We start from the raw sequence: 57,671 nt of genomic DNA on the forward strand, positions 1-57,671 counted from the left end.
GCTGCCGACGTCGGCAGCCGGCTGGCCAACAACAGCTCGTACGGCGAGCTTCCGGTAGGTGCAGTTACGGCGCTTATCGGAGGGCCGTGCCTTGCTTATTTGTCCTACCGGGCCGCGCAAAAGCATCGCGAGGTGCCGAAGCCGTCCGCCTCGTCGCTTGACACGACGACCCGTTTCCTTTCGTACCGTGCGCTTCTTGGTATATTCGGGGCGCTGCTCGTCGCGGTCACGATTCTGGGCATGATCTTCGGCGATGTAAAAATCCCGCTGCAGGACGTGCTGGCGGCGGTTCAAGGCCAAGGCCCCGACCTGGCCCGTTCGATCGTGCTCGACCAGCGGCTGCCCCGGATGCTCGTCGCGGCCTGCGCCGGAGCGGCGCTTGCGGTCAGCGGCCTGCTGCTGCAGGGGGTCGTGCGCAATCCGATGGCCGATCCGTCCATCGTCGGTGTTTCGGCCGGGGCCGGGGTCGGCGCGCTGCTTCTGCTGCTCGTCTGGCCGGAGCTGCCGATCGCGCTGCTGCCGTTTGCCTCCTTCGTCGGAGCGATCGCCGCGGCGCTGATCGTCTATCTCATCGCCCGCAAGACGGGCCTGCAGCCAGCTGTGCTGGCGCTCGTCGGGATCGCGGTATCCGCGTGCGGCTCGGCCGTTATTCAGCTCATCGTGGTGCAGACCAAAATGAACGTGGCCGTGGCGTTAGCCTGGATTTCCGGCAGCACGTACGCGCGGGGCTGGGAGGAGCTGGCGCAGCTCGTGGTGTGGCCCGTGCTGCTGCTGCCGCTGGCATGGCTGATCGGGCGGAGAGTGGACATTTTGGCCTTCGGTCAGGAGGGCGCAGTCGGCCTTGGGGTCAACGTCGAGCAGACGCGGCTGAGAGCGGCGGCGATCGGCGTGGCGCTGGCGGCTGCGGCCGTATCGATCGTAGGCACGATCGGCTTTGTGGGGCTGATCGCCCCTCATGCGGCGCGCCTTCTGATCGGGCACAATCATCGCCGGCTCATGCCGCTTGCCGCGCTGCTCGGGGCCGTCCTGCTCGTATTGGCCGACATCGTCGGCCGCAATCTGCTGCCGCCTAAGGAGATTCCGTCAGGCCTGATCGTCTCGCTCCTCGGAGCGCCTTATTTTCTATGGCTGATGCGGTCTTCACGCAGATAAAATGCGAATGGGATGATGTGACGATTAGCAAGATGTGAATTGTGACTGTGCAGCGGTCTTGACTGCGAATAGGGTTTCTCGACAAAGCTCAGACTGCCATTTGGCAGTCTGATTTGCGTCTCGCAATGATTCGGTACATCATGTTTACTTTTGCTCGGGATCTTTATAGGGGCTCTCGATCACGGCATTGTCGGACCGCTCCGGGGGGAACCAATTTTTACCGTGCTGCTTCCTTACGGCGGTAAAGCGTGAAAGTTAAAGAAATACAATTTTACAAAAATAATGGTTGACATGCTCGCAGTACGCATGATAAGATTTCACCAACTTGATGAACACAAAAAGCGAAGGGAGGTTAGGAACATGAGAACGCATAACGCATTCGAACAACTGTTACATACCGAGCAAGGATCCGCTCATGATTCCTTTCATAACCAACGCTTTTTACGTAGCTTTCGCGTACCTGTACGATGTTTGGCGCTTTTAGACGCATCGTAATTGGAATTCGGTAGGTGAGGCTGCGAATCGTCGTAGCCTTTTTCTTTTGCCTTGGTGGCGGGAAAAAGGGACGAAGCGCAGCTTTTTTGTTTGCTTAAATTCACGTGGAAGGAGAGAGTAGCGATGACGAATCATGATAAGATTGTCCATGTTCACGAGGTCCAATTTGAATTACAAACAAAGTCCAGTAGTCTTGGTCTGCTCCGAACCCCTCCTTCCCTGAAGGTCGGGCGATTCTGACATACGTTTCGGCGTATGCAAAATACGGAGATACAAGGCTGCCGGATCACGGCGGCTTTTCTTATGCCTTGGCACGAATCCGGGCGGAAGAAAAGCGCGTGAGCTCGCAGTCTTTTCATTTTTTACGCGGCGCATTAGGCAAGCGGTTAAGCCACACGACTTTCAATCGTGCACTCGGCGGGTTCGAATCCCCCATGCGTCACCATTTCATCATGGATAGGATGTAGTCATAGAGGTTGCTGCTATATTCGGCGACTGGCAGACCTGCGGGCCGTCCCCGCACCTATCCGTCCAACTCAGGGGAATCGCCAAGTGGTAAGGCAGCGGCATTTGAAGCCGCGAGCGGTGGTTCGATTCCATCTTCCCCTATACTCACATGGAGCTGTGGAGAAGCGGGAGTTCTCGCCGGTTCGTCAGACCGGAGGCCGCGGGTTCAAGTCCCGTCGGCTCCAACCAAATACATAACGAAAGGATGCCGTGTACATTGTACAGGTGACAAACAACCATGAAGCGAACAAATCTTTTTACCATGCACGATGACCTCACATTTCATAATGTGACAGAACGCCGCCTCTCCCTCGACGATGTGATCGAGCGGATGCTGCGGTTCATCTCTCAAGATCCGGCATCGCCGTATCAACTGATGATCGGTACCGATAGCCAGGTTCACCGCGGTCACACCAAATTCGTGACCGGCATTATTATCCGCCGTCCGGGCAAAGGGGCTTGGGCCTGCTACCGGCAGGTGGTGCTTCCCCGGGAGCTGACCTCCGTCAAAGAGAAGCTGACGATCGAAACGTCGCTCTCGCAAGAGATAGCCTGCTATTTCGAGGGGGACGCGGTGAACCGGATGGAAGAGCTGCTGCTGCCCTATGTGTACCAAGGCTCTTCGCTTGAAGCGTTTATCGATATTGATGCGGGCACGGAGCCGGTCGTCAACAAGACGTCGCTGTACGTTCAGGAGATGGTGGACCGGGTCGAAGCGATGGGAAGATACGCCGCTCGGGTGAAGCCTGACTCGTACGCCGCCTCCGCCTATGCCAACCGGCATACGAAACGACCGGCCAGCCTGGTTATGTGAACTTTTTTAAATAAGGAAGAGATCGATATGTTAAATGAAAAAACGGAAATTCGCTTAAGCAAATTTATGACCAAACTGTTAAGGCACGATCCAAAAGCGTTCGGGCTCGTTCTGGACCCGACGGACGGATCGTGCGAACTGAAAGACATGATGCGCGCCATCCGGTCGCAGCCCAGATGGGCGTCGATCACGCTGCAGGATGTAGAGCAGGTCGTGCGCAAATCGGATAAGCAGCGCTTCGAAATCGCGAATGGCCGCATCCGCGCCCGATACGGGCACAGCTTCGAGAAGATTCGCTACGAGCCCGGCGACCCGCCCGAGACGCTGTATCATGGCACGAACCGTCATGCCGCGCCGGCGATTCTGCGGGAAGGCATCCGGCCGATGGGCCGCCAGTACGTGCATTTGTCCGAAGGGCTGCAGTTCGCCACACTGGCAGGTAGCCGCAGAGGGGAGCTTGTCATCCTTCGCGTGGATACGGCTAAAGCCCGCAGTATGGGCGTATCGTTTTATTTTGCCGGAAATGAAGTGTGGCTGGCCGACGAAGTGCCGGCGTCCTGCTGCGCAGTAGACGATGGGAAAGGAGCGAACAAACGATGAGGAAGCCTTCGCTGATCGATATCGGCGTCAACTTAATGCACCGTTCGTTTCATCCGGACCGCGACCAGGTCGTCGCCCGGGCGGAAGCGGAGGGTGTCTCTCCGCTTATTTTGACGGGGACGCATATGAGAAACAGCGAAGAAGCCGCGAGGTATGCGGCTCGGTTCCCCGGCAAGCTTTACTCCACCGCAGGCATCCATCCGCATGACGCCCGCAGCTGCGGCCCGGACACGCTGGCGCAGCTGCGCAAGCTGGCCGCGCTGCCTTCCGTCGTAGCGATCGGAGAATGCGGCTTGGATTACAACCGCGATTTCTCGCCGCGCGACGTGCAGAGGAAATGGTTCGAAGCGCAGGTCATGCTGGCGTGCGAGCTGAGGATGCCGTTGTTCCTGCACGAGCGGGAGGCGCATGCGGATTTCGTCCGCATCTTGAAGACGCATCTGCACCGGATCGACCGGGCGGTCGTCCACTGCTTCACCGGCAGCGCAAGCGAGTTGAAGACGTATCTCGATATGGGACTGTATATCGGGATTACGGGCTGGATCTGCGACGAGCGGCGGGGCAAGCATCTGCGGGAGCTGGTGCGGCGCATTCCGCTCGACCGGCTGATGATCGAGACGGACGCTCCGTTCCTTACGCCGCGGGATCTGCCCGCCAAGCCGGCGGACGGACGCAACGAGCCCGCGTTTCTGCCGCATATCTTGCAGGCCGTATCCGTTTGTATGGGCAAAAGCGCGGAGGAAGTGGCCGAAGCGACGACGCAAACGGCAAAGCATGTTTTCGGATTGTAGTTTGTATGGGCAAAAGCGCGGAGGAAGTGGCCGAAGCGACGACGCAAACGGCAAAGCATGTTTTCGGATTGTAGTTTGTATGGAAAAATAGAGGTTACGAAGGGTGGGGTATCCACTTCCGACCGCTCTTGTCCTCGGGAAATTTTTATTGAAGCCGCTTGGTAGCGGACATTTCCCGAAGACAAAGGCGGGCGCTATCGCTTCTCAAGTGGATCCCCCACCTCCGTATGTTTCTCTATTTCAGTCCATAACCTCTTTCTCAACACTCCCGCCGCCGATTTCCGGCGGCCTTTTTCGTCCTCGGGTCTAGGCTTCGATCATTCCTGCTGTGCAGAGGTTGGGGCGATCCTTGCCTTCATTTTGGCGATAACTTCTCGCGGTTGCACCTGGCCTTCCGGAAGCTGGAGCAGCGATGCCAGCCCCTGGGACAAAAAGACGGACTCGGCTTCGCCGCTAAGTACGAGGAGCAAGCCCTGTCCTTCGAATTCGACATAGCGGACTTGTTCGTCGTTCGCCGCAAGCCCGCGAGCGCTGTGGTACAGCTTCAGCAAATCTTTGCTCCGGTTTTTTCCGCCCATCTTCACCGGCTTTTTGTCGTTGGCAATCAGAATCCCTTCCGGCGCGCCGTTAATCATGACGAACCACAGACGTTCGTTCGTCGGCTGGAGCAGCTTCTTGAAAGAAGCGTCCGAATAAGCCTGGATTTGTTCGGCCGTAGCCGTGGCGTCGATCGCGATGCTGAATTCGGATAATTGCGCAGCGGAGAAGGAGTCGCCCGCCAAATTTTTGTCCTTCTGCTGTTGATGGATTTGAATAAAGTCCTGTAAGCCGATTTGCTCAGGAGAGTTGAACGCTGCGTATCCGGCCATAGCGAATAGAAGACCTCCCGTCATGATCGCTGTCGTCAACGTGAAAAGTGTACGTTTCCCCATGTTTCCGCCCCTTTCTTTCTGCTCGCAAGAAAAGCTTCCTCTAAGACACGAATGTATCTTCCTCGAATAGGGTTCGATAAGAAGCTTTTCTTATTTGCTCGTGCTAATCGTTCCGCGCCATACGAAACGATTGTTGCTTTTAAAAGAGTCGAACGTCTGAGAATAATGATCGCCGTACCACGGGTCCATGTAGGATACGTATTGGTTTCCGCCGGTTCCGGTATAGTAGCCGTCAAGAACGACGAAGTGACCGATGGCCGCCCCGTTTGTCCAGCGGATAAAAGCAACCATCGGACGGCTCCCGTCGACCTCGTTTTTCACCCATTGGAGCGTCGGGAGATTGTAGAAATCGCTGCTGTTGACGCCGTAACGCTTCAAGCCGTACTTGATTTCGCCTGTCGTGGCAGGATCGTTGTAGAGCCCGCCCTTGACGTAGCGCACAAACTCCTCTTGTGAAACGGTTTTTCCGTAATGCTGCAGGATCGGTACGGATACGCCCGCCCAGCACCAGTTGCTCATTTTTTGCCGCACGTCCGGCACGGTGGCGCCGGTTCCTGGCGGCTTCGGCGGTCTTGGATTTCCGGTATCCGGCGGATTACCGAAGATGAACGCCGAAGAGATGTAATGCTTCGCATTGTTTTTGTAAAAATAAAACCAGCGCGTATCGCTTTGTCCGGTCCAATAATCCTGCTGTGCTTCTCCTTCTTCCCATCCGTCGAAATTGACTTCGGTATTTCCCGCTATCGTATACAGCACGCCCGATTTGGTTGTTGCGCCGGAGCGCACATTCACCCCAATCGGCGCTGTCGTACCTTTAAACTTGACATCGGTGGCGCCTCCGGCTGCGGCAGCTGGAACAGACACCGGGGCCGGATCGGCGGCTACCGCAAAATTTGCGCTCGCAATCAAGGTCAAGCCGACGATAAGCGTCAATAATTTTCGCATCACTCTCTACTTCCTTTCCAAGTTTATTGAAGTTCCGGCAACGGCCGGAATGGAAGAAAAAGGGCTCACCTCCCGTTACCTTCGGTTATTCTCCGGAGATTCGCTTCAAATACTAAGATGGATGCTTTGTGTTGTAAATCCTGCAGCGGTATTAGGTCTTTCCTTGCCGTTAACGCCAGACAGGCTGTTGTACTGCATGTTCGTGGGCCTCCGCGCGGCGTCAGCCGACCATTTCTTCGTCGAAACGACAAAAAAACCGTTTTCCCGATGAGTCGGGAGAACGGTTTTTGTTTTGTGTGCATATACGGTGTTATTTGCCGTTTTTCATCTGCTCGGCGAACTCCGTAATTTTTTGCGCCCGCTGGGCGATCGAGCCGGAGGATACGTTGTACTTGGCCGAAAGCGCCGATTGAGTCACTTCGGCAACGCCGTGCATGGAGCCGATGGCGTATTCCACTGCAGCGAGCATCACGTCCGCTTTGCGGATCTGCGGGCGTTCGTGGGATGCGTACGCATGCCACAAGGCGACGGCTTCCGTAATGCGCTGCCAATCGAAGGTTCCTGTCATTTGCCCGGCTAATTGTTCGGCGACCGATTGATATATTTCTTGAGGCCAGTCCAGCACCTCAATAAGTGTCTGCACGGTTTCCGCATTGAGAGACGGACCTTGATCCGCTGAAGGCCGGCTGTTGGACGGCGAGCCGATATTCGGCGCTGCCGCTTGGAGTTGAGGCGCTTCACCGGTCAGAAGGCAGCAGTGCTTGTACTTCTTTCCGCTGCCGCAGGGACACGGCTCATTTCTTCCAATTTTTCGCAATTTCAATCCACTTCCATTTCTTCTGCCAAATTCACTCTGATGACATTATAGCCTTTGAAAGGAAAAATTCCAAGGCTTCGACACGATTCGACGGCATTTAGGCGTGAATTCGATGCTATTTACGAGGAAAAAAGCCTCCGCAGAGGAGGCTTGTCTTGCGTTTTAAGCGAAACCGCTGATAGCGACGACGGACGGGCGCGGGCCGGAATCCCCGGAACGGTGAGGCCACAGGCTCGTCGGTTTGCCGGTTGGCACCGTTGCTTGACCGGGATGCGAGACGGACAGGAACAAGGTCCGCTCGTCCGCCGTGAAGCAAGGGCCCGTAAAGGCCGCTTCGACAGGCGCGGAAGCGAAAAGCTGCGCCGCCGCAGTATCTTGACCGGCTGTGCGGACCACGTACAGCCCGTTGTTGCGGAACGGGGCGTACGCGCCTTGATTCAGCTTGTCCGCCGGAATATCGGAGGCGACCCACAGGTGGCTCCGGTCGTCGAAGAGCAGCGTTCCCGGCGAGCTGTAGCCGCTGCCGCGCCCGCCGCTCGATACGATCTCATAGTCGAACGCAGCGCCGCCTGCGTCTCCGTCCTGCTCGGCAAGCTGCGCCAGATGTCCGTGGATATTTCCGTGGCGTATATTATTCGGAAAGGCGGCGATCAAGGCGCCGCTTTTGGCATGGACAACCAATCCGGCCGGCCTGTCGGTTGGCGTCGCTCCCAAGATCAAGGCGGCGTCCTGAGCATAGACGAGCACGTCGGCTTGCTCCTTATACCGCTCAACGAGCACTTCCTTAATTTGATTGACGCCGAACGGCACTTGGAAGTCGTCGCGGTTTAACGCGTTCTTGACGGCTTCGATCGTCAGCGGAACCCACCGTCCGTTGACGAGGTCGGCGGCGTAAAGCGTGCCTTCGGTCAGCAGATCGGCGTTCGCTTTTCCCGACGCGGCCTGGAGCTTCCCGGCGCTGACAAATTTGTAAAGACACGAATCCGGGGTCGTGTCCCCCATATAGACGACCACACGGCCGTCCTTGCTTAGCGTTACGGCCAGCTGGCCATGATGGAACCGGCCGAGGGCGGTATGCTTCCGCAGCTTGAAGCTGCCGTCGAACGGATCGGCTTCGACCACCCAGCCGTAGTGCGAAAGCTCAAGTCCGGCGCTCCCGCAGGTGCTCTCGAAATCTCCTTCGCAAGAAAGCACGGTGCCCCATGGCGTGACGCTCCCTGCGCCGTTCCCGAAGGTGCCTTGCACCAACGCGGCTCCCTTCACGGCGCGCGTTCCCCGGGCCGGGCCGGCCAGCTCGACACGGTCATAGCCCGTAATCCGCCGCGCGTATGCGGAATCCGGGTTGATTTTCCATTTGCCTTCCTGATCGCGGTACGCTTCGACAACGGAGGCTCCCTGACCGTACAACAGCGACTTGACCTGGTCCGCGCCGAGCGGGCCCGGCTGCCGCTGATTCAAGGCCAGCAGTGGATGAACGGAGGCATGATTGACCCAGAGAAGTCCGTTCACCTGCTTGTCGTCAAACGGAAAGAAGCGGGTAAACTCGTTGTTGTAGCCGAACGTATCGCCCTTGCGGTTAATCGGATCTCCGAAGCTGACCAGAACGTCGTGCCTGAAGCCTTTGGGGAGGACGAGCTCGTCGCCCGCTCCCGGTTCGATCGGTGTGAAAGCGTCGGTTACTTTGCCGGTTTTCCGGTCGAACAAGCTATCGCTTGCGGCGGCGCTGCCGGTAAAAGCGCCCAAGCCTGTCGATGCGGCGGCAATCGTAACGGCCCCGGTGCCAAGGTAAGCCAGAAACGTTCGTCGGGAAAGCGTTTTGTTTTTCATCAGCGATCTCCTCTATTAGGGCATCAATTCGTTGTAGCCGAATGGTAGGAAACTATGTATAATTTAATTGAACAATCTAGTAATTTATACCTAAAGTTTAAGATAGCATAAAATGCGGGTTTGCGGAATACGGCGGCAGACGCAGCGGATGATTTTTTTGTCGGCAATCAGGCCCGAAGGCAGGTGTAGGCGGTGTTACGGTTTTCCCGCGCTCAGGCGGAGGACGAGTCCTTTCTTTATGAAGTGTACGCAAGCAGCCGGATGGAGGAAGTCGGGGCATGGGGCTGGGGACCCGGGCAGATCGACCAATTTCTCCGGATGCAGTGCCAGCTTCAGCAAAAGACATACGCCGCGCAGTATCCGGAGGCCGGATGGGAGCTCGTTTGGCACAGGCAGCAACGGGTCGGCCGAAGGATGACGGCCCGGCTGGAGAACCGGATCGTGCTGATCGATTTGGCCCTGCTTCCTATATATCAACGGCAGGGGATCGGCACATCGCTGCTGCAATCGCTTCAACAGGAAGCGCAAAAAGCTGGCAAGCCGCTTTGGCTGAGCGTACAGGCTCATAATCCGGCCCGGCGTTTATACGAGCGGCTCGGGTTCCGTACACAGCAAGAAAACGGTTTGTATTGCGAGATGATCTGGCAGGCCAATACTCAATTCTAGATGTAGGTGATATTTTGCGACTGGATTGTTTTTCTTCCTTTCATAGTGTGCTGGACACCAGCTTTAAAGTGGAGCTGGATGAAAGCGACGCCGAATTGAGCTTGATCGAAGCCAAGGACACAGGCTCCACCCCGGATTACGAGCGGTTCTCATTACTATTCTCAGGCCCCCTAGAACCGTTTCTCCCACAGCAAATCTACTTGTTCAGACATCCACAGTTGGGCGAACTCCACCTGTTTACGGTGCCCGTAGGCAAAAATCCCGATGGTTTCTTGTACGAAGTTGTATTTAGCCGCCCGTTAGCGGCGGAATAGCATTCGCTATATCAATCGAAAAAGGAGCTGATTATGGATGGCAGAGCCATATATGGGCGAAATCCGGATGTTTGCTGGAAACTTTGCGCCTTTAGGTTGGGCGTTGTGCGACGGACGACTGTTGTCCATTGCAGAGTACGACACTCTCTTTATGTTGATTGGCACGACCTACGGCGGGGACGGACAAACGAACTTCGCATTGCCGGACTTGCGAGGACGGGTGCCGATTCATATGGGAAAAAATCCTGCAACAAGCAGCACTTATTCCTTGGGACAAAAGGACGGCGTCGAATCCGTAACGCTAATCGCGAATCAGATGCCCGCGCATACGCATGGCGTGATGGCTCAGTCGCAGCAGGGGACATCGAATTCGCCGGAAGGCGGATACTGGGCGAACTCCACGCTAACGCAGTTCGGCGGCGGAACGCCGGGCGGAACGATGAACCCCAACGCCTTAACGCCCTCCGGGGGAGGGCAACCGCATGACAATGTGATGCCTTTCACGACCATTTCGTTCATCATTTCCTTGCATGGAGGTTACCCTTCCCAGAACTAGTTCAGACGGATTGAAGAAGGAGGAGTCGGGGTGTCAGAACCTTATCTCGGACAAATTAAATTATTTGCGTTTAACTTTGCTCCGCGCGGATGGGCTCTATGCAATGGAGCCATTTTGCCGATCAATCAGAATCAGGCTTTGTATTCGCTGCTCGGCACGACCTACGGCGGGAACGGTGTGACCACTTTTGCGCTCCCGGATTTGCGAGGACGGGTGCCGGTTCATCCAGGGAACGGCATCACCTTAGGACAAGCTGGGGGCGAGGAAGCGCATACGCTGACCGTAAACGAAATACCGGCACATACCCATCAGGCGTGGGGGAGCAATGACACAGCCTCGTCCAAAAGCCCCGTAAATAACGTCTGGGCCAAAACAGCTGTAAGCTCCTATCATACGCAAGCCGACAAACAGCTAAGTACGGGCGCTGTGGGGAGTGTGGGGCAAAATCAAGCTCATACGAACATGCAGCCCTATACGGTCTTGAATTTTTGCATTGCGATTGATGGCAGTTACCCAACCAGGGATTAGGAGGAAGGAGCAGGCCTATGGATAGTTTTTTAGGGGAGATTACGATGTTTGCGGGCAATTTTGCTCCTAAAGGCTGGGCTTTCTGCAACGGACAGCTTATCCCGATTGCGCAAAATACGCCGTTGTTTTCGATCCTCGGCACGCAGTATGGGGGAGACGGGAAAACGACGTTTGCCCTGCCCAATTTGCAGGGAGCGGCTCCGATGCATCGGGGGAACGGGCCGGGGTTAACGCCGCGGAATATCGGACAGTCAGGAGGCAGCCGGACGGTAACGCTATTGACATCGCAGCTTCCCGCGCATACGCATTTAGTCAACTCCGCCGCTGCGGGTTCCGGAACTACGGTGGAAGGGATGTTGTGGGCGAAAACCCCGGGGCGTGTCGGAGGAGCAGCTTACGGTGGCTTTACAAATTCCGTTCCGATGCATCCGGGAGCGGTCCAATCGGCGGGGGGCTCCCAACCTCATAACAATATGCAGCCCTATCTTGCCATTCATTTTATTATCTGCCTTAATGGTATGTTTCCTCCTAGAGACAGCTAATACGCCGGCATCCGGTACGTTATTTGGCCGTTAAAAGGGAGAATCGGCGAGACGAAGGAAGGGTATGAATGAGAATAAACGCCATGGTTGACCATGCCGAAGCGAGGCAAACCGCTGGCTTCGTACGGACGCTTGCCGTTTTTGGCGGTGCGGCCGTTTTATTGTTGCTTTTGTCCATGTTTGCAGCTTCCTCAGCTTTCGCAGCTACGATAACCGTGGACACGACAGCCGATATACCGGGAAACTGCTCGGTAGCGGGCCAATGCTCGCTGCGGGCGGCGGTGAATCAAAGCAACGGCTCGGGCGGATCAAATACGATCCAAATCCCGGCCGGGACTTACGTGCTGAATTCGGGAGAATTGGCAATTCGCAGCAACGTGTCGATCATCGGAGCGGGAGGAGACCCGAACGGGAATCCAGCGGGCACGGTGATCAAGCAGACGGACGGGACAGGCAAACGGGTATTCAATCTGAATCCGGATTCGGATACCGGCTATAGCATCTCGTTGAAGGCGCTGACGGTCAGCGGTGGGCAGCTTGCCGCCGGCGAGGAGTTCGGCGGCGGAGGAATTCTCGGTTACACAGGCAGCCAAGGCACGGTAACGATCGAGAACTGCGTCGTCACCGGAAATTCCGTATCAGCCGCCGGCCATTGGGGTGGCGGCTTGAATATCGCCGGACTGCAGGGAGGCAAAGCGGTTCTTCGAAACACGGCCGTTCAAGGCAACACCGCTGTGGAACGGGGAGGCGGGGTGCATTTTGAGGGCGACATGAACATCGATGTATTCAACTCCGTTATCGATGGAAATATCGCTTCGAACGGTCTGGGAGGCGGGATGACTGTTTTTCCCGCTTCGGTACCGGGGCAGATCCGGATTGAGGGCACAACGATCTCCCGCAACCAGGCCAACGGAACGATCGATCCTCAGGCAGGCGGCGGGGGGCTTTACCTCGGCGCACCGGCTCTAATCACGAATACGACGATCAGCGGAAATACGGCCAAAGGGAAGGGTGGCGGCCTGTATAATTCGGTTGGAAATACTACGCTGACGCACGTCACCCTGTTCGACAATCAAGCCGATCAGGGGGGCGGCGGGCTGTATGTGCTGAACGGCAATCCGAAGCTGCAAAATACGATTGCCGCCGGGAACAGCAAGGCAGGGGGCTCTGCCAGCGATCTTGAAGTAAGGACCGGTCAAAACGTAATAGCGGGAATCGACGCAACAAGCAGCTACAACCTGATCGGACTGGGCGGCAACGGACTTTTGCAGGCAGTGAATGGAAACCAGGTGGACGTGGCCGACCCCGGTGTGCTTCCGTTAAGCGCCAACGGCGGCTTGGGCGAAACGAATGCCTTGAAGGGGAGTAGTCCGGCGCTCGGCAAAGGAAGCAATGTTTTGGCGACGACGTTCGACCAGCGCGGCTTCCCGCGGAAAACGAACGCCGCAGTCGATATCGGCGCTTATGAGGGAATGCCGGATGCTTCGATCGGCGTGAACGGCACCTATGCCGTAACCCTTTCGTGGGACGAAACGAAGCTCTCCGGGCTGGCGGCCAGCTCCTCGGACCAAACGGTGGTTCCGAACGGAAACGTCGTCATAACAGGCAGCGGGACATCCCGCACGTTGACCGTTACGCCTGCCGCAGGCGGAGCGGCCGAGATTCAAGTAACCGCCAACAGCTCGGTTTCGGGAATGTCCCGCAGTTTAAGCACTTCGTTCAAGCTGACGGTTACGGGCCCGCCGGACCTATCCATTACCAAGACGCACACCGGCGACTTCACACAGGGGCAGACCGGAGCGGTTTATACCATGAAGGTTAAAAACCTCGGAGGCGGCAGCACAAGCGGTACGGTGACGGTCAAGGACATGCTGCCCGCTGAATTAACGGCCGCCGAGCTGGAAGGAACGGGATGGACTTGCGATACGGGAACGCTCGTCTGCACGCGTACCGACGCGTTGGCGGCAGGAGCGAGTTATCCGGACATTACGCTGAAGGTAAACGTAGCGGCGAATGCGCCCTCAAGCGTAACGAATGTGGCCGAAGTTTTAGGCGGCGGAGATGCGAATACGTCGAATAACACGGTCAGCGATCCGACAAGCATCATTCAATTACCCGATTTGACAATTGCGAAATCGCATGTCGGGAACTTTAAGCAAGGGCAAACGGGAGCTTCGTATACGATCACCGTCCGCAATGCCGGTACCGGCTTGACAAGCGGTACGGTGACGGTGGCGGACACGCTGCCTGCGGGGATGACCGCGACGGGGTTAGCGGGCTCCGGCTGGACTTGCGATGCGGGAACGGCCACATGCAGCAGGGCGGACGCGCTTGCTTCCGGGGACAGCTATCCCCCGATCACTTTGACGGTGGACGTTGCGGCCAATGCGGCTGCGCTGCTTACGAATACGGTTAACGTCTCAGGCGGCGGCGACGTCAATAACGCCAATAATACGGTAAGCGATCCGACGACGATCATTCCCGTGGCCGACTTGACGATTGCGAAGTCCCATACGGGCAGCTTTACGCAGGGGCAAGCCTCGGCTGTATATACGATAACGGTGACAAATAGCGGACAAGGTACAACGGACGGCTCTGCTGTAACCGTGACGGACACCCTGCCGGCCGGGCTCACGTTGAAGGGGCTTGGCGGCAACGGCTGGAGCTGCGATTCCGGGACGTTAAGCTGTACCCGATCCGATGAGCTGGCAGGGGGGAACGCCTATCCTCCGATCACCGTGACGGTATCGGTAGACCAAGATGCACCTGCGGGTGTAACGAACTCGGCAGCCGTTTCCGGCGGCGGCGAGATCCATACGGGCAATAATTCGGCCAGCGATGCGACTGCTATTCATCCGAAGCCGCAAATCGCCACTTCGAGCTTGCCGCAAGGGACGGTTGGCGTCGCCTATTCGCAAACGCTGACGGCGACCGGCGGCGACGGGGCCTATGTGTGGGTCGTGACCGGCGGCGCTCTGCCCGCGGGTGTAACGTTCGATGCCGCCACGGCGAAGCTCAGCGGCACACCCACGATGGCGAACAGCCATAGCTTTACCGTACAGCTTACCGACGGCAACGGCGTAACGGCGACGAAGGAGCTTACGATTCAGGTGAACCCGATGCTTGAGGTGTCCACAACCAGCGTACCGCATGGAGCTGTCGGAGCGGCTTATACGGCCTCGCTTGCGGCAACGGGCGGCAACGGCGTCTACGCTTGGAGTATTGCCGCCGGTACGGTGCCAGGCGGACTGACGCTTGCGGCGGACGGGACCTTGAGCGGCACGCCCGCGAGCGAAGGGACATTCTCTTTCGTGGTTCTTGTGACGGACGGCAACTCGCTGACGGCGTCAAGAGCGCTGACGCTTCAGATTCATCCGCAGCTTGTCATTCATGCGCCGGTTCTGCCGGAAGGCACCGTGGGCACCGCCTACCCGCAGCAGACGCTCAGCGCAAGCGGCGGGAACGGGACGTACACGTGGTCGGTCGCAAGCGGCTCGCTTCCGGCAGGCCTGACGTTCGACCCGGCGACTGCCGCTATAAGCGGGACACCGGCGACGGAAGGCACGTATAGCTTCGCGATCCAGGTCGCAGACGGCTATGGGGTGAAGGCGATAAAGACCCTCTCACTGCAAGTTCGTGCGGCATTAACGGTTCAAACGCCGGAACTGCCTGTCGGAACGGCGGGCGTAGCTTACGCCAAACAAGAGTTTTCCGCATCGGGCGGAAGCGGGATTTATACATGGACGGTTGGCGGTACGCTGCCTGCGGGACTGACGTTTACCGTCGACCCGCTCGATCCGAAGAAAGCATCCATTCAAGGGAAGCCGACGGCGGCAGGAGCCTATGAGTTTCAGGTTCAAGTGAAGGACGGCAACGGGGGAACGGTCGTTAAGAACCTTAGCATCCAAGTGAATCCGGAGTTGATCTTCACAGCGGCTCCTCTGCCGGAAGGCACCGTAGGCTTGCCTTATGCCGGCGGAACCTTAAGCGCGACGGGCGGAAGCGGCACCTACCGCTGGAGCGTCGAAGAGGGCCGTCTGCCCGATGGACTCACACTGGATGCTTCCAAGGGAACGATAGACGGGACACCGAAGGAAGCCGGTGTGTATCCGGTGACGATTCAAGTGAAGGACGGCAACGGCATGGCCATAACCAAGGTTCTGACGCTGAAAATCAATCCTCCGGTTTTAGTGGGAATCGCTTTTGAGGAATCGGAGTATGCGGTGAAGACCGGGGAAACCCGGGACACCGTTTTGAAGGCGACTTATTCGGATAGTCAGGTTGTCAGATTAACGACTGGAGTTGTGTATACGATCAAGGATACGTCTGTGGCCTTGGTCAACGAATCCGGTCAAATCATCGGTGTAAAGAGCGGAAGCACCGTGCTGGCGGCTACGTATGGCGGCACTAAGGCTGAAACGTCCGTCCTCGTAAATAAAAGCATCACGGGCCTCGCCTTCGAACGGCCTTCTTATAGCCTGAAGGTCGGAGAGCAGGTCACTACGGTCGTTAGCGCAACGTACGGCGGCGGACGGATCGTCCTGACGAACGGAGTGTTGTACTCCGTCAAGGACGCCGATATCGCGGAAGTCGACTTGCACGGAGTCGTCACGGGTAAACAGGCGGGAACCACCGTTGCGAGCGCAACGTACGGCGAGGATACGGTCCAGACAACGATTGTCGTCGACCTTGACCTAACCGGTATCCGGTTTACGCCGGATACGTACGAGCTGAAAACGGGTCAATCCGTTCCAACCATGCTGACAGCGGATTTCGCGGATCGAAGCACGGCGCCGATCGGCCGTTTGGCCGCCTACGCGTTCCAAACCGCGGGGATCGCCCGGATCGACGCGGAAGGCGTCGTGACTGCGCTGCAGCCAGGGACGGCGGTCCTTACAGCTACTTATGGCGGACGCTCGGCGACGGCTGTCGTACGCGTAAGCGCTTGGAGCGACGACAGTGGCAGCGGCGACAGCGACTCGTCTCCATCTCCGTCCACCGGGACGGGTCCGGTTCCAACGCCGGCCCCCGAGGGGATTACGGTGAATATCGGACTGGATAACGGTTCAAAAGAAACCATTAAAGTATCGCAGGATGACATCCGCACCGGCCTTGTCCGGATTACGTCCTCCGCTTCCTCCGCTTATGTGGAGCTGCCTTCGGCTACGATTGCGAAGCTGTTGGCGATGAATCCGGAGCTGTCGATCTTGTTCCAGACGGCCGGCGGGCTGATCGAGCTGCCGCTGGCGCAGATCGACCCGCAGACGCTGGCGAAGCTGCTCGGTCTGCCGGCAGGCGATATCTCCATTAACGTTGGAATCCGAACGCCCGATGCTCAAGAGCGAGGGCAGCTCAGCGAGGCGATCCGCCGTACGGGAGGAAGAGAGCTGACGGCGCCGCTCGATTTCTACGTTCGTATCACGGATAGCAAGGGCAATGAAATCAAGCAAAATGTCTTCAGCAGCTACATCGTCCGCACGCTGCCTTTAAATGAACAAGCGAATGCGGCGACCGCCACCGGTGTGTGGTGGGACCCGGAAGCGCGCGAATACCGGTTTGTCCCGACCCTGTTTGAAACCCGGGACGGCAAGCCCGCGGCCAAGCTGAAACGACAAGGCTTCAGCGTGTACACGGTGCTCGATCGTTCCGTTTCGTTCGGCGATTTGCATAGACATTGGGCGAAAGCGACGATCGAATCGCTGGCCTCCAAGCTGATCGTGCAAGGGCGAAAGGCCGATGCGTACGAGCCGGAAGGCCGCGTGACCCGGGCGGAATGGGCCGCCTTGCTCGTTCGCTCGCTGGGGCTCAACGTCTCGCAAGAGAAGGCGCCATTCGGCGATGTTCAAGAAGGCGATTGGTTCGCGTCGGCAGTTGGCGCGGCGCATAAAGCGAAGCTGATAGACGGGTACGAAGACGGCACCTTCCGTCCGAACCAAACCGTCACCCGGGAAGAACTGGCGGTCATGACGGCACGCGCCATTAAGTACGTCGGGGCCAAGCCTGCAGACACCCGGAACTCTGGCGAATCGTTCCAAGATTCCGCCAACATTTCCGGATGGGCCGGCGACGCGGTGCGTCAGGCGATACAAGCGGGGATTATCGAGGGCGACGACCAAGGTCGCTTCCGGCCGTCCGATTCGGCCTCGCGAGCCGAGGCGGCGACCATGCTTTACCGGCTGTTAAAAGCCATCTCGTTTATATAGCAACTGACGATAGACCAAGTCCGATTGGAGCGGGCTTGGTCTTTTTTTGCCTATAAGCCGTCGCCATCGGAAGGAATGTTATTTTTTTAACATTTTAAAAAAAGGAAAATGCCTCCTGCATGTGGAAAAAGGCTAAGATCACCTTATTTTTACCAAGGAGCATGCGATGATAGCTACGATGACAGAAGCTTATGTGGATTCCGTTGCGTTAAATGCCGCTGCGATCAAGAACGGCAGGGATCTCGTCAAGAAAAACAGCTTCCCCAAGCTGTGCCGGTCAGAGGACGAAACGCTTATTTTCGGGGAATGCAAAGGAAGCGGCAAAGAGCCGTACCGGTGCTCCGTCGATTTCCTCAAGCCTGACAGCCCTGTGTTTCGCTGCAGCTGCCCGAGCCGGCAATTTCCGTGCAAGCATATTTTAGGCTTGATGTATGCCTACGTTCTCGGTAAAGAATTCCAGGTTGATGCGATTCCTCAGGACATCGCGGACAAGCGGGACAAGGCGGAGAAACGGGAGGAGAAGAAGAAAGAAACGGCGGCTGCCGGAGAAGAGACGGCCGTCAAGCGAAAGCCGAACAAATCGGCCTTGGCCAAGAAACGGGCCGCCCAACTCGAAGGCATCGGCTTATTGGAAAAGCTGGTTCACCAGATCGTGCAGAACGGGCTGGCGGGACTCGACGCGAAAACGGCCAAGATGATGGAAGACCAAGCGAAGCAGCTTGGAAACTACTATATTCCCGGTGTTCAGGCGGCGTTTCGCGAGCTGCTCTTTAACCTGCGTACGTCCGAAGACCGCGAGCGCGTGTACACGGAAGCGATGGACCGCTTAACCGTATTGCAGTCTTTGGTTAAGAAAAGCAGGGACTATCTAACGGAAAGACAGCAAAATCCCGAGCTTCCGCCGGATACGGAAAGCAGCTTGGAAGAACGGCTCGGGCATGCCTGGCAGCTGGCCGAGCTGCGCGAGCATGGATTAGCCCGGCATCAGGCGGAATTGGCGCAGCTCACTTTCCGTTCGTATACGGATGAGGCAAGAGGCGAGTACGTCGATGAAGGTTTTTGGATGGAGCTGCAGAGCGGAGACATTTTTGCGGTCCGCAGCTACAGACCGTTCCGGGCGGCGAAGCATTTGAAGGAAGAGGATTCGTTCTTCTCCGTCGTTGCCGCGAAGGAGCTGCTTGTCTACCCGGGAGACTTGAATCCGCGGGCACGATGGGAGGACATGACGGTCCGCGATATGAAGCCGGAGGACTACGGGACGATCCGGAGCCATGCCCGGCGTTCGTATGTCGAGGTGGTCAAGACGGTCAAAAATCAATTGAAAAACCCGCTGTCCGACAAACATCCGGTGATGCTGCTTCACTACGCCAAACTTGGCCGGATCGGGGAGGACTACGTGCTGGAGGACGAGCAGGGCAAACGGATCGTTCTCGGCGATATTCCGGCGCTGGGCCAATCGAGCACGCAGCTGCTGCCGCTGCTCAAGCACGGTGACACGCAGGACCAAGCCATGCTGGTCATGTTCGAGCATGATTTTGCCGATGGAAGGCTGCTGGCTCAGCCGCTCACTCTCATGACGGCAAGCGAAATCGTCAGGTTTATTTACTAAAACAAGGAGAGAATCCATGAGCTTACAGGTGCTTACCGATCTGCATCAAGAAGTGCGCCGGTTGTTTATCGCCGGCAGTTCCGTCGCCGCGGGCGACCTGCGGCTAACCCGGCTGCTGCCACAGCTGCGCAAGCTCGGAGAGAACGCGGCGGTGTTCAACCGGCTGGCCGATGGCGTGCAGCTCGTAATGGAAGCGAAGCCCGAGCAAGCCTCCGCCAAACTGCTGGAGCTCGGCATCCTGCTGCACTCCATTCTGTACACCCAAGGACAGACGGAGGCGCAGGGGACGCTGGAGGAGGTTCAAGTGACGGATACCCGCGGGGTAACAGCCGTCCCGTACCGGAAAATGAAGTCTCTTATCGACGCTTTGACAGAACGCGGGCCCGGCCGCTTGGAAGTGATCCGCCAAGGGTACGAAGACTCGTTGTTTCAAGATTTTCGGACGCATATGCCTGCGGTCGCCGCATTGGAAGACGGGTATGCGGAAATTGCCGAGTTTATGTACGATAAAGTTATTCCGTCGATCGGACCGGCGGTCGTACCGATACTACACCGGCAGTTGAATCTTCAGGGCGGTAAAGGGGATGCCCGCAAGCTGTATTTGATTCATCATCTGCAGGGTCCGGTGAATGCCGAGCTGATTCTGCAGGCGGCCGGCGAAGGCGCGGCCGAAATCCGCGTCGCGGCGGTGGACATTCTCGGCGACTATCCCGAGTTGGAGGACGTCGTGCTGGAGAATTCGTACGAGAGAAGAAAAGAAATACGCCGCGCGGCCTTGTCGGCTTTATCCCGGCTGGGGACCGGGCGGGCGGCCGACCGGTTGTTCGAAGCGCTGATAGGCAAGGACCGCGAGCTTGCGGTGGAACCGATTCAAGCTTATTTTCATCCGACGTTGATCCAGCGGATACTGGACCAAGCGGAAGCATGGCTGGCTGATTTTGACGGCAGCTCCGTGAAGACGGAAGCGGTGGAACAGCTGTCGGCGGCGGTGCAATGCCTGAAAGGAAAGAACGACGAGACGGTGCGCGTCTTTTTGGAAAAGCTGCTGTCCTCGCCTGCTTTTATGGTCAAAGAAACGGCGGCTGTTCAAGAATATGCGGCAGAGCTTCTGCTTGATATGCAGCGGCCGGAAGGCTACCGGTTTGTGGAATCGCTGTATCGGCAATGGGGAGGAAAGCACATTTCGTACAGCTTTCAAGCGGCGCTTCGCTGCTTGTCCTCGGAGGAGGTTTATGACCAATTCGCCCCTCTGGTTCGGAACAAGCAGCAGGCCCAGGCCAAAGAGCTGCTGCGTACGCTGTACGATTTGACCGAGCGGCTGGCCCTGACCGTGTATCGTGAGGCGGAGGAGTCGTCCGCGGTTTCGTGGGATCCCCGCTGGGTGCATTTGTTCGTGGACATCAACGAAGAAGAGCTGGTGTGCCGGTTCGTCCAAGAGCCGGACACGAAAGTCACCGATTACTTGCTGAAAAAGGTGCAGGTGGCACCCCAGCAGATGAAACCGAGAACGGTCTCGCTGTTCTTCGCCTTGTTCAAGATTGGGCACGGGGAAACCCCGGAGCTGCTGATGCAGGCGCTGGAAGGCTCGGGAGGCAAGCAGTTTTATTATTTGGAGCGGGACAAAATGGCGTTGATGTCGCTGCTTCCCGGCAGCTATGCCGAAAGGCTGGAGAAATTCGCCGACCTGATCGCCTACGAGAGCGTGAAGCAGCAGGTGCTTGAAGTGGCGGAGCGGCTTAAAACGAAAACGAGCGATGAAGCGGAAATGGGCAAAGGAGCGGGATGGATCGAATGGATCAAAAGCAAAATGTATTGAGGCTGCCTGCGGAGCGGCTGTACGCCAAGGAACTGGAAGCGCTGAAGGAAGCGGATCAAGACCCGAAACCGGCGGGCTGGCAGCTGTCGCCGCGGTCCGTGCTTACGTTTATTACCGGGGGACAGGCGGGGGGCGTGAACATCACGCCCAAATATATCGGCCACACGCGGCTGGTGGAGATTGCCGTCGCGACGCTGCTGACGGACCGGGCGCTGCTGCTGATCGGCGAGCCGGGAACGGCGAAATCGTGGCTGTCCGAGAATTTGACGGCCGCCATCCACGGCGACTCGTCCAAGGTCATTCAAGGAACGGCCGGAACGAGCGAGGAGCATGTCCGGTATTCGTGGAACTATGCGATGCTGCTGGCTCACGGTCCGTCGGACGAAGCGCTGATCAAGAGCCCAATTTACCGGGCGATGGAAGGCGGCGGAATTGCCCGTTTCGAGGAAATTTCCCGCTGCGCCTCCGAGGTGCAGGATGCGCTGATTTCCATCTTGTCGGAAAAAACGATCTCCATCCCCGAGTTGGGGCGTGAGGTGTCGGCGGCGAGAGGCTTCTCGATCATCGCAACGGCGAACACGCGGGACCGGGGCGTGAACGAAATGTCCGCCGCGCTCAAGCGCCGGTTCAACATTCTCGTGCTGCCGTCGCCGGCCGGGCTGGAAACGGAAGTCGAGATCGTGCGCAAACGGGTCGGCGAAATTGCCGCCAACTACGAGCTGCAGGCGGCATTGCCGGAGGAAGAGGCGGTACGCAAGATCGTGACCATTTTCCGGGAGCTGCGCGCCGGGGTAACGTTGGACAGCAAGGAAAAGCTTAAATCGCCGAGCGGCGTCATCTCGACGGCGGAAGCGATCTCGCTCTTGACGAACAGCATGGCGCTGGCCGCCAGCTTCGGAAACGGACGAATCCAGGAGGAGGATTTGGCCGCCGCCCTGCAAGGCGCGATCGTGAAGGATGAGGAGAAGGACCGTATTGCCTGGAAAGAATATTTGGAAAATGTAATGAAAAAGCGGGGATCGGAATGGCGGAGTCTGTACAACGCATGCCGGGAGATGAACGATTGAGCACCGGCGACGGGAGAGTCCATGTGTTTGGCATCCGCCATTTGTCACCGGCGGGCGCCTATCATCTGCGGGCGTTTCTGGACGAAATCCGGCCGCAGGTCGTGCTGGTGGAAGGGCCTTCGGACGCGGGGGACTTGATCGGGCAGATCGCTTCCCGCGGCGTCGTGCCGCCCATCGCGATTCTTGCTTATACCGATCAGCTTCCGGTTCGTACGCTGGTATTCCCTTTGGCTTCGTATTCTCCCGAATACCAGGCGTTTCTGTGGGCGGCGGAAAACGGGGTCCGCGCCGAGTTCATCGATCTTCCTTCGGATGCGGCGGTGACGCTGCAAGCGGCAAGACGCGCAAGCGCGGGCCTGGAGGAACCGGACCCGGAGGATGAGCAGGCGGGTCGCGAGGACCGTCAAACGGGCCGACAGGATGCGCTGGCGGAACGCAGAGCCTTTTACCGGCGGCAGAACGAGCTGTATGAGCGGGTTGCCGAGCTGGCCGGGGAGCCGGATTACGACAGCTATTGGGAGCGGCATTTCGAGCATAGCCCAAGCAAAGAAGCATATCGTCACGCCATCGAACGGTTCTCCGCGGAAATGCGCGAGCTGCTGGAGCAGGAGGAGCGGGCGCATGACCCGCGGGAAGCGTCCTACAACGCGGTGCGTGAAGCTTACATGCGGCGGCAGATCCGGCAGGCGCTGGATGCTTCCGGACCCTCCGACCGCATCGTGGTCGTGACCGGGGCGCATCACGTCTCGGCGATGGACTTGGCGCTGCCAGCGATGTCGGACGAGGAGCTTCGCAAGCTGCCCCGCTCGTCCACCAAGCTGACGCTGATGCCTTATTCGTATTACAAGCTGTCCGTTCAATCCGGCTACGGCGCGGGCAATCAGGCCCCGGCTTATTTCGAGCGGCTGTGGGATTGCTTGAACCGGCAGGACGCTGCAAGGATGCCTTCGCTTTACTTATCGCAAGTGGCCTCGTCCTTGAGGGAGAGCGGGACGCACCGTTCTACCGCTTCCGTCATCGAGGGGGTACGGCTGGCCGAGTCGCTCGCCTCGCTGCGCGGGGGCAGCATGCCGACCTGGGGGGACTTGCGGGATGCGGCCGTCGTCTGTCTCGGGTTCGGGGACTTGGCTTCGGTGGCCGAGGCGCTGGCCCGTGCGGATATCGGCACGGCGATCGGCGCGCTGCCCGAGGGAGTCAGCCAGACGCCGATTCAAGACGATCTGAACCGGCACCTGAAGCGTCTGAAGCTGGAGAAGTATAAATCCGCCGTTGCTGCCGATCTGGAGCTGGATTTGCGTGAGAACCGGCGGGTCAAGAGCGAAGATGCGGCATTTCTCGATCTGCACCGGTCCGTCTTTCTGCATCGGCTTGCGCTGCTCGGCATCGATTTTGCGAAGCAGCAGCAGGTACGGCAGGACGCGGCGACCTGGGCGGAGCACTGGGTGCTCCAGTGGAGCCCCGAGGCTGAGATTCAAGCGGTGGAATCGACACTCAAAGGGGAAACGGTGGAGCTTGCCGCCGCGTTTGTGCTGCATGAGCGGCTCGAAGGGTGCGCCGATCTTTCGGAGGCTTCCCGGATCATCCGCTTGGCCTGCCAGTGCGGACTTCCCGAGGCGATGGAAGAAGCGAGACTCACCTTGCAGCGGCTGGCCGTCGACGCCGGAGACTTCGCGCAGATCGCCGCCGCGGCTAACGAATTATCGGTATTGATCCGCTACGGGGATATTCGCAAGGTGGATACCTCGTCGTTCGTGCCGCTGCTGCAGCAGCTGTTTTTGCGGGGGACGCTGCTCCTCGTGGACGCAGCCGTGTGCAGCGATGAAGCGGCAGGCGGCATGGTGACCGGCATGAACGAGATGCATCGCATCTCGCAGGAGCATCCGGAAGAGGTGGACGACGAGCGTTGGCTTGCCGAGCTGTGGGCGCTGGCTTCCCGGGACGACCGGAATGCGAAGCTGTCCGGGTTCGCTTTTGCGATACTGCTGGAGCGGAATTTGATTTCCCCCGATCAGTGCTCGCAGGAGGTATCGCGGCGGCTGTCGCCGGGAATTCCGGCGGAGCTTGGCGCGGGCTGGTTCGAAGGCGTGTCGATGCGGAACCGGTATGCGCTGCTGTCCCGCTCGGGGCTGTGGCAGCAGCTTGACGAATATATCGCGTCCTTGGAGGACGAAGCGTTCCTGCGCTCGCTGGTCTTTTTGCGCAGGGCGTTCGGCTCGTTCGAGCCGAGGGAGAAAGCATCGATTGCCGAGACGCTGGGCGTGCTGTGGGGCCTCGACGGGCAGGGGGCCGCGGAGCAGCTGCAGGAGCCGCTAAGCGAAGACGAAAGAGGGAAGCTGGATGAACTTAACGATTTTGATTTCGGAGATTTGTAGACGATGACGGATCAAAATAAAGCGTTGCAACGATGGAGACTGATTCTTGGAGACGCATCCGAAGAAAAGCTCGCAGAATATTCGCAAGGAGACGGCTTGCTGGACGGTGAGGCGAAAATTTTGGACGAAGCGCTGGCCGCCATCTACGACGGCACCGGGGGTACAGGGCTGGAAGCCGACGCCTCCTCGGGGCCGCGCTCTGCAGGGCGGGGTCCCTCTTCGCCCAAGGTGGCGAAATGGCTCGCGGATATCCGTACCTTTTTCCCTTCGGACATCGTCTCGGTTATTCAAGTCGACGCCATTGAGCGCAAAGGGCTGACGCAGCTGCTGTTCGAACCGGAAACGCTGGCGCAGGTGAAGCCGGATATCCGCATGGTCGCGACGCTCATGGCGCTGCGCGGCAAAATTCCCGAGAAAACGAAGGATACGGCCCGGCAGCTCGTGAAAGCCGTGGTGGAGGAAATTTCCAAGAAGCTGGAGCACGACATCCGTCAGGCCGTCACCGGCGCCTTGAACCGCAGGAAGCATTCGCCGCTTCCGTCCTTATCCGGGATGGATTGGAAAAAGACCATCCGCGCCAACCTGAAGCACTACGATACGGAAACGAAACGGCTGATCCCGGAGCGGTTCTATTTCTTCGACCGCGCGCGCAGAAGCAAAGAATGGACGGTTATTTTGGATATCGACCAGAGCGGATCGATGGCCGACTCCGTCATCTATGCTTCCGTGGTCGGCTCGATCTTCGCCAGCCTGCCGGCGCTCGACACCCGTGTCGTCGTGTTCGATACGGAGGTCGTCGATTTGACGGAGCAGTGTGCGGACGATCCCGTCGATATGCTTTTCGGTATTCAGCTTGGAGGCGGTACGGACATCAACAAGTCGGTCGCTTACTGCGAGCAGTTCATCACCGAGCCAAAGAAGACGTTATTTATCTTGATCTCCGACCTGTACGAAGGAGGAAACCGGTCCGCGCTGATCCGCCGGATGGGGGAAATGCGGCAGGCGGGCGTGCAGGCGCTTTGCTTGCTGGCTCTATCGGACGGCGGCGTTCCGTCGTACGACGAGCAAGTCGCCAAGACGCTTGCGCAGCTCGGCATCCCGTGCTTCGGCTGCACGCCGGATATGCTCCCCGAGCTGATCGAAGGCGCGCTGCAGGGACGGAATTTGCAGGAGCTCGCCGCCAGGGCGGGGAAGGAAGCGAAGAAGTGAACGGTTTGTTGTATTCAAGCGGTTGAGCAGAGAGAGACTCTGCCCGGCCGCTTTTTTCTTGAAACGGCGGTTTCTTGGGCAGGACCGGAAATAACCTCCAATGGACAACGATCGTTCCTGCCGATATGATAGAAACGAACGTTCCCATTCGGAGGAGTGCTGTCATGAACAAGTTGGGGACAGGCTTTGTACATCTGCACGTCCATACGGAATATAGTTTGAAGGAAGCGGCATGCCGCTTGGAAGAACTGCTGCAAACCGCCGAATCATGGGGCATGGAAGCGCTGGCGATAACCGATAAGGGCGTCATCAACGGGATGATTCCCTTCTGCAAGCTGGCCGGGAGACACGGCATCCAGCCGATTATCGGGTGCGAGATGGATGTCGGCGATGCGGGAGACACGCTCATTTTATTGGCAGCTACCTCTCGGGGGTGCGAGCAGATCGTCGAGCTGTTGAACGGCGCTTCGTTCCATCCCCCCGCCTCCCAAGGGGATATCATCGCGCTAAGCGGCGGCAGAACCGGAAGCATCCATCGTCTGATCGCAAGCGGGCGAATGGATCTGGCCGAACAGCAAGCGCTTCAATATGTAAAATGGTTCGGGAAGGAGCATTTTTTTCTGGAGGTGCAGCACCACGGATTCGAAGATGACGATGTGTGGCTCGAACGAACCGTTCAACTTTCCCGCGAAATGAAGCTTCCGCTAGTGGCTACCCACGATGTGCATTACCTCGCTCCCGAAGACGCCCCTTTGCTTCATAGGATCCAGCATGGAAAACAACAGTCCAAGACGGATTCCCTGCCCAAGACCGGGCCGTTTTATCTCCCCTCTCCCATAGAAATGCAGACAAAATTCCGCCATCTCCCGGATGCTTTGGCCAATACGGTCCGAATCGCGCAGCGATGCCGGTTTCAACCGGAACCGGAAGCGTGCAGGCTTCCGCGCTTCCCCGTTTCGCAAATGCGGAGCGAAGCCGACCCTTCGGAATATCGATCCGAAACGGAAAAAACAGACTCCGCCAATCCGCCGCGCAGCGCGGATGACGCATTGCGCGATTTATGTCTGGAAGGAATGCGGGTTCGCTTCGGTTCGTCCGTTTCCGCTCCCGCCGGCTCGGAATGGGAAAACGCGACAGCTCGAATGAATCGGGAGCTTGAGGTCATTACGAAACGAGAGCTTTCCGACTACTTCCTGATCGTATGGGATATCGTACGGCATGCGCGAAACCGGAACATTCCCGTCGGACCCGGTAGAGGCTCCGCCGCTGGAAGCCTGGTGGCGTATCTGCTCGGTATAACCGAGGTGAATCCGCTGCTGCACGGCCTATCCTTTGAACGTTTTTTGAGCCCGGATCGCGCCGATTTACCGGATATCGATATCGACGTCTGTCAAAGAAGACGCCATGAGCTGCTGCAGTACGTCAAAGACAAGTACGGTGCTGACCGGATCGCGCATATCGGTGTGCTGAATACTTACGGGACGCGAGGGGCGGTTCGGGAAGCCGGGACTTATTTGGGCCTGCCGAAAAAGCAAGTGGATGTACTGACAAAGCTGCTTCCCTCTTTTTCCGGAAAAGGCGGTATCCGTCACTGTCTGCAGACCCTGCCGGAGCTGCAAAAGCTCCCGCTCCATAAAGAGCCGTTCAACTCGCTCTTTCAACTCGCCGAACGGCTTGAAGGGCTGCCTCATCAGCACTCCGCTCACCCTTCGGGGATTATACTCGGGGATGAGCATTTGGCCCGGACGATTCCTCTGCAGCAAAGGCCGAACGGGGAAACGATGACGCCCTTTACCAAGGAAGACATCAAAACGATAGGCTTATTGAAAATCGATCTTCTCGGTTTGCGTAATTTGACGATCATTCACGATACGCTTGCCTCGATTCGCGAACGAACGGGCAAGCAGCTTGCGGTGAGCGCGATTCCCCCGGACGATCCGGAAACGTTCAGCACGATCGGCGGCGGAAATACGCTGGGCTGCTTTCAATTGGAAAGCATGGGCATCCGCCAGTTGCTACGCAGAATTCGTCCGCAGAGCATCTCCCATTTAGCCGACCTGCTTGCGTTATATCGGCCTGGGGCATGGACCGAGGGAATCGTTGACACGTATTTGCGACGGCACCGGGGCGAAGAGACCTTCCAGGTTGTTCGGCCGGAAATGGAACCTGTTCTTTCGCCGACTTACGGCTTGATCCTGTATCAGGAGCAGGTGATGGCGATTGCACAAGCGGTGACAGGCTGTTCCCTGGGCGAAGCCGACTCGCTCCGGCGCGCGCTTTCCGCCAAATCCGTCGAAGCGCTGACCACTCACCAGCAGCGGTTTCTGGAGGGAGCGGCCAAGCAGGGCGTGACGGAGAAGGAGGCGCTGGCCGTATTCGATTTTTTGGCCCGGTTTGCCGGGTACAGCTTCAATAAAGCCCATAGCGTTTCCTACGCCTATCTGGCCTACTGGACCGTTTACTTAAAGACGCACTTCCCGAAAGAGTATATGGCCTCCTTATTAAGCGGGGAGGGAGGATACTACGACAAAAAAGTATATGTTAGGGAGATCTTGAACATGGGGCTCTCCCTGCTCGGTCCGGATATTAACCGGAGCGGGTTCGGTTTTCGGGCTGAAGCTGAAGGGATACGCGCTGGCCTGGATGCGGTTCAAGGCTCGGGACCGGAATCCGTGATCGCTTTGCTGCGCTCCCGTTATGACGATAGCGAATTCCGGTCTTTTCACGAATGGGTAGAACGGATGAAAGCATGCCGGGTCAAAAAGCCGGTGCTCGAAGCCTGGGTTGCTTCGGGCGCCTGCGATCGGATGGGCTCCCGGCGTGAGATGTTGGCGTACTTGAACGGCTTGCCGACCGCAGTCGGCGATCATTCGGTATCCGCAGCAGCGATACCCGATTTTACCGAACCGGAAAAAAGAAAGATGGAAAAGGCGCTGCTCGGGTTTTCGCTGCAGCCGTCTTCATCCGCGAATTGGGAGCAGTTTGCGCAGCGTTTCAACATCGTTCCGATCCAAGCGTTATCCGATTTTGCCGATTATACCCGTGTCCGGCTATGCGGAACAATCATCCAAAGCAGAAGGCATCCGACCCATGACGGACAATACGTGCTTACGCTCGTCGTACAGGATCATACCGATATGATCGAAGTCGTAGTGTACCCCAAAACATACAAATCTTTCTTATACGAATTGAATCCCCGGGGCATATTACTGGAAGGCATCGTTCGGCTGCAGAACGAGCGCGTCCACGTCGTTGCGGACAAAATCAAAGCGCTTGGAGGATGACTATGCTCTTGATCGGAACGGCCGGCTACAGCTATGAGGATTGGCGAGGGGTCTTTTACCCCGAAGATTTGAACAAAAAAGAAATGCTTTCCTTTTACGCCCGGGAATTTTCGTTTACCGAGGTAAACTCATCGTTTTACGCGATGCCCAACCGGTTTATGCTGTATCATATGCGCGAAAAAACGCCGGAGGGCTTTCAGTTTGTCATCAAAGCCTATCGGGGGATGACGCACAAAAGGGAAGATAACGAGCAGCACTTCCGCGATTTTAAGGAATCATTGAAGCCGTTAATCGAAGTGGGCAAGCTGGGATGTGTGCTGGCCCAGTTCCCGACCAGCTTCCGGAACCGGGATGAAAACCGGGATTATTTGAAGGAATTCAAAGAGCAGATGGGCGACATTCCGGTCGTTGTGGAATTTCGTCACGAGGAATGGATCGATGAACGGATATTCGACCTGCTGGAGGAAGAGCAATTAGGTTACGTTTGCGTGGACGAGCCGCAGTTTAAGACGCTCGTTCCGCCTATTATCCGGGCGACCGGCCCGATCGGGTATGTCCGGTTTCACGGCCGGAATTACAAGAAATGGTGGCATCACAAAGAGGCGTACGAACGGTATGATTATTTGTACAGCGAGAGCGAACTGGAAAATTGGGTTCCGAATATTCGCAAGCTTGCCGAAAAAACGGAAAAGACGTTCATCAGCATGAACAACCATTACCGGGCGCAGGCGGTCATCAACGGGCGGATGCTGCGGGAGATGCTGGAGCAGGAGGCGGTTCCCACATGACGGTTGCGACGACCATCCCTCAGGATTTGCATGCGATCGGCAATCTGGAAGCATTGGAAGCCGTATGTCAGCGTGTCTTTTTACCGGAACCCGGAGAGCGGCTTGTGTTCGGCGAAGGACCGGAGCATGCCCAACTGCTGCTTATCGGGGAGGCCCCTGGGGAAAAAGAAGCCGAGACCGGACGGCCGTTTGTCGGCAATTCGGGAAGGCTGCTGGACAAATATTTGCAGGAGGCGGACATTCTCAGGGAGGACGCTTACGTGACGAACGTCATCAAAGTAAGACCTCCCGGCAATCGGACGCCGCGGATCTCGGAGGTAAAAGAGGCGGTGCCGATTTTGCTCCGGCAAATCGATCTGATCCGCCCGGCGGTCATCGTTTGTCTGGGAAGCATAGCCTTGCAGGCCGTATTGGATCGAAAAGCGAAAATAACCGAAATCCGCGGCGTGTGGCAGGAGAAGGATGGAATCCGCATCATGCCGACCTACCATCCGTCCGCCGTATTTCGCGACGAGAATAAAAGAGAGCTTCTGAAACAGGACCTCTTCTCCGTCGGAGAAGCCTTAAGAGAGAGGGGAATCCGGCCGGAAAAATAAAGGAACTCCGATGCGTTAGTCGGAGCATTTTGAACGTCCGTCGGCAAATAGCGGAAGCACAGGGGGGCTTCATCCGTGTCGAAAATTTTCGTTCACTCGGATTTCGGCTTGATAATACCCCTGCGGTTCCGCTAATTTTCACAGACCGGCGAAATGCGCTGGACTAAAAAATTACATATGCATAATCATGCCTTCAAATTGCATTTCGAACCAAATGATTTTACCGCTCGAACTTCCGCTAACGGCATTGATTTGCAAATAGGAGTTATTTACTGTTGGAGCTTGAATCATTAAGTTTCCAACTTGTCTGCTTTTTAATTCTGTTATAGCAAGCGAAGTCCCGTTCCAGCTCAATTTGTACATCCTGTTATCCATATTGCTTACCGAGCCCATTTCCCGTGCTGTTATAAAGAGCAGCCCTTCTGCGCAGATGCCCAAATACATACCATTTACTTTATTTACAATTCTTTTCGTTGTCGCAGGATCAATTGTCGCAGAGACAGCAGACTCGAAAACATTGATCGCTCTTTTCACAGGAACCGCATGCAGATTGCCTCCGTGGTTTATATCGCCTGCCGTATTATCGTAGAAGGAATTGCCCCTTATGTCCAAACCGAATCTGGCATTTACCAATTTCAGTCCGTACTCCGAGTTGCGCCTGCAAATATTGTCTATGACCTTGACATTTCTTCCATCACCAAGCAGTACAATGCCGGAACCCGTATTGCTTTCGACAATATTATTCGAAATGATGACATCGCTTTGAACATTTGCCCCGTAGCTGATCCCGCCGGTTTTACATCCTTTTACAATGTTGTTTGAAATAACGCTGCTTTGCGTTTGCGTGCCATCGCTATAATCAAGATGAATTCCGTAATTGGAGCAGGATGTCACTTCGTTATTCGAAATCGTTACATAATCGCTGTCAATCGAATAAATTCCCGAATGAATAGCGTCAGCAGGGTCGGGAGCCGCATTGGTTCCCGTAACGACATTGCCTGTGATCGTAATGTACCTGCAGTAATCTTCGAGATGAATTCCTTGTCTTCTAAAGTTGGAAATCTGGTTACCCATGATGCAGACTCTGGTAGCGCCGGCAACGCCAATCCCAAATCCGGCGGTTGTCCCCTTGCCTAAATCAGCGGTAATGATGTTGTTCGAAATGACGTAATTATAGCCTGCATCCTCAGGTTTGCGGTCATATCCGGGAATCTGAATGGGATGATTCAGTTCAATAGCGTCTCCTGAAATATTGATAAATTTATTATTCGTGATAAGTACGTCATGCAGATCGTTGGCCTGATCATTGACCAGAAAACCGTATCCCAAGTTATCAAAAACATTGCCGACGATTTCAATATTGGAATTTAATTTCGAATTGATTTCGATTCCTGTTGCGGCAGGCAAGCCGGTCGTCGTATTTGTTTTTCCGGTAAAAATATTATTTCGGATCTTGATATTGGAATTATTCCCCTCAAAGGATAGCAGTATATTCGTACTCTCATCTGTATCCTTCGTTTCCGGGTCGTCCGCCACATCCCTTGTGCTTTGTAACGTTAGATTTTCAATGACAATATTGGAGCCGCGAATTCTCAGCATCGTGGTGCCTATATTGCTTTGCAGGATCGAGGCGTGGGCAGACGACCCCCGAAACGTTACATTATCGTAGACGCCGAAGTTGATGGAATGGGTGAGGTAGGTTCCTTTCGGGAAATAAACGACGCCCCCTCCAGCATTTCTTGCTGCCGCAGCCGCCAGTTCAACAGCCGTTTGATCATCGTGTTCAACGATCGCATTGGTTACGTTCGTAAGTGCATTGCCGTACAGGGTAATGACTTTCGTTGTGGTGTTAATTGATTTTACCGCTTCCAGCAATACGCTGCCGCCCGGACCGGCTCCATAAATGGCGATGCCCTGATTCACTTTAAAATCAATCACATTCGTTACTGTCAGGGTATTCGTACCGGCGGCAATGCTGCCGGACGTTCTTTGGGTGCTCCCCGAACCGTTATAGCTCATCACATTATAAATATCAGTTGGCATACGGTGTCTCCTTTGCATGTTTAGTGTAGGTGGAAAGCTTTGGGAAAGCACATGAATCAAACATATTGATTACAAACAGTCTGGATTAGAGCATGAACCTGCTTATCGGGCTTATTTCACCCCCCTCTCTTTGCTCAAACGATTAAGCTTATAAGGTTATCTTATCCTACGGGACCTTGAATTTTTTTCAATGTTTTTACACTGTTTTTTCATGAAAATTGCAATTGGTTAACCTCGGTTCATCTCATTGCCGATGTCCAGCCCGCGCCTTCCGCCCCGCACCCACCACCTGAAAAAATCAAACCTCATTCCTAAAGTTCATGCATTGTTCGATCGGAGCGTATCCGCCATAATGAGCTTATTAAACCAGAGGGGGAAACGAACGATGGCAAAAGCGATGAAGTGGGCGCAGGTCGCCTTGGCCGGGTCGCTGGCCGTAAGTCTGGCCGCATGCGGAACGGATGCGAATAAACCGACGGCAGGCAGCGGCGGCACGGCGTCAAGCGGAGAGGCGGCGAAGGAGAAGGACAAGCCAGGTGCGGTGACGATCACCTTCCAGAACATTTATCCGGACCCGACCGCGCCGAATCATAAAATTATGAAGAAAATCATCGCCGATTACACCGCAGCGCATCCGAACATCAAGATCGAGCTGGATTCCCTCAATACCGACCAGCAAAAGCTGAAGCTCAAAACGCAAGCCGCAGCCAAAGAAGTGCCGGACATCACGATTGTGAACCCCGCCGCCCAGATGAAGCCGTTCGTCGATGCGGGCCTGCTCGCGCCGCTGAACGATATGCTCGACCAGAACGGGCTGAAGGATACGTTCCAAAAAGGCATCCTCGACTACTATTCGTTCAACAATAACGTGTATGCGCTTCCGGACGGCAACAATATTGCGGTCGTCTTCTATAACAAAGAGCTGTTCAGCCAAGCGGGCGTCGAAGTGCCGAAGACGTTCGAAGAAATGATCGAAGTCGTCAAGAAGCTGAAAGCCAAAGGCATTACGCCGATCGCCATCGGGGAAAAGGACAGCTGGACCGGGTCGTTCCTGTTCATGAACATGCTGCTTCGCACGAATAACGGTCCCGGCTTCCTGAAGGACGTGCTGGACAAAAAGAAGACGTTCAGCGACCCGGCATTTACCGATGCGGCAAGCAAATTCCAGGACCTGGTCCAGGCAGGCGCGTTCCAGGAAGGAGCGACCTCGTTTGACTACAATGCGGGGGAGAACCTGTTCAAGACGGGCAAAAGCGCGATGTATATCATGGGAACCTGGGCCACCGGCGCGATCGACGATTCGTCGGTCAAAGGCAAAATCGGCGTCTTCAAGTTCCCAACCGTGGGGGGCAAGGGTAACCCGGATCAGTACATGATTGCTCCCGGCAGCGCCTTCGCCGTATCGGCAACGAGCAAGCATCTGAAGGAAACGAAGGAATTCCTGAATTATTTCATGATCAACTTCCCGAAGGTATCCTTCGAGATGAAGAACGCCGTCGGGATTGGGCAGAAGGTGGAAGGCGACTTCAAGGCGGCCGGTTATTCGCAGCTTGCCATGGATATCCTTGAGCTGTTCAAAAACATACAGGGCGGTGATCTTGCCTTCGATAATACGATGAACCCGGGAACGGCGCAGGCGCATCTGACCAGCATCCAGAATTTGTTCGTCCAGAAAAAAGATCCGAAGGATGTCGCCAAGGAGCATCAGACCGCCTTCGAAACGAACAACAAGTAACGACGATACGACCACCAGATTCGGAATGAAAGGGGATTGCCGCAGCGCGCGCCGGAGAGGCGCGCGTTCCCTTGCCCAAACGTAAAAACGAAACCAAAAAGTTCCGCTTCAACCATCTCATGCTCCACACTACCGGTCACATTTTGCCAAAGGAGGTGCCCTTGAGCCGTGCATGCCATGAAGGTTTCCCGGCGGACGATCGCCGTCTTCGTACTTCCCTGCCTGCTGCTCTATATCGGTCTGGTGTTCGTCCCGATCCTTGTGTCATTCTACAGCGCCATGCTGGATTGGAACGGCATCGGCGAAGCGCGGTTTATCGGGCTGGACAATTTCAAGGAGCTGTTTACGAAGGATGCGGTGTTTTGGCCGTCCGTAGGCCGGACGCTGATGTTCGCTTTATTTTCCATGGCCGAGATTCCGATCGCGCTGTTCGTCGCCATCCTGATCAGCCGTTATGTGCGCAAGCCTAATTTTCTCGTCTCCAGCTATTTTCTACCGGTCATTTTATCCGTTGTCGTCGTAGGGCAGCTATGGAAAACGGTTTACAACCCCGCTTCGCTCGGAGGTATGCTGAACCAGCTGCTGATGATGGTCGGCTTGGATTCGTGGACGAAGCCGTGGCTGACCGATCCGAATACGGCGATGATCGCGCTGTATTTCGTCGCGCTGTGGCAGTATCTCGGCTACCATGTGCTGATCCAGTTCACGGGCATCCAGAACATTCCGTCCGAAATCTACGAAGCGGCACGGATCGACGGAGCGGAGGGCTTTACGGCGGACCGCTACATTACGTTCCCGATGGTTATCCCGATTTTTAAAATTTCGCTGGTCCTCGCCATCATCGGCTCGCTGCAAGCGTTCGATATGATCATGGTCATGACCGGGGGCGGTCCGGCCCATGCGACGGACGTGACGTCCACCCACATGTACAACATGTCGTTCCTGTCGATGCGGTACGGGTACGGCAGCGCGATGGCGGTGTTTCTGGTCGTCGAATGTCTGGCCGCGACGCTGTTGCTGAACGCGGTATTCCGGCGGATCGAGGGCAAGCTATCTTGAGGACAGGAGGGACGTTCCGATGTCGATAAATTCATCCCCGAATGCGGCCGTGCAGCGAACTTCCGTACGGCTGCGGAGCAAGACGTTCAAGTGGAAAAAGGCGGCGGTGCTGCCGTTCCTGTCCGTCCTGTTCGTCACGCAGCTGTATCCGCTCGTCTGGCTGGTGCTGTATTCGTTCAAAACGAACGAAGAAATATTGGACGGCAGCTTCTTTTCCTTGCCCCGCGAGCTGCGGTGGCAGAACTACAAGGATGCCTACGAGGGCGGGCATTACCTGCAATATTTGTTCAACAGCCTGCTCGTTACCTCGGTGACGGTGGCATTGGTCATCGTGCTTAGCGCGATGGTCGCTTATGCGATCACGCGGTTTCGCTGGCGCTACGGCACGCTGGTCATGACTTTGTTTCTGATCGGGATCATGATTCCGCTTCAAGCCACGCTGCTGCCCCTTATGATCATTTTCAAAAACATCGGCATTCTCAATACGCATTTGGCTCTAATCTTGCCTTACATTACGTTCTCGACTCCGATTGCGGTGTTCGTCTTGAGCGGGTTCATGAAATCGATCCCGTACGAAATCGAAGAGTCCGCCATTATGGACGGGGCCAGCGTGTACCGGACGTTCCGCAGCATCATTATGCCGGTCTCGATCCCGCCGATCATGACGGTGTGCATCCTGACCTTTATCTCGATCTGGAACGAGTACATTTTGGCGGCGACGTTCATTTCGTCGGAGAAGCTCAAGACGCTGCCGTTCGGCGTCAACAGCTTCATCGGCCAATATTCGGTCAATTACGGCGCAATCGGAGCGCTGCTCGTGCTTGGGGCGCTGCCGGTCATCGTCATCTATTTTGCGTTGTCGGAACGGATCACGAAAGGCATGGTGGCCGGGGCTGTGAAAGGCTAGCGGGGGGAGAGCGAACCCGCGTATTCGCCATCGAAGCCTCCGTGATATGATAGGAACAGTAAGGATACGGAAAGGGGAGTTTCCGGTTGAAGCGAGGTCTTCATTCCATTCATACCCGTCTGTTTCTGCTGTTCCTGTTTTGCATGCTCGGGCTGCTGCTTATCGTCAGCGCGCTGTATTACAAGCGGACAACGGATCAACTGCACCAGAAGATCGGGGAGATCGCGCAAAAAAACTTTTCGCAAACGATGGACTTGTTCGACCTGCTGCTCAAAGGGTACGACAGCCTGACCAAGTCGCTGAACGGCAACCCGGATTTGCAGCGGCTGCTGCAGGCGCCGTCGAAGCAGGATTCCGCACTGCGCATGATCAACGAACGGACGATCACGAATCTGATCGGGGCGATCTATTACTCCCGGGAGGATACGATCGGCATTCATGTCGTGGCGAATTCGGGCGCGATCTACAGCTACGGCAACTCGATGAGCGTTATCGATCCCGGCTTCGCAAACTCCTCGTGGTACCGCAGCATACGCGAATCGTCCGGCGAAATGGTATGGCTCGGCGTCAAGGAGCACTCGATCATCGATCAGGCGGAAAAAAGGCCCGTGTTCGCCTTCGGACGTCCGCTTTACGATCTGCATGAGCACCGGCCGATCGGCATCGTGCTCATTGAGACGGACCCGAAGCCGATTTTGTCGGGACTTGCGAACCTGAGCCTGAGCCCGCGGAGCGAGGTCTACATTTTGTCGAAGGCGAAGCAGGTGATGGCCGTGTCCGCAGGGACGCCGAAGGAGCTATCCGTCGCGGATTATTGGAGCGATGCGCTCGGCGAAGGCGAGGTCCGGGTCGATCCGCAGGCGGGGCGTCTGATCGTCGCCTCCAAGCCGTCCATGGCGGATTGGCAGGTCGTCAGCTCGACGCCGGATACCGATCTGAACGTGGAGCAGGATCAGATGAAGCGCTTTTTGCTGCTGGTCATCTCCGTTCTCGTCATCGTCTCGACGGCACTGGCGACGTTCGTTTCGCGGACGATTTCGTCTCCGCTCAAGCGCCTCATTCAGCAGATGAGGCAGGTGGAGCGCGGCAATTTCCGCGGTCTGCTGCACGTCAAGTCGTACGAAGAAATAAACATTCTGGTTGCGTCCTTCAACCAGATGGTCAACCGGATGGACGAATTGATCGAAAGAGTCAAAGCGGTGTCCATCAGCGAAAAAAATGCCCAGCTGCTGGCGCTGCAATCGCAGGTGAACCCGCATTTTCTGTATAACACGCTCGATATGATTTATTGGATGCTTGACGAAAAAGGGAACGAACGGCTCGGCAAAGTTGTGTTATCGCTTTCACATATGTTCCGCTACAGCAGCCATTGGGAAGGCTCCTCCGAGGTTTGGCTGCGCGACGAACTGGAGCAGATCCGGGACTATCTCACGATCATCGAAGCGCGGCTCGAAGGCAGGGTCTCCGTCGAACTGGACGTCGATCCCCGGTGGCAGCATATTCGGCTGCCGAAAATGACGCTGCAGCCGGTGATCGAGAACGCGGTCAAGCACGGACTCGAGCGGTTGGACCGTCCCGGCGTGCTGCGCGTCTACGCGAAGGCGGACGACTGTCAGCTCCGGCTGTATGTGGAGGATAACGGCAGCGGCATGGAGCCGCAGGTGCTTGACCGGCTGCGGCGTTCGCTCGGAGCGAATGCCGTGACGTTGGGAGAGGACAGTAGGCTTGCGGTGGTTGAGACCGGGGAAGTGCGGCGAGGCGGGATCGGCTTGCAGAACGTGCACCGCCGGCTGGGACTGATGTTCGGAGAAGCGTACGGGCTGCACATCGATAGCTCGCCGGGGGCCGGAACGACGGTGACGATCTCGATGCCGCTGCCCGGGGAAGGGGGAACGGAAGCATGAATCTGCTCATTGTGGATGACGAAAAGGTGATCCGGGAAGGAGTCAAGCGTACGGTCCGGGGGACGTTTCCGGACGCGGAGGTGCATTTGGCCGCTACACCGGAGGAAGCGGTGGAGACGCTTGCCTCCTGCCGGATCGATGTCGTGCTGACGGATATTTTGATGCCGGGAATGACCGGACTGGAATTGATGCGCCTAACCCGGCGCAGGCATCCGCAGGTGAAATGGGTCGTCATCTCCGCGCACTCGGAATTTGCGTATGCGCAGGAAGCGGTCCGGCTCGGAGCCCGCGATTACCTGCTGAAGCCGATCGGCAAGGAACGGCTGATCGAGCTGATTCATACGCTGCAGGAAGAGCTGCGCCAAGAGCATGCCGTATCGGCGGAAAGCCGGCTTTTGAAGCAAAATCTGAAATATTTGCGCGAGGCGGTATTCCAGCGGTGGGCAGCGGGGCTCGATATCGGCCGCTTCGACATGTCGGCTCTCGAACGGAGCTACCCCGAATTTCATCTGGTCTTGGTCACGCTGGACAGTCCGGGGAAAGCGCATCTGGAGCATTTTATCGTCGACAACGTGCTTTCCGAGCTGATCGAGATGCGGGGCGACGGATTCGCCGCCAGCCTGGACAGCCATCATCTGCTCGGGCTCGTGACCCTGCGTCCGGGCACGGCGATCGAAGCTTTCCATGAGGAGCTTCATACCCACTTGAAGCGCTATGTGAAGGTGCCGTTCCAGATCGTTCACAGCGGGCTGGTGCCGGATATCCGCTTGGTGCCGGAACAGGTAAGGCGGCTGCGCTCCCGGACGGCGGCGCCGGCGGCTGCGGCCGAGCGCGAGCCCTGCGGAGACAGTCCCGTCGAGGTGGCGCTGCAATATATCCGCATGCATTTCCACAGCGACCTGTCCTTGGAGAAGGTGGCGTCCGTCGTGTATTTGAATCCGGTCTATTTCAGCCAGCTCTTCAAGCAAAAGACCGGACAGGGGTACAAGGAATACGTGATCCATCTGCGAATGGAGCGGGCCAAAGAGCTGCTGAAGGACCCGCAGCTTAGGCTCGCCGACGTGGCTGAGCGGATCGGCTACCAGGACATGCGGCATTTTACGCAGGTGTTCCGCAAAAAATTCATGCAGACGCCGACCGAGTTCCGGCAGCGTTTGTCGGCGGGAGAAGGGCGCGGCTGACGGCCTAAAGTGAGAAGCCATCCTCCCGCCCCTAAAGCTAACGAAACAAACAGATGAAGAGAATGCTGCAAGGATAGGCCGACAATGACCAGCATGACCACAGTTGCAGGAAGTCCGGATACGACGCCAAAAGCAAATTTGCTTAACGTATCCGTCTGTTCGCCCTGCATATGGAGCCACACGATGCTCAAAAGGCTAACGATGGGCAATGCCGCAATGATTCCGCCCTGAGCCGGAAATCTGCGCGCCACTTCCGTAATGATCCCGATAATGACCGCCGATACAAGCACTTTAACGATAGCGTACATGCTCCGCTTTCTCCTTCAATAAAGTAAATGCGCCTAGAATAGCTTGCCGCTCTGCCTCCGTCATTTCTGCAAACAGAAGCTCGAGCTTCTCTTCATCGAGACTGGAATGGCGGTGCAGCACTTCATTTCCCGTCTCGGTTAGTTTAAGAATGACTTTGCGCTCGTCGGCTTTGCTGCGCGCTTTGCACACGTATTGTTTTTCCAACAGGCGTTTGACATGTTCGGAGGCCGTGTTATGCGACAGTTCCATCGCTTCGGCAATGTCTTTGATGCCGGCTTCGTTTTCTTTTTGAATGACTTGCATAATGCGGATGCTTTGGTGCGTGATCTTTTCCTTATGGTTATAGCGCAAGCGGTAGTAGATATCCGTCCATAATTGATTCAACTGGGCGATTTCATTGATCATAATGGGATCGCTCCTTATATCGTATGTTTAGATTATATCTTATATTACGATACAAATGGTGAGGAAGCAAATGGAAGGAAGCACTTGGCCGCTATGGACAAAACAACCCCGGCGCGTGATACAATGGCAGCATATGGATGACGGAGTACGGGAGTGAGAGGATGCCGGATTGGTCGTATCAGACGTTGTTTCGCCCGTTGTTGTTCGGACTTCCCGCCGAGACGGCGAGGGATTTCACGTTGGGAGCGATGGGCCTGCTTAGCAGACTGCCCGGGGGGACGCTGGTCATCAAGACGCTCGGGCATATGGAGTCGCATCCGATTCTGGAAAGCGATGCGTGCGGGGGGCTGCGCCTGAAATATCCCGTCGGCCTCAGCGGCGGACTGGATGTTCACGGCACGGCGCATCGGGCGCTGGCTCAATTCGGGTTCGGATTTATCGAGATCGGCCCGGTGACGGTCCGGGAGGTAACGGACGACCGCGCGATTCGGAGAGAGGTGTCCGGCGAAGCGCTGCTCTATCCGAACGTCGGCGCGAACGAAGGGCTGGAAAAGCTCGCCGTGCGTATGCAGCGCAAGCAGGGGCACCGGCTGCCGCTGATGTTCCGGCTGCGGCCGATGCCGGGCGCATCGCCGGACCAGGCGCTGGCGGAGCTGCGGCTGATGATGGAGCGGCTCGCCCCGTGGGCCGCCGCGTTCTACATCGACAGCGTCGATACGGGCTGGCCGCCGGAAGCGACGGCAGCGTATCTGAACGCGGTCCGGCAGGCGTCCCGGGAGGTAGCCCCGGGGAAGCCGCTGCTGCTGTACGTGGCGCCGGACGATCCGGCGGAACGTCTGCAAGCGCTGCTCGGCCGGATCGACGCGGCGGCATGGGAAGGCATCGTCGTGGGCGATGCCGTGCGGACGCCCGAGGGCTTCGTCATCGGGCGGGAGGCCCTTGCGCCGGGCGTGGAACGGGTGCAGCAGCTTCGACAGCTTGCCGGGCCGGAGCTGACGATCGTTTTGGCCGGGGGCATTCACGAGCCCCGGGACGCGCTGCTGGCGGTGGAAGCGGGAGCGGATGGCGTGCAGCTCCACAGCGGGCTCGTCTATTCCGGGCCGGGACTGCCGAAGCGGATCAATGAGGCGCTGATCTACGAGAAGGTGCGGGAGGCGGGGAGTCCGCCGGAAGCGTCCTTTTGGCGAGACTGGGGCTGGATGTGCCTGCTCGGCATCGGCATGGTTATCGGCGGCATTTTGGCATGGATGATCGCGGCGACGACGGTCATACTGCCGTACGATGTGTTGTTTCTCGGCATGGATCAGACGATGCTCGGACAGGCGAACCGCTGGCTGCTCGGCTTTATGTCGCACGACCGGGTAACGCTGGCGGGGACGATGATCTCCATCGGCATCTTGTACTACCAATTGGCCCGGCACGGGCTGAGAAAAGGGCTGCATTGGACGAAAACGGCCTTGATGACCTCCGGTCTGGTCGGCTTCAGCAGCTTTTTCCTGTACCTCGGGTACGGGTATTTCGACCCGCTGCATGCGCTGGCGGCGGCGGTGCTGCTGCCGATGTTCATCCTGGCCATGCGGGCGCGGGCCGACCGGCCTTCGTACGATCCGCCGAATCTGGCGAACGACCGGATCTGGCGGCGCGCCCAATGGGGCCAGCTTCTGTTCGTCACGCTCGGCTTCGCGCTTGCCGTCGGCGGTCTCGTGATCGCAGGCGTCGGGATTACCTTCGTCTTCGTCCCGACGGACCTTGCTTATTTATGCGCGTCGGAGGAGATGCTCGCGGACATCAACGAGCGCTTGATCCCGCTGATCGCGCACGACCGGGCAGGCTTCGGTGGCGCTCTATTCTCGAACGCCCTCGCCGTGCTGATCATCGCTTTGTGGGGCATCGGCCAAGGCCAGCGCTGGGTCTGGTGGACGCTGCTGCTGGGCGGCTTTCCCGGCTTTCTGGCGGGCCTCAGCGTGCATTTTCAAATCGGCTACACCGATTTCGTCCATCTGCTTCCCGCGTACTTCGCCTGCCTGCTGTATGTAGGCGGCTTGATTCTGCTGTATCCGTATTTGATGCGGCGGCCCGTACGAAGCGGAATTCATGGCGGCAGGGCAAGTCAGGCGTTGCCCGCATCCGATAGATGATGGGAAGGGAGTAAGCTGCTGCCCGGGTACGATCCGTACCGGGGACGCGCTTTTGCAACGGGTATCCGTTGCAGGAGCGCTTTTTTTGCGTTAGCACAAGATGCGTGCTGCTCTAGCGGCTCGCCGCGATAGAGGAACGTGGATGCCTTATTTCGCTGTATTGGCCGGAGCCAGCAGAATAAAGGAACTGCGATGCGCTATGTTTACCAAAACAGGCAGATGTGTTAAAATTCGACATGAATAGCGAACGTGCGTTCCTCTAAATTCTGGCGGTCGGCCCTTCTGACCTACTTAACGCATCAGAGTTCCTCTATTACGGAGACGAATGGGAGAGGTCGGGTTTTAATCCACTTTCACCATGGGTTGAAGAGCTGGGAACGGGAGCAAACAGCTCCGAGTAGCCTCAAACATCCCAAAACAGCCGCAAAAGCTCCCTCATGTTACCGTAAACACCCCTGTCCCATCTGCCAGTGCAATAGAAAAAATAAATATAACTAATAAATAGTTTTTATTTATTGGTTGACAAAGTTTCCCTTCCGCGTTTATGATAACCGTATCTTGAATGGAGAAAGGAGGCCGATCCACATGATCCGCCATGGTGTTTTGTTGTCCGACCGTTTGAGCGACAATCGCATACCGGAATTCGTTCCATCGGCCTCTACGGGCCCGACGTAAGCGAGAGCAACCCCCCGGCACCGTTCCATGTACGTTCCGGCAGGGTCCTTCGTTTGCATCGACACATTCGGCATGAAGAGCAGCGCAGTGAGCTGCGAGCTTGCTCCATGCTATCGTACGCATAGACGCGTGACATGACGACCGTAGGCTTATGGCTTACGGTCTTTTTGCATTCATTTTTACTGGAATCAGAGAAACAGGAAGGAAGTTTGTCATCATATATGTTTACTTACAACGAGCAACAACCAAACGAAAAATATTACCGCAAGGTGCAGCTGCCGGCGGGCGATCTGCACGTTTTTGCGGGAGATCGGCTGTTCGAAGCGCTGGATTACAAAGTGTTCGACATGGCCAATAACAATCTGCAAATTCCGAACCGGCTCTACATGAGCTATACGCCGGACGTCCACGTGGGCGTTGGTACGTGCATCGGCACGACGGCGGTGTGGGAAGCCGCGAACGGCTACGTCTCCCCGTCGATTGTCGGCAGCGATATCGGCTGCGGGATGCGCGTTCACTTGACGAATCTGCATCGGGACGATCTGCAGGAGGTGAAGCTGCGGCGCAAGCTGGTCAAGGCGATCGAAAAGCTGCTTCCGGCCGAAGAGCACGCTCGCGGGCACTTCTCGGACATCCGGCTGGAGCACGTGCTGCGCAAAGGGCTGCACGGTCTCCCCAAAAAGTACATCCCGGACGGCTACACGCCGAAAAAAGCCACATCGCTCACGCATGTGGAGCACAGCAAGTTTGTTTTTGACGAGTCGCACTTGGATCGCCTGCCCGAAATGTACTGGCACCGGTCTCACCGACAGCTTGGGACGCTGGGGAGCGGGAACCATTTTGCCGAAATCCAGGCGATTGAGATCCACGAGAACAACCGGGCCGTTGCCGAAAAATGGGGACTGCGCGACGGTCAGATCATCGTCATGATCCACTCCGGCTCGCGGGCTTGGGGCGGCGCGGTCAGCCAGTACGGCGGCTCCGAGATCGGCAAATGGATGCGGCGCACGGGGACGGCTGATCCGCGGCTGATTTTTGCCCCGCTGGACAGCGAGGCGGCTGAGGCTTACGTCCATCTGATGTATTCCGCGCTCAATTATGCCGTCACGAACCGGCACCTGATCGCTTACGCCATTCGGGAAGCGTTCCGGGACGTCTGCGGCTCGAAGTTCGAAATGACGACGCTGTACGATCTGATGCACAATTACGCCTGGGAAGAAACGCATGGCGGCACGCCTTTATTCGTGCACCGCAAGGGGGCGACGCGGGCGCTGCCGGCGCAGCATCCGGACAATCCGGAGCCGTATCTGGCGACCGGCCACCCGGCCCTGATCCCCGGGTCCATGGGCACCTCGTCGTATTTGATGGTCGGTCAGCCCGGCGGGGAGCGCAACTATTACTCGATCTGCCACGGCGCCGGCCGGATTCGCTCGCGCAGCGCGACGAAGCGTCTTGTGACCGTCGATCAATTCGAATCGTCGCTGCGCGTCGGGACGGCGGACGAAATCGTCGTCAACCAGCGCATGCTGGAGTCGATCATCGACGAATCGCCGCAGGCGTACAAGGACGTCGATCAGATTATCGAGAGCGTGGTCGGAGCCGGACTTGCGTCCGTCGTCGCCAAATGCAAGCCGCTGGCGAGCATCAAGGGCGTTTAAACCGAATTAGTTCAAAAAAATGAAACGAGGAAATAGATATACTATGAGTTCTGTCATTAAAATAAACGAAAAAGCAAACCATCCGCAGCCGATCATTACCGCTTCCGGGGACGGCATACCAGGCCTCGAGATCGTCGAATACGGCGATTACGCCTTCGTCATTCAATCGATCCAAGCCCGGCTGGAGGGGCAATACCGGACCCGTTTTCAGCTATATGTCCAAGAAGATTACGGGCAGGATATTTGGGATCAATTGGAGCGCGACGTACAGGCGGCCAATCCCGAGGTTGAACGGCTTTGCGCCGTCTTCGATACGGTGGAGGCGCGCACTTTCACGTTCGGAGACGCGATGGAAGGAGAAGGACCGCGCATGTTCCCGTCGCTGCGCAACAATGTGTTCGTCTACCCGCGTTTCCGGGTGGCCATGGCGCGGGTACCGATGTTCCGGCAGCATGGCATTTTCAATGAGGATTTTATATGGGCCGAATCCGACGCGGGCTTGGCCGAGTTCCTGACCGATATGTCCCGCCGGCAGCGGCAGTACGACCGGGAGCAGGTGACCGTATTCAAGGATACTCGCGACGGGCTGGACCGCGAACGTGAATCGTTGACGCGCGGGGTAAGGCGGGATGAAGTGGTGATGAACGAAGGCGTGAAAACGGAAATTTACCGTTCCATCGACGAGTTTTTCGCGCAGGACCGGCACTTTTTCCAAACGTACGGCCTTCCCTACAAACGGGGCATTCTGCTGTACGGCAAGCCGGGCAACGGCAAAACGACCTTGGTCAAATCGATCGCGGGCAGTGTGGACGCGCCGGTCGCTTATTGGCACATTACCGAGTATACGACAAGCGACTCGATCCAGGAGGTATTCGAAGCGGCCGTCCGCATGGCCCCGATGGTGCTCGTGATCGAAGATATCGATTCCATGCCGGAGTCGGCGCGGTCGTATTTTCTGAACACGCTTGACGGGGCGACTTCGAAGGAAGGCATTTTCCTGATCGGGACGACGAACTATCCGGAGAAAATCGACCCGGCGCTGATGAATCGGGCGGGCCGTTTCGACCGGGCCTATGAAATCAGGCTGCCGGATGAAGATCAGCGGCGGAGCTATCTGCTGCTGAAGCGGCTGCACGAGCTTCTCGACGACGAAGCGGTGGCGGTGGCGGCGAGAGCGACGGAAGGGTTCACCTTTGCGCAGCTCGGCGAGCTGTATGTGTCGGCGGCGCTGCGCAAGCATTACGAGCATACGGTTGATGTGGAGCAGCTTGTGCGCGAGATGAATGCGGAGCTTGGCAAAGGCCGTACCCAGCTGTGGCATTCCGATCAAAAATCGTCCCGGGTCGGATTTACGACCGGTTGAGTATCACCGGAAGGTTCACCCTCGCTTGCTGGAACGTGTTAAAATGAACTTACATTTCTGGAAACGAGGGTGATCGGTATGGAGCATGTATTTCGGGAACGGATCACAACGGAAGAGCAGTTGGAAGCCTTGCTTCCGGTCTTGGGAGGAGCACCGAGCAAGCTGGTGGTGGACAAAGTCATCCACGCGCTTGATGCTCACGGCAAAGCGTTTATCGCCAAAGCGCCGTTTGTCGCCGTCTCGACGGCAGACGCCGAGGGATATTGCGATGTCTCGCCGCGCGGCGATGCTCCGGGGTTCGTGCATGTGCTGGACGACCGGCATTTGTTCATCCCGGAGCGCCCCGGCAACCGCCGGATGGACACCATACATAATATTATCGCCAATCCGCACATCGGTCTGATTTTCATCATCCCCGGTTTGGAGGAAACGTTCCGCGTGAACGGCAAAGCCTGTGTCACCCGCGACCCGGAGCTGCTGAAGCTGACCGCCGTGAACGGGCGGGAGCCGCTGATGGGTATCGGCGTCGAGGTGGAGGAGTGCTACATGCACTGTGCCAAAGCGTTCAAACGGTCCGGGCTGTGGAAGCCGGACTCCTGGCTGCCGGAGGGAGACCGGCCGTCCCCTGCGCAGATCCTCGCCGCTCATGTCAAGGGCAAAGCGGATCTGACGGCGGATCAAGTAGATCAAATGCTGCAGGAGAGCTACACGAAGCGGTTGTATTAATTTAGAGAACTGCGTGCATGAAAAGGCTGCCGGGAGAGCGGCCTTTTTGTGTGATAGGGGTGAGAGGTTCATGAAATCGTTCGGCAAAGATAGGAAAAAGATTACGGTAAACGGATGTTTGTTCCATTGTGTGATAAATCAATTTCCCCGCAATGAAGATGTTGGCTTTAGAGTATATTCTTCGAAAACTTCCTTTTTTGAAGTGCGCTTTTCGTGGAAAGGCAACTGGTACATCAACCTGCATCGGCCGTATACGTGCGCCAGCTTGATTCAATATGCGATTGAGCAGGGATGGGACTTTGCTCAAGAGAAGCAAACGATGAAAATCGAACAAGGCGATTTTCTTATCGATGAATTAAGATTCAGGTGAACGGAGGGAACAGATGACGTTAAGAAGCAAGGGCTCCCGAAAAATCGTTGTAGGAAACGAGCCATACCGTGGGGTCATTTCCGCAGCTTCCAAAGGATATCTTGTACTCATAGCGGAACACGGGCAGGAAAAAGGGCGGAAGCTTCAAGTATATATCGAATCGGATATCAATGATTATTGGGTGGATTTTCCATATGTGGACAGCTTAAACTTGAAGATTGTAACGCCGAAGGACGTGGCGACGATTATTTCTCATGCCATCGAACAAGGATGGAATCCAAAAGAGAAGAGACCGCCGATGGTTTTTGATTGGAGTGGGGAAGTGTTGGCTGGAAGGTAGTGGGCTTGATCTAGTAGTCCCTGTCCCGCTAAAAACGGTGGCAGGGACTTTGTGTGGATGTTAATTTCCTTTTTTTGATTAAAAAGGAAATTTTATTTTAATAAAATAACCCTAAAGTTTAGCTACCAAGTCGTTAATCGCTAATATGCATGAGTCTAAATACTCTCTTTTAATGTGGATTTCATTCCCCATAATGTAATGTCTTCCAGTAATAACTTTGCTAAATGGTGTACCCTCAGCAAATGCTACAACTCCTGTTGTCTGAAAATCTTTTATATTTACAAAACCATCGTAAAGTTTAGAATAAGTAAATGCACTAGGATGTGAAATGAGTACAGAATTTACATCATGGTCAATACTCTCAAGTACTGAGCTATAAGCAGAAGCAGGACCCATGTATTGAGTTAATCTGTTTTTAATAATCATGTGAATTCGAGGTAATGACCTGCCAGCAGTTTGTAACTTTGTTGGAAAAGAATAAGGTGTGTAAGTTGACCCTGAAGGTACATTAATACCGTGAATCAAAGCAAACATATTAATAATTGCTCTTCTTGACGAGTCATCTGCCATTACAGGTAATACTAGTCTTTCAGCAGTTGAAAGGGCAATCTGAGTGTATACAGCAAAACTTGGGTTAGAATCAATAAAAAAGTGAGTGTATGTTGTCCCCGTTAATTCAATAAAGTCTTTAATCCAATCTATTACTCTAATCCATGTATCCGTTCCTGGTATCTGTGTATTAGCAAGGGTAGCAATGGCGTTGGATTGGAGTTCAACAATTTGATCTCCAGCAAGCAAATCGATATTGCTTGGAATACTATTATTATAATTGAAAGGGGTGCTTACGAAGTCTTGATAATTAAGCGATGGAACAGAAAAAGGAGCGGGGAGTCTTTTTTCAAAGTAACCACCTACGGACTTCCTAGGATTCAAAGAGTGCAGTTGAGCAAGATTTGCTCCACCTTGTCCAACTAATCCACCTAGAAACAACTCAGATAAATTTGCTTGAGGACATAAGTCAATAGCAAGAATTCTAGATTCAGAATTTAACTCGGCAAATCTACATATTGATTGAAACGCGAGGCTGGTTTTACCAGTTCCTCCTTTGTTATTCCAAAAGGCATACACAGTCAAAAGTATTCCCTCATTTCTCGGATTATTTTCTATTACTATTGTATAATAATAAGTCTATTGTACCATAAATATGTAATATCTTGTAGAATAATGGAACTCGATGCCGAAATTGTGGTGAGCCTCATATCTAACTATCTTAAAGAGTCCCAGCCCACTTAATCCGCAGGCAGGGACTCTTTTTTTTCGCTTTCATGTTCAAATATTTCTCCTACAGTAATATCTAAGTACGAGCAGAGCTTGTCCAGCGTTTCCAAGTCAATTCTTTTTGCACGGCCATGATAAAGTTCGGTAACCGTATTACGAGCCAGCCCCGTACCATCCACGACATCAGATATTTTTAAGCGCTTTCGTCCCATAACTTCACTTAACTTATTGATGATCAAGCCTTTTTCCTCCTTTTATCGCTTCATTAATTGAAATATAAAATTCAAGATTTGGAATATTAAATACATGATATCAAAGTTAATGAAAATGATCAAAAAGTTGATTGTTTTTATTGACATGTTATGATATTTGTTGTACATTATGTTGCATAAGTTGAACAAAAAAATCAAAAAGTACTACTTTTGAGCCTTGTTGAAGATGCTAACTCGGAGAAGCTTGTTTTGGGCTTGGGAGTTTTAACTGCGAAGGAGGAAACGATGAGTATAGCACTGAGAAAACTGCTAAAAGATTTTCAGGACATCCAGATGGTTTGGGAAGCAGAGGGGAAGGCTTGGGAAGACGAAAATGAAAAAATGTATGCCTGCGGGGTTCAAGACGGCTTTAAGCACGCGGCGGTAGCTTTACATTCGATACTTCGCAAGGATACGGAACAAAAGAAAATCATCATCAAGGCTTGCGTTGAAATTTATGAAGAGCATCGACGACTGCATGCCGTGCGAAGGCTGTGTGAGGCTCTAGACAATACCGATCAAGCGAGAAAATATTTTCATGAGGCAATGGGGCTGGACAAAGCAGCTCATATTTTAATGCAGGCTGCGGGGATCGGATTGATGGATATCGTTAACGCTAATGCCGATGATCATACGACAAGGGTTGTTTTCGAGTGAGTCTTTATCCGGTAAGTTGTCAGTCGGAGAGCGCACTACGCACTAAAACGGGATGACTTGGATACAATAATAATGATACAATATAGTCAGATTAATGATATGGGAAAGGGCGTGAAACGATGCATATCAAGCCGTCTACGAGCATTCGTCAGGATTACAACGGGTTTTCGAAATTTTGCCATGAGATTGATGAACCCGTTGTGCTGACACGCAATGGAGAAGCCGATTTGGTGGTTATGAGCCATGAAGCTTTCCGCCGTATGGAGGCCCGTATCAAATTGCAGACCAAGCTTCTGGTTGCCGAGAAGCAAGTTGCCGAAGGTGCTGAATTGCTGGATCATGATCAAGTCATGGCAAACCTGCGGAGGAAAGTGAATGCCTCCAAAGAGTAGAGTGAGATATACACCGGCAGCGGTAGATGATCTGGATGAAATTTTTTCGTATATAACCCAAGATAACCTGCAGAACGCTGAAAAGATGCTGGAGAAGTTGAACCGTGAAATCGGGGGCCTTGCTGATTTTCCCCACATGGGGTCCGTATTGTCTGAGGATGACTATACGCTAATACAGCGTGGGTACCGTTTTATTGTCGTTTCACCATATCTGGTTTTCTACAGAATCATCAATAACGAAGTGATCATCCATCGGATCCTGCACGGACGAAGAGACTATTTGCGGGAGCTATTTTAAGGAAATGGCCGGCCTAACACCGACAGGAAAAAGGTCGGAGGCTTCATGTCCATATCGAATCGGAAATAATTATTTGGCGGAGTTTCCTTATACGGACAGTTTGAACTTAAAGATTGTGACGCCGAAAGAAGCGGCATAACCAGAACCGTGAAAGTCTCATTCCCGCGAATGCGTTGGGTGGGACTCTTTTCTGCTGGTCCGTTTGTTGCAAATGGGGGTCGATCGGAATGGAATTCCGGTTTTGATTTCATACTGAATATTGCAATATTCAGTAATATGTTACTATATAACATGGTATTAGATTTAATTCGTTGAAAGAGGTACGAAAAAATATGTGGAATGCGCTTCTGCCGAAGCGCCGCTGCGTACAGGACAGGATACGTTGGATCTGATCGCAGCATGCATTGAACATGATACCAATCTATTGGTGGTTCACGCTGAGACGCTTTCCGACGATTTTTTCAACCTTAGAACGGGTCTGGCAGGAGAGATGCTGCAAAAATTCGTGAACTATCGCTTGAAGACAGCCATCATTATAACGAACGAGTTGATTGTCAAAGGGAAATTTAAAGAGCTGCTTGCCGAAGCAAACAAAGGAAATGATTTCAGGGTATTCGGCAGCGCCGGGGAAGCGGAAGGGTGGCTTCTTGGCTTGTAACGAAATGGAGCACAACCACCGAGAGCAAATAAAGCGATTTACGTGCCTGTAATGCTGTCATTTGGAAGGGAACCGTTGCTTACAAAAGCAGAAGTCCCCTTGTTTGCATGAGCCGAAAATAAACGAAATGCAAGCAAGATTACCCGTCCTTCATCAAATGGGAATATTGTTCGCAATAAGGCTTGCACAAAAACAACGAAAAAAACGGTAAACGCTTTCAACCAAGGAATAAAACACTTTTAGAAAGTACAGTGATGATTTTTCCAGCACAATATCAAGAACTTCTTTCAGATCCGTCGAGTCGGGAAAATCATAAGTACTGCCATTTCGCTTTCTCCTCCTCTCATTTTCTTATGCACTTAAAATTTTATGAAGGTAATCGTAAATTTTGTATAGGTATATCTCTCACTCTCAACTTTAATCAAGGCTTGATGTGCTTCGATAATGGCTTTGACTAGCGCCAAGCCAATCCCTGACGAATCATGCTTTTTAGAACCTCCAGCTTTGTAGAATCGATCAAAAATATGCGGCAATTCCTCAGCGGCAATTCCTTCTCCGAAGTCTTGAATCACCAGCTCCGTATAGATCGGTGTATCTTTGACTTGAATTATAATTTTCCCGCCGGGTTTGGAATGCTCGATCGCATTCTTCAACAGGTTCAGCAAAGCTTCCTGCATCCATATTTTATCGTGAACAACGACTATTTCTTCCGGCGCATCCCAGTCAATCGACATATGATTATCACTGATCATGGTTTCCAAGCGATCCAGAACTTCCTCGATGGTCTCCACCAAATTGGCTGGTTCTTTATCAAATGATATGGCTCTGGCGTCGATTTTCGCTACCTTTAACAAATTTTGAATTAAGACATTCATTCTGGAGATTTGAACATCATTATTTTGCAATAGTTGAACTTGCTGCTGGCGGGGCAAGCTTTCATTCAACAGCATCTCATTGTATATGGATATAGTGGAAAGCGGCGTTTTTAATTGATGGGATATATCCTGCAGTATTTGTCTTAAAAAATCCCTCTCTTCAAGCAGACCCTGCATGCTTTTTCTAATAATATCTTTCATGGATCGAAATGAAGCCGCCAGCTTGGCGAGATCCCCTTCTTTATTTTCGTTTATGACAACCGAGTAATCCCCGTCGATTATTTTTTTTGCTGTCGAAGTAAGCTGTCTAATTTTATTGAAGACCATCTTGTATTGCATGTAATTTGCCAATAAAAGCATAAATCCGAAACAAAACAATCCCCAAAAAATAAATTGATTATGGCTAAGCATATGGTTATTTAAAAGGGGAAAAAGCTCTGACTCCAGATCTTCGTATAATCCATATTGCCTTAAGATCTCTCTCCCTTTTTCCTGATACTTACTTGAATCAGAAGAATGGCTTGTTAAGACTTTCATAATTTCCGCTTCATTCTCGGGATGTTGTTCGACCAATCTGGCCGTAATTTCCCCCCAAGCTGTAATAGAATCGTTTTTCAAATGATCGTAAAACAGTTGTTGCGTAATAAACTGGTATATGGTAAATAGAGCTAGCAGAACGGCTACTATCGTCATATAGCCTTTCAACTCGGTATTTTTCATCATCTTACTTTTTGCTCACATCCTTACTCCAACGATAACCCAATCCTCTTTGGGTGACGATAAACTGCGGATTTTTGGGGTCGTGTTCAATTTTGTCTCTTAAACGCTTAATGTATACAGATAACGTGTTTTCATCAAAAAAAACATCATCTCCATCCGTTATTTTCAGTAGGATTTCATTTCTTTTTAATGCCTTGTGGGCGTTCATCATGAAAGCGGTCAGAAGCTTATATTCTAAATTCGTTAATGGAATACATTCATGATTTTTATAAGCTTTGACTTGGCTCGTATCGATTTTTATATTCTCGGATGTTAAGATCACTGAAGAAGTTTCGAGCCGCGCTTGTTTCCGCAATTGCACTTTCACTCTGGACATGAGTTCCTTGACTCGAAAAGGTTTCGTAATATAATCGTCCCCGCCAATATCCAGTCCCATTACCACATTTGCTTCTTCATCCAGAGCGGTTAAGAAAATAACTGACGAATCGTTTTGTTTTTTGAAATGCAGACATAAATCATAGCCGTTTCCATCCGGAAGGCCGATATCCAGGATAGCCAAATCAAAAGTATCACGATCAAACTGCTGTTTCGCTTCTTTTACACCAGAGGCTCTGACCACCTCATAACCTTCATTTATCAATGAAAATTCAATGGCTAGACCAAGAGCCTCATCATCTTCAACAAGCAATATTTTATTCAAGTATGTTCTCTCCTTTTCCTTAATACCACTCCAGCCATTGATCAGTAAATCAGAACAGCCCGACTATAAAATAGCCAGGCCCTCGGTATTATTGTTCCCTGATAACATCAATGAGATTATCTTTTTGGATTTTTCTCAGCGGGACTAGAACAGATACGTAACTGATGAACAAAGCGGAAACAAACGTTATGAAACAAGCCTCATAGGGGATCGTCCATTGGATTTTCATAACACCGGAAGCAGCCAAATACATAATATAAGAAAGTATACAACCGAAAAAGATCCCTTGCAAACTTCCGGAAAAACCGTAAATCAGCGCTTCATAGATGATCATTTTTTTCAAATCCCTTTGTGACATGCCTATGGATTTTAACGCAGCCAGTTCTTTTCGTCTGATTATGATACTGATTGTAATCGTATTGAGGATATTGAGACTGCCAATCAAAGAAATGACCGTAATAAAACCATATACAAGCACTTTGATAACGAGCTCTGATTCTTTCTTTGCTTTATTCTCATCCAGGTGATTAACGATTGTAATGTCGTGTTTTGTTCCAACGGTCTGCTGGATGTCCGCAACGGTCGCGAGAGATTGAGTCGCATCCTTCAAATTGATTCTAAAACTGGAGTCCTGTTCGTAAACTTCGGATACATTTTCAATCGACTTCAATAGTTCCCCGGTTTGCTGGCTTTCTACTAAAGAATCAGGAGTATCATGTTTCAGATAGATGGTTAGATCCGATTTAGCAGACGAATCGTTCACATATTTGGATTCAAATGCGATATCCATGATCGACGAGAAAGTAATAAACAATACACTGCTTATAATAATTGACAAGATCGTAATGGTATAACGATTTTTATTTCTTTTTACATTTTTCAAGGCCAGGCTTAAGGGAAAAGATAAAGGCTTTTTCAGCGCGGTATTCTTTTGTTTTTTGATCGCTTCTTTTTTAATTGACAACCTGCTGCTGATTGCCAGCAATGGGGATATTCTGCCTGCAAAAAAAGCCGGGTAATAACTGGACGCTAATACGGCCGTCAGGGTAATGATCGAACTGATCAATAAAATGTGCCAATCAATATGAAAGAACGAAACACGTGCGCCATCTTCTAATAAAATCAAGAAAATGGATTGGAGAGCGGCAAGCGCCAATAAGCTGCATACAATCCCAAGCGGTATGGCGATGACAGCCAGCACGGCAGCTTCTCTCATAACGATTTGTCTAATTTGCTTTCGCGTAGCGCCGATGCTTCTCAATAAGCCGAACTGCTTCATCCGCTCTACGACGCTGATTTGAAAAGCGTTATAAATGACCACAGCCGTCGCGATCACCACAATACTGACGACGATGACCAGCATGGCCAAAATCGATTGATTCGATTCCGGTTTCAAAACTCTGATCAATTCTTCATTGATAACAATATTCTCGTCTTCGGTTAGTGATTTTATTTCCTCTAAAACCTCATTAAAGTTTGCTTTCTGATTAATTTCGACTACTATCCTGCCTTCTCCAAGAGCAAAATCGCGTTTATATGTTAATAATCGGGCCAAGTTATTTTTCTGTGTAAATGCGCGATTATCCAGTAAACCAACCAGTTGATATGTTTTTCCATCCAACTCAAATGAGTCGCCGATCTGAAGATCGGCTTTGATATGTGGAAGCGCCCATGAATCGACAGCAGCTTCATAGTCATTGGCCGGTAATTTGCCATCCATGAGGCTGTAGGTTAAAAATTCCAAGGCGCGATGATCAGCGAAATTCATTTGTACAGAAATCTCTCCAACCGGAACGATGTCACCCTGAGATATGAAACCAAACGATACAATTTGGGGATTATACCTGATTTTATTTACTATCGTTTCATCGTAATTTGAAATACCGGCATGAAAAGAAACCCCGTTTAACTTCTTGATGTTCTCGATTTGGGAAAGCTGCGATCCTTTCATAAACAGGCCGATCGTGGAAATTAACGCTACAGAGAGTACGATTCCGACCAAGGTCAAAATGGTTCGTTTGATATTCCCCTTTAAATACTTGCTGCTTAATTGTTTATAGCTGCTGATCAAAATCATTCTCCTCCAGCCTATGTCTTTTTCTCAGCTGCCGTTGATCGGAAATGATTTTACCGTCTTCTATTGTAACGACCCGGTCAGAAGCCGATGCAATCGTTAGATCGTGCGTAATCAATACAATGGTCTGATTGTATTTTTTGGCTGTTAATCTTAATAAATCCATGACTTCCTTCGTATTTCGCGTATCCAGATTACCTGTGGGTTCATCGGCCAGAATCAAATGCGGCCGATTTATAAGCGCCCTGCCAATGGAGACCCGTTGCTGTTGGCCGCCAGACAATTCGGAAGGCAAGTGATTCTTCCGTTCATGAAGCCCCAGGATTTCAATAATTTCATTCAGATACGGCGTATCTATCGGTTCATCATCCAATAACGTGGGCAAAGCGATATTTTCCTGAACATTCAATACGGGGATCAAATTAAAAAATTGAAAAATAAACCCGACTTTTCTTCTTCTGAATATCGAAAGCTCATCATCTGTATAATCATAAATATTATTGTCTCCAATGAATACTTGTCCTGAACTTGGCCGATCCAACCCTCCTAAAATATGCAGCAGTGTACTTTTTCCAGAGCCGGAAACACCTACGATGGAGACAAATTCTCCTTGCTGAATAGAAAGACTAATCCCTTTTAAGGCATACACCCTGTTATTGCCTTCACCATAACTTTTAACTACATTTTCCAGTCGTACGATTTCCATATCGTTCGCCCTTTCAACAGTCAGCTCAATCTTGTACATCTACAAAATTTACTTTTTCAGCGCTATCGGCATACACGTTCTCGATTTCCTTTAGAACCTTGTTCACCTCATCTTTATTCTTATAATCGAAACTACCCTTTTGAAAATGAATCAATGAGATCGTTGACTCGGCTTCGGTTAATTTGTTGTAAGTTTGGTCGTCAACAATAACAAGGTCCATTGTTGGTCTATACCCGATCCATGCCTGATGTTTAACATACTGTACGGGTACCATCTGACCGTTCAAATCGATTTGACCATTCTTCATTTCGAAATCACTTGAAGAGTAGAACAGATTATGACCACTAGATAATTCTTTTATGCCGGTTACAGGCTCTGAAATAATGGACGTGCTCCCAGGATCTTTTCTGGCTCTGATCATCCCCTTCTTGACGAATTGCTCAACTGTGGATCGATTAACCACCGAATACTTGATATCTCGGGTTTCAAATTGTTGACCAGTTTCTTTCTGATCTTGCTCTGACAGTTTAGAGATTATTTTTGTTGTAACCAACTTCAATTTGTAATCCATCGTTTGTTTGGTGTTATCTTTATACAACTGCTTGACTTTATTAACATCTTTTTCTGTGCCGATAACTACAATTCCATTGACCGATTGCGATGGACCTTCTACAAAACGTTTTACTCCAAATCCTATACCTGCAAAAATAACGATAACCAACGCGAAAACTATAATTCTTTTCATCTGACTGCTCCTTTATCATTGATAGTCTGGATTATAGACGAGATTTCTTAACAAATGAATGACTTTTGTCTAACCATTTGATCTTTTCGCTTACATTTTCGTAAGAATCGAGATTACGACTTTGCCTTTGAAAAGATGCTGGAGAAGTTGAACCGCGAAATCCGGGGCCTTGTCAAACCAGAACCGTAAAAGTCCCATGCCCGCGTAAAACGTTGGGTGGGACTCTTTTCTAATGGTCCGTTTATTGCAAATTGGGGTCGATTGGAATGGGATTCCGGTTTTGCTTTACTTCTTGAAAGAGGATGCTTTGTTCCAATACCGCGCCGTCTGATTTCAGTCCAAGCAGGCGTTCGAATTCTCCGATCGTAAGCGGCTTGGCATGCCGCATCAATTCGTATCCGACTTGACCGTTTGATTCCAGCGTAGCGGTTTTGACGTCGGTAATATTGGAAATTCCTTGTTGCCGCAGCCGCATCTCCAGTTGATCGACGGTCATGCGAATGGCGCGCAAATTGTCAGGCACAAGCTGCCCGTTTTCGATAACGACTTTGGATTTTGCCGTCATGATCTTTTCGAACCAGTCAAATTTTACTTGTAAATATTCAATGATGATCAGCACTACGATAAAAACCGCAGCCGAACCGGCGGCAATCCAGAGCCGATTGTTGGCAATCGGTTGAACAATGGTCGTGCCGATAGAGATCATAATGACGGTTGTGGCTACGCTCATTTGAGAGATTGACTTTCTGCCTGCGATACGCAGAAGTATCATGCCGGTAATAACTAATAAAGCAGATTTCCAAATCCAAGCCAGCTCCATGCGAGCAGCCTCCTTTTGGGGCGTATGGATTATAATCCATAAAATGGACAAGTGATCCCGGAATTATTCATGAAGAGTTACCTGGGGAAATTGGCTGTTTTGTATCATGAGCCCTGCATATTAACGTGCTGCACGCAATGGAAAAGCGGATTTGGCTGTTATAAACGATAATGCTTTACGACGTATCAAGCCCTCTCCTAATAGAGGGCTTGAGCTTGTTGAGAAACCCGCTTCGCGTATAAATTTTTTAGCAT

Annotated in this window: 47 protein-coding genes and 3 tRNA genes; 35 read left to right on the top strand and 15 right to left on the bottom strand. The window is 53.8% G+C overall.

What is annotated here, in order from left to right; all coding sequences use genetic code 11:
• The 7 genes from QJ48_RS21815 to QJ48_RS21845 form a co-directional block, all read left to right on the top strand.
• Positions 1-1,152 (top strand): iron chelate uptake ABC transporter family permease subunit (locus QJ48_RS21815; RefSeq protein WP_157261715.1); only part of this gene is annotated, 1,152 nt, incomplete at its 5' end.
• An 863-nt stretch (positions 1,153-2,015) separates the two neighbouring features.
• A tRNA-Glu gene (locus QJ48_RS21820) sits at positions 2,016-2,092 on the top strand.
• A 93-nt stretch (positions 2,093-2,185) separates the two neighbouring features.
• Positions 2,186-2,256: transfer RNA gene (locus QJ48_RS21825), tRNA-Gln, on the top strand.
• Between the two features lie 9 nt (positions 2,257-2,265).
• Positions 2,266-2,339 (top strand) — tRNA-Asp (locus QJ48_RS21830).
• A 53-nt stretch (positions 2,340-2,392) separates the two neighbouring features.
• Entirely contained in the window at positions 2,393-2,968 is a 576-nt protein-coding gene (locus tag QJ48_RS21835; RefSeq protein WP_054975612.1) for a ribonuclease H-like YkuK family protein, read from the top strand.
• A gap of 27 nt (positions 2,969-2,995) precedes the next feature.
• Positions 2,996-3,568, top strand: a complete 573-nt coding sequence (locus QJ48_RS21840) for an RNA 2'-phosphotransferase (RefSeq protein WP_054975613.1) — start codon at positions 2,996-2,998, stop codon at positions 3,566-3,568.
• Positions 3,565-4,359, top strand: coding sequence for a TatD family hydrolase (locus QJ48_RS21845; protein WP_054975614.1), 795 nt, complete (start codon positions 3,565-3,567; stop codon positions 4,357-4,359). The genes QJ48_RS21840 and QJ48_RS21845 overlap by 4 nt, the downstream gene beginning before the upstream one ends.
• Positions 4,360-4,676: 317 nt before the next feature.
• Here the strand turns inward: QJ48_RS21845 and QJ48_RS21850 are convergent, their stop codons facing one another.
• The 4 genes from QJ48_RS21850 to QJ48_RS21865 form a co-directional block, all read right to left on the bottom strand.
• Entirely contained in the window at positions 4,677-5,291 is a 615-nt protein-coding gene (locus QJ48_RS21850) for a hypothetical protein (protein WP_063858137.1), read from the bottom strand.
• 90 nt (positions 5,292-5,381) lie between these two features.
• Complete coding sequence (locus tag QJ48_RS21855; protein WP_054975616.1) at positions 5,382-6,236, bottom strand: papain-like cysteine protease family protein; 855 nt, start codon at positions 6,234-6,236, stop codon at positions 5,382-5,384.
• A gap of 310 nt (positions 6,237-6,546) precedes the next feature.
• Positions 6,547-7,059 carry an SEC-C metal-binding domain-containing protein gene (locus QJ48_RS38900; RefSeq protein WP_054975617.1) on the bottom strand — a complete coding sequence of 171 codons (513 nt, stop codon included), beginning with the start codon at positions 7,057-7,059 and terminating at the stop codon, positions 6,547-6,549.
• A 156-nt stretch (positions 7,060-7,215) separates the two neighbouring features.
• Positions 7,216-8,880, bottom strand: a complete 1,665-nt coding sequence (locus QJ48_RS21865) for a PhoX family phosphatase (RefSeq protein WP_054975618.1) — start codon at positions 8,878-8,880, stop codon at positions 7,216-7,218.
• A 192-nt stretch (positions 8,881-9,072) separates the two neighbouring features.
• On the opposite strand from QJ48_RS21865, the gene QJ48_RS21870 reads away from it, so the two are divergent.
• From QJ48_RS21870 to QJ48_RS21935, 13 genes are all read left to right on the top strand, one after another.
• Entirely contained in the window at positions 9,073-9,546 is a 474-nt protein-coding gene (locus QJ48_RS21870) for a GNAT family N-acetyltransferase (RefSeq protein ID WP_054975619.1), read from the top strand.
• Positions 9,547-9,897: 351 nt separating this feature from the next.
• Positions 9,898-10,416, top strand: a complete 519-nt coding sequence (locus tag QJ48_RS21880; protein WP_054975621.1) for a phage tail protein — start codon at positions 9,898-9,900, stop codon at positions 10,414-10,416.
• A gap of 30 nt (positions 10,417-10,446) precedes the next feature.
• The gene (locus tag QJ48_RS21885) at positions 10,447-10,944 is read left to right on the top strand and encodes a phage tail protein (RefSeq protein ID WP_054975622.1); all 498 of its coding nucleotides are present in this window, start codon (positions 10,447-10,449) and stop codon (positions 10,942-10,944) included.
• 17 nt (positions 10,945-10,961) lie between these two features.
• Complete coding sequence (locus QJ48_RS21890; RefSeq protein ID WP_054975623.1) at positions 10,962-11,486, top strand: phage tail protein; 525 nt, start codon at positions 10,962-10,964, stop codon at positions 11,484-11,486.
• Positions 11,487-11,554: 68 nt separating this feature from the next.
• Positions 11,555-17,689, top strand: a complete 6,135-nt coding sequence (locus QJ48_RS21895; RefSeq protein WP_054975624.1) for a putative Ig domain-containing protein — start codon at positions 11,555-11,557, stop codon at positions 17,687-17,689.
• A gap of 169 nt (positions 17,690-17,858) precedes the next feature.
• Positions 17,859-19,298 carry an SWIM zinc finger family protein gene (locus QJ48_RS21900; protein ID WP_054975651.1) on the top strand — a complete coding sequence of 480 codons (1,440 nt, stop codon included), beginning with the start codon at positions 17,859-17,861 and terminating at the stop codon, positions 19,296-19,298.
• Positions 19,299-19,314: 16 nt separating this feature from the next.
• Positions 19,315-21,114, top strand: coding sequence for a HEAT repeat domain-containing protein (locus QJ48_RS21905; protein ID WP_054975625.1), 1,800 nt, complete (start codon positions 19,315-19,317; stop codon positions 21,112-21,114).
• Positions 21,090-22,181, top strand: coding sequence for an AAA family ATPase (locus QJ48_RS21910; RefSeq protein WP_054975626.1), 1,092 nt, complete (start codon positions 21,090-21,092; stop codon positions 22,179-22,181). The genes QJ48_RS21905 and QJ48_RS21910 overlap by 25 nt, the downstream gene beginning before the upstream one ends.
• Positions 22,178-24,553: a DUF5682 family protein gene (locus tag QJ48_RS21915; RefSeq protein WP_237763010.1), complete on the top strand. Its 2,376-nt coding sequence runs from the start codon at positions 22,178-22,180 to the stop codon at positions 24,551-24,553. The genes QJ48_RS21910 and QJ48_RS21915 overlap by 4 nt, the downstream gene beginning before the upstream one ends.
• Positions 24,554-24,556: 3 nt before the next feature.
• Complete coding sequence (locus tag QJ48_RS21920) at positions 24,557-25,762, top strand: VWA domain-containing protein (protein ID WP_054975628.1); 1,206 nt, start codon at positions 24,557-24,559, stop codon at positions 25,760-25,762.
• A gap of 164 nt (positions 25,763-25,926) precedes the next feature.
• Positions 25,927-29,046, top strand: a complete 3,120-nt coding sequence (locus QJ48_RS21925) for a DNA polymerase III subunit alpha (protein WP_054975629.1) — start codon at positions 25,927-25,929, stop codon at positions 29,044-29,046.
• 2 nt (positions 29,047-29,048) lie between these two features.
• Positions 29,049-29,834: a DUF72 domain-containing protein gene (locus QJ48_RS21930; RefSeq protein WP_054975630.1), complete on the top strand. Its 786-nt coding sequence runs from the start codon at positions 29,049-29,051 to the stop codon at positions 29,832-29,834.
• On the top strand, positions 29,831-30,430 hold the full coding sequence (locus QJ48_RS21935) for a uracil-DNA glycosylase (protein ID WP_054975631.1): 600 nt from the start codon (positions 29,831-29,833) through the stop codon (positions 30,428-30,430). Before QJ48_RS21930 ends, QJ48_RS21935 begins: the two co-directional genes overlap by 4 nt.
• Positions 30,431-30,601: 171 nt before the next feature.
• Here the strand turns inward: QJ48_RS21935 and QJ48_RS21940 are convergent, their stop codons facing one another.
• Complete coding sequence (locus tag QJ48_RS21940; RefSeq protein WP_054975632.1) at positions 30,602-32,473, bottom strand: right-handed parallel beta-helix repeat-containing protein; 1,872 nt, start codon at positions 32,471-32,473, stop codon at positions 30,602-30,604.
• A 385-nt stretch (positions 32,474-32,858) separates the two neighbouring features.
• Between QJ48_RS21940 and QJ48_RS21945 the strand changes: the two genes are divergently transcribed.
• From QJ48_RS21945 to QJ48_RS21965, 5 genes are all read left to right on the top strand, one after another.
• Entirely contained in the window at positions 32,859-34,208 is a 1,350-nt protein-coding gene (locus QJ48_RS21945) for an extracellular solute-binding protein (RefSeq protein ID WP_054975633.1), read from the top strand.
• A gap of 168 nt (positions 34,209-34,376) precedes the next feature.
• Positions 34,377-35,267 (top strand): carbohydrate ABC transporter permease, encoded by an 891-nt coding sequence (locus tag QJ48_RS21950; protein ID WP_054975634.1) that lies wholly within the window; start codon positions 34,377-34,379, stop codon positions 35,265-35,267.
• A gap of 19 nt (positions 35,268-35,286) precedes the next feature.
• Positions 35,287-36,174: a carbohydrate ABC transporter permease gene (locus QJ48_RS21955; protein WP_237763011.1), complete on the top strand. Its 888-nt coding sequence runs from the start codon at positions 35,287-35,289 to the stop codon at positions 36,172-36,174.
• A gap of 86 nt (positions 36,175-36,260) precedes the next feature.
• Positions 36,261-38,078, top strand: a complete 1,818-nt coding sequence (locus QJ48_RS21960; RefSeq protein WP_193394479.1) for a sensor histidine kinase — start codon at positions 36,261-36,263, stop codon at positions 38,076-38,078.
• Entirely contained in the window at positions 38,075-39,259 is a 1,185-nt protein-coding gene (locus tag QJ48_RS21965; protein ID WP_054975635.1) for a response regulator, read from the top strand. The genes QJ48_RS21960 and QJ48_RS21965 overlap by 4 nt, the downstream gene beginning before the upstream one ends.
• On the opposite strand, the gene QJ48_RS36145 is transcribed toward QJ48_RS21965, so the two are convergent.
• Positions 39,157-39,567 (bottom strand): DUF3147 family protein, encoded by a 411-nt coding sequence (locus QJ48_RS36145; protein WP_082420628.1) that lies wholly within the window; start codon positions 39,565-39,567, stop codon positions 39,157-39,159. The two genes, QJ48_RS21965 and QJ48_RS36145, sit on opposite strands and share 103 nt — an antisense overlap.
• Positions 39,551-39,973, bottom strand: a complete 423-nt coding sequence (locus QJ48_RS21970) for a MarR family winged helix-turn-helix transcriptional regulator (RefSeq protein ID WP_054975636.1) — start codon at positions 39,971-39,973, stop codon at positions 39,551-39,553. The genes QJ48_RS36145 and QJ48_RS21970 overlap by 17 nt, the downstream gene beginning before the upstream one ends.
• 161 nt (positions 39,974-40,134) lie before the next feature.
• Here QJ48_RS21970 and QJ48_RS21975 point away from each other — a divergent pair, with 161 nt between their 5' ends.
• From QJ48_RS21975 to QJ48_RS22000, 6 genes are all read left to right on the top strand, one after another.
• Positions 40,135-42,111, top strand: coding sequence for a hypothetical protein (locus tag QJ48_RS21975; protein WP_054975637.1), 1,977 nt, complete (start codon positions 40,135-40,137; stop codon positions 42,109-42,111).
• A gap of 896 nt (positions 42,112-43,007) precedes the next feature.
• Positions 43,008-44,444, top strand: a complete 1,437-nt coding sequence (locus QJ48_RS21980) for an RtcB family protein (protein ID WP_054975638.1) — start codon at positions 43,008-43,010, stop codon at positions 44,442-44,444.
• 43 nt (positions 44,445-44,487) lie between these two features.
• Positions 44,488-45,807, top strand: coding sequence for an ATP-binding protein (locus tag QJ48_RS21985; RefSeq protein ID WP_054975639.1), 1,320 nt, complete (start codon positions 44,488-44,490; stop codon positions 45,805-45,807).
• A 78-nt stretch (positions 45,808-45,885) separates the two neighbouring features.
• Complete coding sequence (locus QJ48_RS21990; RefSeq protein WP_054975640.1) at positions 45,886-46,533, top strand: pyridoxamine 5'-phosphate oxidase family protein; 648 nt, start codon at positions 45,886-45,888, stop codon at positions 46,531-46,533.
• A gap of 70 nt (positions 46,534-46,603) precedes the next feature.
• Positions 46,604-46,903, top strand: a complete 300-nt coding sequence (locus QJ48_RS21995) for a hypothetical protein (RefSeq protein ID WP_054975641.1) — start codon at positions 46,604-46,606, stop codon at positions 46,901-46,903.
• Between the two features lie 13 nt (positions 46,904-46,916).
• Positions 46,917-47,243 carry a hypothetical protein gene (locus QJ48_RS22000; protein WP_054975642.1) on the top strand — a complete coding sequence of 109 codons (327 nt, stop codon included), beginning with the start codon at positions 46,917-46,919 and terminating at the stop codon, positions 47,241-47,243.
• Between the two features lie 111 nt (positions 47,244-47,354).
• Here QJ48_RS22000 and QJ48_RS36150 read toward each other — a convergent pair whose 3' ends face one another.
• Complete coding sequence (locus QJ48_RS36150; protein ID WP_237763012.1) at positions 47,355-48,371, bottom strand: ParA family protein; 1,017 nt, start codon at positions 48,369-48,371, stop codon at positions 47,355-47,357.
• A 161-nt stretch (positions 48,372-48,532) separates the two neighbouring features.
• Positions 48,533-48,760, bottom strand: coding sequence for a helix-turn-helix transcriptional regulator (locus QJ48_RS22010; protein WP_054975644.1), 228 nt, complete (start codon positions 48,758-48,760; stop codon positions 48,533-48,535).
• A 258-nt stretch (positions 48,761-49,018) separates the two neighbouring features.
• On the opposite strand from QJ48_RS22010, the gene QJ48_RS22015 reads away from it, so the two are divergent.
• The 4 genes from QJ48_RS22015 to QJ48_RS22030 all read left to right on the top strand — a co-directional run bounded on the left by QJ48_RS22015 (position 49,019) and on the right by QJ48_RS22030 (position 50,777).
• The gene (locus tag QJ48_RS22015) at positions 49,019-49,429 is read left to right on the top strand and encodes a hypothetical protein (RefSeq protein ID WP_054975645.1); all 411 of its coding nucleotides are present in this window, start codon (positions 49,019-49,021) and stop codon (positions 49,427-49,429) included.
• 119 nt (positions 49,430-49,548) lie between these two features.
• Positions 49,549-49,821, top strand: coding sequence for a type II toxin-antitoxin system Phd/YefM family antitoxin (locus tag QJ48_RS22020; RefSeq protein WP_036678081.1), 273 nt, complete (start codon positions 49,549-49,551; stop codon positions 49,819-49,821).
• Positions 49,805-50,119 carry a type II toxin-antitoxin system mRNA interferase toxin, RelE/StbE family gene (locus QJ48_RS22025; protein ID WP_054975646.1) on the top strand — a complete coding sequence of 105 codons (315 nt, stop codon included), beginning with the start codon at positions 49,805-49,807 and terminating at the stop codon, positions 50,117-50,119. The genes QJ48_RS22020 and QJ48_RS22025 overlap by 17 nt, the downstream gene beginning before the upstream one ends.
• Before the next feature lie 334 nt (positions 50,120-50,453).
• Positions 50,454-50,777 (top strand): DUF4180 domain-containing protein, encoded by a 324-nt coding sequence (locus QJ48_RS22030; protein WP_054975647.1) that lies wholly within the window; start codon positions 50,454-50,456, stop codon positions 50,775-50,777.
• Between the two features lie 359 nt (positions 50,778-51,136).
• Here QJ48_RS22030 and QJ48_RS22035 read toward each other — a convergent pair whose 3' ends face one another.
• The 6 genes from QJ48_RS22035 to QJ48_RS22060 all read right to left on the bottom strand — a co-directional run bounded on the left by QJ48_RS22035 (position 51,137) and on the right by QJ48_RS22060 (position 57,417).
• Positions 51,137-52,372 (bottom strand): HAMP domain-containing sensor histidine kinase, encoded by a 1,236-nt coding sequence (locus QJ48_RS22035; RefSeq protein WP_054975654.1) that lies wholly within the window; start codon positions 52,370-52,372, stop codon positions 51,137-51,139.
• Positions 52,373-52,376: 4 nt separating this feature from the next.
• Positions 52,377-53,072: a response regulator transcription factor gene (locus QJ48_RS22040; protein ID WP_054975648.1), complete on the bottom strand. Its 696-nt coding sequence runs from the start codon at positions 53,070-53,072 to the stop codon at positions 52,377-52,379.
• 88 nt (positions 53,073-53,160) lie between these two features.
• The gene (locus tag QJ48_RS22045) at positions 53,161-55,143 is read right to left on the bottom strand and encodes an FtsX-like permease family protein (RefSeq protein WP_054975649.1); all 1,983 of its coding nucleotides are present in this window, start codon (positions 55,141-55,143) and stop codon (positions 53,161-53,163) included.
• Complete coding sequence (locus QJ48_RS22050; RefSeq protein ID WP_054975655.1) at positions 55,127-55,852, bottom strand: ABC transporter ATP-binding protein; 726 nt, start codon at positions 55,850-55,852, stop codon at positions 55,127-55,129. The genes QJ48_RS22045 and QJ48_RS22050 overlap by 17 nt, the downstream gene beginning before the upstream one ends.
• Before the next feature lie 25 nt (positions 55,853-55,877).
• Positions 55,878-56,597: a lipoprotein BA_5634 family protein gene (locus tag QJ48_RS22055; protein ID WP_054975650.1), complete on the bottom strand. Its 720-nt coding sequence runs from the start codon at positions 56,595-56,597 to the stop codon at positions 55,878-55,880.
• Positions 56,598-56,838: 241 nt separating this feature from the next.
• Complete coding sequence (locus tag QJ48_RS22060; protein WP_193394480.1) at positions 56,839-57,417, bottom strand: DUF421 domain-containing protein; 579 nt, start codon at positions 57,415-57,417, stop codon at positions 56,839-56,841.
• Between the last annotated feature and the right edge of the window lie 254 nt (positions 57,418-57,671).

This window comes from Paenibacillus sp. A3, from assembly GCF_001399685.1.
In the GTDB taxonomy this organism is placed as follows: domain Bacteria; phylum Bacillota; class Bacilli; order Paenibacillales; family NBRC-103111; genus Paenibacillus_G.

Excerpts from the sequence above, each read along its gene's own strand:
- QJ48_RS21935 (WP_054975631.1), top strand. The coding sequence starts at position 29,831 with ATGACGGTTGCGACGACCATCCCTCAGGATTTGCATGCGATCGGCAAT.
- QJ48_RS22055 (WP_054975650.1), bottom strand. The coding sequence starts at position 56,597 with ATGAAAAGAATTATAGTTTTCGCGTTGGTTATCGTTATTTTTGCAGGT.
- QJ48_RS21930 (WP_054975630.1), top strand. The coding sequence starts at position 29,049 with ATGCTCTTGATCGGAACGGCCGGCTACAGCTATGAGGATTGGCGAGGG.
- QJ48_RS21965 (WP_054975635.1), top strand. The coding sequence starts at position 38,075 with ATGAATCTGCTCATTGTGGATGACGAAAAGGTGATCCGGGAAGGAGTC.
- QJ48_RS21955 (WP_237763011.1), top strand. The coding sequence starts at position 35,287 with ATGTCGATAAATTCATCCCCGAATGCGGCCGTGCAGCGAACTTCCGTA.
- QJ48_RS21995 (WP_054975641.1), top strand. The coding sequence starts at position 46,604 with ATGAAATCGTTCGGCAAAGATAGGAAAAAGATTACGGTAAACGGATGT.
- QJ48_RS21865 (WP_054975618.1), bottom strand. The coding sequence starts at position 8,880 with ATGAAAAACAAAACGCTTTCCCGACGAACGTTTCTGGCTTACCTTGGC.
- QJ48_RS21880 (WP_054975621.1), top strand. The coding sequence starts at position 9,898 with ATGGCAGAGCCATATATGGGCGAAATCCGGATGTTTGCTGGAAACTTT.
- QJ48_RS22035 (WP_054975654.1), bottom strand. The coding sequence starts at position 52,372 with ATGAAAAATACCGAGTTGAAAGGCTATATGACGATAGTAGCCGTTCTG.
- QJ48_RS21890 (WP_054975623.1), top strand. The coding sequence starts at position 10,962 with ATGGATAGTTTTTTAGGGGAGATTACGATGTTTGCGGGCAATTTTGCT.
- QJ48_RS21975 (WP_054975637.1), top strand. The coding sequence starts at position 40,135 with ATGCCGGATTGGTCGTATCAGACGTTGTTTCGCCCGTTGTTGTTCGGA.
- QJ48_RS21895 (WP_054975624.1), top strand. The coding sequence starts at position 11,555 with ATGAGAATAAACGCCATGGTTGACCATGCCGAAGCGAGGCAAACCGCT.
- QJ48_RS21840 (WP_054975613.1), top strand. The coding sequence starts at position 2,996 with ATGTTAAATGAAAAAACGGAAATTCGCTTAAGCAAATTTATGACCAAA.
- QJ48_RS21905 (WP_054975625.1), top strand. The coding sequence starts at position 19,315 with ATGAGCTTACAGGTGCTTACCGATCTGCATCAAGAAGTGCGCCGGTTG.
- QJ48_RS22060 (WP_193394480.1), bottom strand. The coding sequence starts at position 57,417 with ATGGAGCTGGCTTGGATTTGGAAATCTGCTTTATTAGTTATTACCGGC.
- QJ48_RS21925 (WP_054975629.1), top strand. The coding sequence starts at position 25,927 with ATGAACAAGTTGGGGACAGGCTTTGTACATCTGCACGTCCATACGGAA.
- QJ48_RS22020 (WP_036678081.1), top strand. The coding sequence starts at position 49,549 with ATGCATATCAAGCCGTCTACGAGCATTCGTCAGGATTACAACGGGTTT.
- QJ48_RS21940 (WP_054975632.1), bottom strand. The coding sequence starts at position 32,473 with ATGCCAACTGATATTTATAATGTGATGAGCTATAACGGTTCGGGGAGC.
- QJ48_RS21845 (WP_054975614.1), top strand. The coding sequence starts at position 3,565 with ATGAGGAAGCCTTCGCTGATCGATATCGGCGTCAACTTAATGCACCGT.
- QJ48_RS36145 (WP_082420628.1), bottom strand. The coding sequence starts at position 39,567 with ATGTACGCTATCGTTAAAGTGCTTGTATCGGCGGTCATTATCGGGATC.
- QJ48_RS21990 (WP_054975640.1), top strand. The coding sequence starts at position 45,886 with ATGGAGCATGTATTTCGGGAACGGATCACAACGGAAGAGCAGTTGGAA.
- QJ48_RS22000 (WP_054975642.1), top strand. The coding sequence starts at position 46,917 with ATGACGTTAAGAAGCAAGGGCTCCCGAAAAATCGTTGTAGGAAACGAG.
- QJ48_RS22050 (WP_054975655.1), bottom strand. The coding sequence starts at position 55,852 with ATGGAAATCGTACGACTGGAAAATGTAGTTAAAAGTTATGGTGAAGGC.
- QJ48_RS21945 (WP_054975633.1), top strand. The coding sequence starts at position 32,859 with ATGGCAAAAGCGATGAAGTGGGCGCAGGTCGCCTTGGCCGGGTCGCTG.
- QJ48_RS21970 (WP_054975636.1), bottom strand. The coding sequence starts at position 39,973 with ATGATCAATGAAATCGCCCAGTTGAATCAATTATGGACGGATATCTAC.
- QJ48_RS22015 (WP_054975645.1), top strand. The coding sequence starts at position 49,019 with ATGAGTATAGCACTGAGAAAACTGCTAAAAGATTTTCAGGACATCCAG.
- QJ48_RS21985 (WP_054975639.1), top strand. The coding sequence starts at position 44,488 with ATGAGTTCTGTCATTAAAATAAACGAAAAAGCAAACCATCCGCAGCCG.
- QJ48_RS21980 (WP_054975638.1), top strand. The coding sequence starts at position 43,008 with ATGTTTACTTACAACGAGCAACAACCAAACGAAAAATATTACCGCAAG.
- QJ48_RS21835 (WP_054975612.1), top strand. The coding sequence starts at position 2,393 with ATGAAGCGAACAAATCTTTTTACCATGCACGATGACCTCACATTTCAT.
- QJ48_RS21920 (WP_054975628.1), top strand. The coding sequence starts at position 24,557 with ATGACGGATCAAAATAAAGCGTTGCAACGATGGAGACTGATTCTTGGA.
- QJ48_RS21855 (WP_054975616.1), bottom strand. The coding sequence starts at position 6,236 with ATGCGAAAATTATTGACGCTTATCGTCGGCTTGACCTTGATTGCGAGC.
- QJ48_RS21850 (WP_063858137.1), bottom strand. The coding sequence starts at position 5,291 with ATGGGGAAACGTACACTTTTCACGTTGACGACAGCGATCATGACGGGA.
- QJ48_RS21910 (WP_054975626.1), top strand. The coding sequence starts at position 21,090 with ATGGATCAAAAGCAAAATGTATTGAGGCTGCCTGCGGAGCGGCTGTAC.
- QJ48_RS22025 (WP_054975646.1), top strand. The coding sequence starts at position 49,805 with ATGCCTCCAAAGAGTAGAGTGAGATATACACCGGCAGCGGTAGATGAT.